Genomic DNA, 56,342 nt, shown 5'->3' with positions numbered 1-56,342 from the left:
TTTTCTATTGCAAAAAGAGAAGAAATCGTTTATACAGATGATGGAGAAGTTGTAGAAACAAAAAAATATCCATATCTCTTTAGGTTCTTTACCAGTTTAAGGGATGAGGCACATCGTTTTGCAATAACTTTCAACCGAAAATTAAGAAATAGTTTAATGGTCAAAAGTGTACTTGATGATATTAAAGGAATTGGAACAAAGAGAAAAAAACTTCTTGAAAAATTTTATCCAGATATTAAAGAACTTGCAGAAGCAAGTATAGAAGAACTTGTAAAAATAGGAATACCAAGAAAGGTAGCTAAGGAAGTTTTAGAAAAAATAAGAGATTGGAGCTCTTAAAAGTAAAGAAAGCATCTTACCTTTCTATCATTTATCTCTAAAATAGGAGGTATGTTTCTTCTACAGATTTCCTTTGCTTCAGGGCATCTTGGATGAAAAGGGCAGCCAATGATTTTTTCTGAAGGCTCAGGAACATTACCAGGAATATAAAAAAGTTTCCTTTTTTTCCCGCCATTTAAAATAGGTGAACATTCTATAAGCCCTTTAGTATAAGGATGAAGGGGACTTTTGAATATATCTTCTGTTTTCCCAGCTTCAACAGTATAACCTGCATACATTACAAAGACTTTTTGTGAAAATTCAGCAACAACTCCCATGTCATGAGTGATAAGAAGAATACCTGTACTTTTCTTGATAGAGAGCTTTTCTAGTAGTTCTAAAATCTTTGATTGAACTGTAACGTCAAGAGCAGTTGTTGGTTCATCAGCAAGGATGTAATCTGGATTACAGGCAAGAGCCATTGCTATTGCAACTCTTTGCTTAAGTCCACCGGAAAGATGGTGAGGATAAGCATTTATCCTTTCTTCAGGTTCTGGAATTTCAACTAGTCTTAGAAGTTCCACGACTTTTTTATCTACTTCCTTTTTTTCAACTTTTTTATGGTATAAAAGAGCTTCTCCCATTTGATCTTTTATCTTCATCAATGGATTAAGAGAAGCGGAAGGATCTTGAAAAACCATTGAAACTTTATTCCAGCGGAACTTTCTTAATTTTTCGCCTTTAAGGGAATTAACATTTGTACCGTCCACTTCTATTTTTCCACTAACTTTTAAGTTTTCCGGAAGAAGCTTTAAAATAGAAAGAGCTGTGATAGATTTTCCACTTCCGCTTTCCCCAACTACTGCAACTCTTTCTCCCTTTTCTACTTTAAAAAAAGCATCTTTAACAATTTGAAATTGGTTTGTTCTAATAGATAAATTCTCAACTATCAAAGACATTCTATCTCTACCCAGTAAGAGGTATCTGAAAAGATGTCAGGGTCAAAATAGAGCTCCCGACACTTAATAGTTTTACCTGTGGTTTCTTTTGCAGTAATATAATGGGCTATTATCTCTGGAATTACTCCTAAAAACTTACCATCTTCAGAGTGTAAAGTGTAAGTAACAGGACTTTGAGGATTAAGAGGTTCTGCTTTCAGGTAAATGTCCTGTTTTTCTCTAATTACCCTTTCCCAGTTTGGTCTATATATCCTTTTTGTCTTAACCGGAACAAAATATCTATTTTCCTTTGCTAAGAATTGATGAAGGTTTTCGTAGTTCTTTAAGGAAAGAAGGAAGTGTAAAAGTTCTTTTAACTGTGAAGAATTTGCATTTTCCAATTTAAGACCATAAACACCTATAAGAGGCCATAAGTTTTTCTTCTCAAACAAATTCTTTATCTCTTTTGAATAAAGCTTTACAATTAGATAATTTTTCTTCCAAAGAGATTCTAGAGAAGAAAAAAGAGTTTCTAAGTTTTCAGGAGAAAATCTAAATTCCTTTAGTAGTTTAAAAAACTCTCTTAACTTTGACTTTAGCTGTTTACGATAGTAAAGTCGAGTTAACAACCACTTTCTATTTATCTTTTTATACAAAGTTTCAATCATTTCTCTATCTAAAAACCAGTTAAGATAAACGATTGCTTTACTTGTTTCTTTTTCCACTATAGAATCCATGGATGGTCTGAATGCTTCTTTTTTAAAAATTTCTTCAAAGAAAATTTTTAAAGTATCCTTTAAAGCTGCGATTAACTTTTTAAAATCGGTTTCTATGTTTTCACTTTTTAAAATAATTTCCAATTTTACATCCACACCATCCATAACCTGTGTAACCTTAGGAATAATAGTAATTCCTCTTCTTTCAATTATTTCTAAGTTTGAGTATGCAAGATGTGTAGGAAAAATATATTCAAAACTTTGAGCAAGATATTCAAGAAGGGAAGTAACTGCAGAATTTAAAATACTGTCCGATACTTGAATTAGTTTTTCAATTTTTAAGCTGAAAGACTCCTCTTCTTTTTCTCTTTTTTGAGGAATTACGAGGAGATTTTTCTGAAATTTTTCCCAAATTGCTATTTCTATATAGTTTTCAACAGGTTCTAATTTAATAACTTCTTCTCTTAAGTACTTTTGTGCACTGTCTCTAATTCTTTTAGCCTTTTCAAAGGTTTTTATTTCTTTCTTCGAAAGATCCCAAAGGGTTTGCGTAAAGTGGATGAATTCTCCTTCTAAAGGAAAATAGAAGTTTTTAAAACCTTCTGTTAAAAATCTATAGGAGTTTATTCTCTGAAGTTTTTTAACCTTGATTAGCTGAAAATCAACATTTTCAGCTTTTTCGCTTGAAGCAATTAAAAGAGAAGGAGAATAAGGAAAACTTTTCCTAAAAATTCTAATTTTTTCGTCTAGATACGTATCTGTTAAATACTTAAAAGGCATGTATGAGAAAACCATGAGAATTCTATCGCTTCTATTTAGAAACTTTTCTGTCTTTATTGGAATAGAAAGTTTGTCTGATAAATACATTGAAAAAGGTAAAGCTATAGGATCTGCTGGATAGATAGCAGAAAGAGATGGATTGAGTTTTTTTACCTTATTTATAAAGAAATTAAGAGAGTCAATGACAAGCTCCTGACGGAGCTCGTCAAGTTCAAAGAGAGTATATGTAGTCGTTTCTTTAACTTGCATGCTCTTTTAAAACCTCTTTAAGAATTTTTATTCCGTAATCTATTTCATCCTCTGTTATAACAAGAGGAGGAACAAATCTTAAAACATTTCCTGCCGTACAATTAATAATAAGTCCTTTTTCAAGAGCTAACTTCACTATGTCACTACAGGGTATTTTGCAAACAGCTCCTAACATCAATCCTTTACCCCTTACAAAGTTAATTATCTCAGAAAATTCTCCTTTAAGTTCTTCAAGCTTTTTTGCAAGATATTTTCCTTTTCTTTCCACTTCTTTTAAAAATTCTTCATCTGAAACAATCTTTATAACCTCAATACCTGCTCTTGTAGCAAGGGGATTACCACCAAAAGTTGAAGCATGAAGTCCAGGTTTTAAAACATCTGCTGCTTTACCTTTTGCAACTATTGCCCCAATTGGAACGCCGTTCCCAAGAGCTTTGGCAAGTGTCATTACATCTGGTTCAATACCGTAGTGCTGATAGGCAAAGAGCTTTCCTGTCCTACCTATTCCTGTCTGAACCTCGTCAAATATGAGAATAGCATCTATCTCATCTGCAATTTTTCTCAGTCCTAATAAAAAGTCTTTATCAGCAGGAACAATTCCACCTTCACCCTGAATTGGCTCAACGATTATTCCAGCAGTTTTGTCTGAAACCACCTCTTTGACAGAGTCAAGGTTGTTAAATTCAGCAAACTTGACTCCTCTCAACATAGGACCAAAACCTTCATTGTACTTTCCCTGGCCAGTTATAGAAACTGCTGCCATTGTCCTGCCGTGGAAAGATTGTCTAAAAGCTACTATTTCGTACTTTTCTGGATTTTTTTCTGTTCCGTATCTTCTTGCAAGCTTTATAGCTCCTTCGTTTGCCTCTGCTCCACTATTGCAGAAGAAAACCTTTTCTCCAAAGGAGTTTTTACAGATGAGCTCTGCCAGTTCTGCCTGAGTCTCTATGTGAAAAAGGTTTGAAACATGAATCAACTTCCTTGCCTGTTCACAGATAGCATCCGATACAGTAGGATGGCAGTGACCAAGATTACAAACTGCAATCCCTGCTAACATGTCTAAGTATTTTTTATCTTTATCATCATAAAGCCAACAACCTTCTCCCTTTACAAAGTTTACGGAAAATCTGTTGTAAGTTTTCATTACAAAATTCTCTGTCTTCTCAAAAACGTTCATTTCTTCCCTCTTCCTTTACTGTAGATTTCACAACGACTTTATTTCTATACTACGATAGTTTATTCAATAGTTAGCAAATTTGAAAGGGTTAGCTTTGTTTTAAGAAAAAGAAAATAGAGCAGGGTAGAAAACCCTGCAAAGAAGTTAAACGTCCTGGATAGCTCCTTTTGCTGCAGAAGTTACAAGCTTTGCATATTTTCTAAGAAGTTTTGACTTAACTTCTTTTTGCTTAGGTTTAAAGTTTTTAAGTCTTTCTTTCAATTCTTCTTCTGAAATGAGTAATTCAAGTCTTCTTTCCGGAATGTTTATGTGTATTTTATCTCCTTCTTGAACAACTCCAATAGGACCACCTTCTGCTGCTTCAGGGGATATATGCCCGATACAAGGACCATGTGTTCCACCTGAAAATCTACCGTCTGTAATTAGCGCAACTGATTCTCCGAGTCCCATTCCCATCACAGAAGCAGTTACAGCAAGCATTTCTCTCATTCCTGGACCACCTTTTGGTCCTTCGTATCTTATAACGATGATATCTCCAGCTTTAATTTTTCCATCCATTACTGCTTTCATTGCATCTTCTTCGCAATCAAAGACCCTTGCAGTTCCAGTAAAGACTTTCATCTTGTCTGAAACAGCACCTTGTTTAACGACAGCTCCATCTGGAGCAAGATTGCCGTAAAGAATAGCAATTCCACCTTCAGGACTGTATGGATTATCAACTGGTCTTATTACATCTTCATCCCAAATCTTAGCGCTTGCAGCTATCTGTTTAATGTTTACCCCAAGGACTGTTGGGTTATCCTCTAAACTATCGTAAAGTCTTTTAAGAACTCCTGGAATTCCTCCAGCGTAGTGGAGGTCTTCCATAAGGTACTTTCCGCCAGGTCTCATACTACAGATTTTTGGAGTTTCCCTACTTAGCTGATCAAATAGTTTAATTTCAAAAGGAACTCCAGCTTCATGAGCAATTGCAGGAAGGTGAAGAACTGTATTTGTAGAACCTCCTAAGGCAAGATCAACTTTTATTGCATTTCTAAACGCTGCAGGTGTTAATATGTCCCGTGCTTTTATTCCTTTTTTGACTAACTCAACAATTTTCTCTCCCGAAGCCTCTGCTATCCTTTTCTTTTCTGCCAAAGGCGCAGGTGAAGTTCCACAGTATGGTAAGGAAAGTCCTAAAGCCTCTGTAAGACAGGCCATAGTGTTTGCTGTAAACATTCCTTGACAAGAACCTGAAGAAGGACATGCTGCTCCTTCAAGTTCGAGGAGCTCTTCAAGGCTAATTTCACCAGCTTTGTACCTTCCAATTGCCTCAAATGTATGGGTAACAAGGTCAAGTCTTTCTTTTCCTCTTCTTCCTGCAAGCATTGGACCAGCTGTAACAACAATTGCAGGAATATTTAGCCTTGCAACTCCCATAAGCATTCCGGGTGTTATCTTGTCACAAGCTGTGAGCAAAACAACACCATCAAGCTGGTGAGCAGTTACAACGTCTTCAACTGCATCAGCCATGAGCTCTCTTAAAGGAAGGGAAAATCTCATTCCTTCGTGTCCCATAGCAATGCCATCACAAACAGCAGGAACACGTACAACAAACGGTGTACCACCAGCTGCTGCAATTCCCCTTTCTATAAACCTTTCAAGAGAGAACATATCGGCATGACCGGGAACAAGATCTGTCCAGCTGGAAACTATCCCAATAAGAGGTTTGTCTATATCTTTTCTTTGAATTCCTGTAGCCATCATGAGAGCACGGGCAGGAAGTTTTTCAAATTCTCTTAGCACATCACTTCTCATTCTCAGCTTCCTCCTTTGCCTTTTTCATGAGAAGCATCATTTCATCACGAAGTTTTAATCTTTCTTTCTTCATCCTTTCCAGTTCAAGTTCTTCCTGAGGTGTAATAACTGCTTTTTTCTCCAGTTCATCTATCATGTCATCCAGTTCTTGATGCTTTCTTTCCAAAGTCTTAAAGTGATGAAACTTTTCCCTTGCAAGAGCTTTTAAGTTTTCGTCTCTAAGCATATTTTCCTCCTAAATTAAGTTTATAAACAACTGCATTTTCGCAGCCATAGTATCCTTCTCTAAGAGAGATCCTTTCAAATCCCACTCTTTCATAGAGTTTTATCGCAGAAAAGTTAGATTCTCTAACTTCAAGAAAAATTTCCTTAACTTTTCTCTCTTGGCACTCGTTTATCAACTCTTTTAAGAGTTTCTCTCCAATTCTTCTACCTCTTAACCGTGAAGCAACAGCTATTTTGTTTAACTCGCAAACTTCTCCAATTATCCAGGCTGTCAAGTATCCCACAATCTTTCCTCTGAGCTCTGCTACAAGGAAAAGCGAAAAAGGAAGAGATAATTCCTTTTCCAGAAGTTCCCTTTTCCAAGAATCTGGAAAGGACTCTTCCTCTATTTTTAGTATAGCATTTAGGTCGTAAAGACTACAGTTTCTTACAAGAAGGTTTTGCATCGTGGTCTCTTACATAGTAAAAATGAAGAGGTTTAAGAAGCTGAGGGAACTCAAAAGGTATAAGAGCAGCAATTAAAGATAGTGGAGTTGTTTCATAAATGGTCTTAAAATTCTTCTTTATACTATCAGAAATATTTCCTTTATAAACCACTATATACCTTGAGTAATCCTCAACTTTTGAAAAGAGCTCTTCTTCTGTCAAATCCATAACGTTACTAGAATCTAAAGGACTTTCTCTTACAAGTGTGTAATATCTATTTCTTCTTCCAGAAAGAAGAGAAATAATAGGTAAGTTTGCCTTTAAATGCTGTAATCCTATTAACTGAAGTGTTGAAACTGCTTTTACTTTTAAGCCTACAACTTTTAAAGACTTTCCAACTGTAACAGAGAGCCTTACTCCTGTAAATGACCCTGGTCCTGAACTAACTACTACAAGACTTATGTCTTCTTTCTTTACCTCAGTTTGTTCTAAAAGTTTTTTGATCTCTACAAAGATTTTTTCAGAATGCTTTTTAGGTTGGTTCCAAAGAGAAATTCCTAAAAGTTCTCCATTCTTTATAAGAGAAATACTTCCTTCAGAAGTACATAAATCTATTCCTAAAACTATCATGCTGTCTTAATCACCCTTATTAGGATTGGTTTACCTTTTTCATCTACGTCAAGTATCTCTATTTTTACATTTGCAATATCTAATGTTCTATGCTTTTTAAGGACAATACCTCTTTCCTTAGCAACTCTCTCTATGAGATCAACTAGATATTTTTCTTCTTCAAATGGAATATGAACATCTAACATTTCGTTCAAAGCTTCAACTGTTATATACGGATCTATAATAATAGCTGTTCCTCGTGGGACACTTTTTAAAATTAAAAACTTTCTGATAAGGAAAAGAATTAAAAGAGAAAGAACTCCAAGAAGAACATCTTTAAAATCATGTCCTGCAATGATAATTTCCCTTGCAATCGCAATTAGCAATACATCAAAAACAATTCTTGGTTGATGCTTTATAAGCATAATAATGAGTTCTATAACAATTACAAACATGAGAAGAGGTGAAATTAACTCTTTTAAGCTTTCAGTAGCATCTTTTATATGACCGGATAGAATTATTTCCTCTATATGAATCAAATGAGGTGAAGTTATTAGAAATTCAACAAAGAGCACTATAGAAATTACTAAAAGAGCAAGAGTTATAGCAACAAGAAATATGTCTGCAATTTTTAGTAAAAAATTCTCCATTTTCTTAATAAAAACCATCTATCCCCCTGTGTACCAACTGATTAATTCGTTTCCAAAAATTATTGTAACGTATGTTGCCAATGAAAGAAAGGGGACAAAAGGAAGAGCTAACTGAGAATTTTTTCCCCTTAAAATCATAAAAATAATTCCCCACACAGCACCAATTAGAGAAGCAAGAAATATCGTTAATAAGACCTTTTCCCAACCTAAGAAAGCACCAATAACTGCCATTACATTTGCATCTCCATATCCCATACCTTCTTTACCTTTTAATATATAGTAAGTTTCAATGATAAAAAGAATTATCCCTGCTCCAAATGATGCTCCCAAAATAGAATCTTTCAAAGAAATACTAGGAACAAAAATAGAAAACAAAATTCCAGCAATCATTGCAAAGTAGCAAAGTTTAACAGGAACAAGCATTGTTTTTAAATCAATCATTGAGACAACAACTAACACATAAGTTAAAAGTAGGAAATAAAAAGATGTAACTGAAATTCCATATTTCCAGACTATTCCTGTTGTAAGGAAACCTGTTAAAAGTTCTACTAGAGGATATTGAATAGAAATTTTTTCTTTACAGTTCCTACATTTTCCTTTTAAGATTAGATAACTAATAATTGGAATATTATCGTACCATTTAATCTTTTTACCACATTTAGGACAATAAGAAGGTGGAGTAATTATAGATTCTTCTTTTGGAATCCTATGAATACACACGTTAAGGAAACTTCCTATTATGGTTCCAAAAATAAAAGCTATTAGATACTTCATTTAATGAGTTTCTCCTGATGCAGATTTAACAAACTGTACCATACTTTTTAAAAATTCCTTCCATTCTCTTATTGCTTTTGAAAATTCTTGTGTAAGAAACTCTACTAACTCTCTTTCTCTTTCTGCCATCATGAGTTCATCTACTTTAAAAATCTTATCTTCAAGTTTAGCTATTGCTTCATCTAATCCTTCATATATAGGAAGAATCTTTGAGCCATTTTCAACCACTTTTATAGTCCACTCTAATGAATCAAGAAGATTATTGAGAAGAAGTTTTGTCATATCTTCTTTTTCTATCCACTCATTAGCTATTTGACTAAGAGAAACAATCATTGCATCAAGAGTGATAAGTGCTAATTCTATTTGTTTCTTCACCATATTCACCGAAGGTTCCGTTACTATATTAATAGTTTCTAAATCCTTTACTTCATCAACCTTTACAGGATGAAGTACCTCTCCGTTTTTTTCAACATACTTTATGGAACGATGTGGAAAGAGATATTTATACTCTATTAACCTTAAAAGAGCTGAAGTAGTATAGAAAACATCATCACTAACTTCAAGTTCAAGGTATTTACCATCTACTTTTATTTTCATTTTTCTTCTATCTTGGGATACTTTCAATCCAATACCTCCTATTTGCTTTGTTAAAAGAATTTAACGAGTATGATTCCGACTGTGAAGTTGTAAACAATTGGAAGTCCTGCTTGAAGGAGAAGTAAAACGTTAATTACAGAAATAGGATAAAGACCAAGATAGTAAGGAAGTAGATAAGCCCACCAGCTTCTAATTAAAGAAAACATCGCGTTTCCAACTGCCATTGTTCCAAGAATATGAGTAACAGGATGATTTTTTTCAATCATTATTTTTATTAATCCATAGGCAACAGGAGGACTTACAGCAGCAGTAGTAATGTAGGTTATTTCAAGCGAATTAAATCCAAATGTTCCTAGATAAGGCTTTAACATTTTTGTAAACTTTTCCATAAATCCAGCTTTAATAAGGAAAACTATTAGAAAGAAAAGAGGAGTAAACTTTAAAATAAAAGAAAAAGCTTCTTTTAATCCTTTAATAAACCCTTCTTTTAAGGTTTTTAAGGAAAATTCAAGACAGATAGAAGAATACTCTGGATAATCAAATTTTAGATTTCTATATCTAATCTTTCCTATAATAGAAACAATAATTAAAACAACTACGTCAAAGGCTAATCTCAAAAGACCATAGTAAACTGCAATGACGCCTATTAAAGGGACCAAGACCGGAAAGTAGTACCTATAAAGAAACATTAAGCGCATTGGAAAGTTTGATGCGAGAATAGCAAGGTAAAGGTCTATTGGTTCAATTTTTCCTTCTTTTAAAAGGTTAGAAGCTGTAATATGAGCAGCTCGTGGAGAAACAAGGTAGATAACCGGTACATTTGTAAGAAGAGGATGAATTCCAAATTTTGAAAGTTTTAAAGTCTTTAGTCCAATCCAGTTTACAAGTTTTGTTTCAACAAGAATAGAAGCAAGAACATAACCAAAAGCTATAGCAGAAACAATTATTAAATAAAGTTTTGTAAAGTCCATCTTTAAATATTAGCTTCTGTAAGAGCTCCTACGTGCTTATTTAGTATTTGTGCAGTTTTGAAAGCAATGTCTCCTGTAATTCTCGCACATCTTTCGCTTCTTTCAAGAGCTCTTGGATGAATTCCTGCTGCTTTAGACCAGTTGATTATTGAATCTCTGCAAAGAATTGAACCAACAGCTACTTTTGGGATTTCAAACTCTTTATTACCAATAAATATTGGAAGTTTTGTATTATTGTGAAATTCTATGATTTCTTTTACAGCACTCTCTATAGCTTCTTCTGGTAAAGTTACAGCAAATATGTAAAAAGCTCCTGTAATTGCTCCACAAATCTTGTTCCATTTATGAGGAAGTTCTTTTGAAATTTCTAAAACTTTGAAATAGTTAAATTTCAGTCCACCAACTTCGGAAAAAGAGTTAACTACTCCATACTCGCAATTTTGTTTCCAATAAAGTTCATAAGCTCTTTGAGCTATTGTTTTTGGTTCTACATGTATAAGCTCTTCTTTTTCTACCCTATTCAATATAAACCTTATGTTTTCCATTATTTCCTTCAAGTTCAAAGCGTCCTCCTATTTATACAAAATTAGCTAAAATCTAATATATGAATGAAAATAAAATAGAAAAGTCCCCGTAAAGGGGACTTTTAATAAGCTCTTAAGAGAAAACAAAAGAATTAAAAATCAAGGTTGTAAAAGACATCTACTCCTTTGTAAATAGCTGCTTGGCCAAGAGCTTCTTCAATTCTTAGAAGTTGATTGTACTTTGCATTTCGCTCACTTCTAGCTGGAGCTCCTGTTTTAATCTGACCGCTATTTACTGCAACTGCAAGGTCTGCAATAAATGTGTCTTCTGTCTCTCCTGATCTATGAGAGATAACTGCTGTGTAGTTTGCTCTTTTGGCCATCTCAATAGCGTCAAGAGTTTCTGTTACAGTTCCAATTTGATTAAGTTTAATAAGTATAGAGTTTGCAAATCCTTCTTTAATTCCTATTCTGAGGAGCTCTGTATTTGTAACGAAAACATCGTCTCCTACAAGCTGAACTCTGTCTCCAAGAGCAGCAGTTAAGAGTTTCCACCCTTCATAATCGTTTTCTGCCATTCCATCTTCAATGCTTATTATTGGATACTTTTCAACAAGGTTTCTATAAAAGTCAACTAATTCTTCTCTTCCAAGTTTTTTTCCTTCTCCTTCAAGCTCGTAAACACCATCTCCTTTGTAAAACTCTGAAGATGCAGCATCAAGAGCAATTAGAACATCTTCACCTGGAGTATATCCAGCTTCTTCAATAGCCTTTAGGATAACTTGAATTGCTTCCTCGTTTGAAGAAAGGTTTGGAGCAAATCCTCCTTCATCTCCAACGTTTGTTGAATGTCCCATTCTTTGAAGAACTTTTTTGAGAGTATGATAAACCTCTACTCCCATTCTAAGAGCTTCAGAGAAAGTTTCACCGCCAACAGGCATTATCATAAACTCTTGAAGGTCAACGTTGTTGTCTGCATGAACTCCACCGTTAAGAATATTCATCATAGGAACAGGTAGTTCTTTTGCATTTGCTCCACCAATGTACTTAAAGAGAGGCATATCAAGCTCTTCAGCTGAAGCTCTGCAAACTGCCATTGAAACACCAAGAATTGCATTTGCTCCAAGGTTACTCTTATTTTCTGTACCATCGAGTTCAATCATAAGTTTATCTATGTTTACCTGGTCTGTTGACTCAACACCTATAAGTGTTGGTGCTATTACTTCGTTTACATTTTTTACAGCTTTAGAAACTCCTTTACCAAGATATCTTTTTGGATCTTTGTCTCTTAGTTCTAAAGCTTCCCTTTCTCCTGTTGAAGCACCGCTAGGGACAGCAGCTCTTGCTCTTACACCAGACTCAAGAGTTACTTCTACTTCTACTGTTGGATTTCCTCTTGAATCAAGTATTTCCCTTGCTCTAACATCAACTATCCTAGACATTAACTCCTCCTAATAAATGTTAATTTCAGTCCGTATTATAGATGAAATTTTTCTTTTTTAACTCATTACACAGCTTATTAGTCTCATCAAGAATTTCAAATTCTCTTACTTCGTTTTCACAGAAAGAACAATTAATATGAACAACAAATAAATCAAGATTATCAAGATATTCAGCAGCTATCTGCGGCCATTCAATTATTTTTATTCTTTCGTCTAAAAGAATATCTTCAAAGCTTAAATCTTCAAGTGCTTCTACTGAATCTAATCTATAAAGGTCTATATGAACTAAAGAGTCATATTCGTGGACAATATTAAAGGATGGAGAAGATATTTCATCTTCAGGAATTCCCAAAGCTTTAGCTATGCCCCTTGTAAGAGCTGTTTTTCCGCATCCAAGTTCTCCAGTAAGTAAAATAACTGTTCCTAAAGGAACAGTTGAGCCAATTATTTGGCCAAGTTTTTCTGTTTCTTCAACTGAAGAAGTTCTTACTTTGCACTTATTCAACTCTTTGACCCACTAAGGAAACTTTTTTTATTCCAGATTTTCTCAATGTATCTAGGAGTGTAAATACATAAAGATAAGGAGTCTCCTTATCTGCTTTTATGTATATGTTTTCATCTTTTGGAAGTACAGAAACAAGTTTTGCAGGGTCGGAATAGACTTTTCCTTTGTAGTAGATTTTTCCCCACTTATCAACTATCAACTTAACAATTTGGGAGGAGGAGCTTATTGCTGCTCCTCCCTTAGGAACTTGAACCTTTATTTCTCCTCCCGAGATAAACTCGGTTGTAACTGCAAGAAAAATTACAAGCATTAAAGAAAGGTCTAAGATAGGAGAAAGACTTATGTCAGCAATAAATCCTTTCTTCTTTTCTCTTATCTGCAATTCTTTTTCTCCATAAGCTCTTTATGGGCTTTCTTCCATATATCCACTGCTTCTTTACACTCTTTGAGTGTTGGAACAAGCGCTATTCTGAAAAAACCTTTGCCACCTTTACCAAAAAACTCTCCAGGTGAGATAACTATTCCATACTTTAGTAAGTGTAACGCGTACTCTTTAGAAGATATTCCGTTTGGAACTTTTACCCAAAGGTAAAAGGTAGCTTCCGGATAGAGAAACTCAAGTCCAATCTCTTTAAAGAACTTTACAAATATGTCTCGCTTCTGGCCAAAGATTGCTCTTCTTTCCTTTACGTGTTCTTCATCAGACCAGGCAACTTTAGCAGCCTGTTGGATAAAGTCTTGAGATGCTACTCCAAAAGAAGAACGATACTTGAGATAATTCTGAATAATCTCACTATCTCCTGCTACAAATCCGGAGCGATAACCTGTCATTCCACTTCTTTTTGATAGAGAATGAAAAACGACTGCTCCCTTTTTCCCAACTTCAAGTAGAGAATGTGGAGGCGTCTCAAAGTAAATTTCTGTATAACACTCATCCGAACATAAGATAATTCCATACTCTCTACAGATATTGTAAGTATCCTCAAGGTAAGAGATAGGAGCAACAGCTCCTGTAGGGTTATGAGGATAGTTAATCCATACTATTGCAGTTTCCTCAAGCAACGACTTTGGAAGTTTATCAAGTCTAAGTAAAAACTGCTCTTCAAACTTAAGGGTAACTGGATAAGGTTCTCCTCCTGCAAAAAGAGTTCCTCTTTCATAAACTGGATATGCAGGAGTACCGAATATGACTTTCTTTTTTTCAGTGTCTGTATCAATGAAAACAAGTGGAAAGTGGAAAATTGCTTCTTTTGAACCGGCAGTTGGTATTACTTCTGTTTCAGGGTCAAGGAGAACATGAAATCTGTTGAAAAACCAATTAGCTATTGCTTCTCTTAGATCCTTTCTACCTTTTACTGTAGGATACTGGCTAACTTCAGGTATAGCCTTTACGAGAGCTTCCCTAATCTTTGGATCTGTAGGCTCCTTAGGATCTCCTGTTCCAAAGTCGTAAATTCTTTTTCCCGCTTTTTTGAGCTCTTCTTTTGCCTTTACGAGACTATCCATGGGATAAGTTTGGAGCTCTCTCACTTTTTTGTTCATTTCCTCTCCTTAAAACTCAAAACCTGCTTCTGCAAAAGCACCTTTTATCTTTATATCTGTAGATAGGTCTTCTATATTGTCTATTTTGAGTCTTTGGTACCTATAACCTACTCCTACAAAAAGATGCTTTATTGGATAGACCTTTGTTTCAGCAATAGCTTCGTAAAATTGGCTTCCTGAGTAACCAATCCAATTTCCAGAAAACTCAATTCCAACAAGATCTATAGGTCTTATCTTTCCAGATAGATGTGCCATAGGAACAGGAATTGTAGCACTTTTTGACTCTTCTATACCACCTCGAGTTATATCTTTAACTTTAGCATATCCATCAATTACTTTTACATTGACTCCAGCTTTAAGATCAACTTTGCCGTTTGAAACTGTTCTTAAAAATGGAAGATGATAGTAAAGTGTTACGTCCACTTGGTTTGCTTCAATTTTTGACTCTATATAATCTTTTCCTTCTACTTTAAGGTCACCAAAAGTAAAGCTACTATCAACGATGCCTTTTCCAGAAAAGCTCATCGGAGTATACTGAACTCTTATGTCAGGAAGTAAAGGGATTCCATGTTCAATTTTGAACCAACCAGAAGCTTTTGTTTTGTCTGAAACATGGAGATCTTCTTTTAAATCTACGTGTGTTTTAGTGGTTAAAGTTCCTATAGCTGTGTTGGTATTTGTTGTGTACTCAATCCAGCCTGTTGGTTTTTCCCTCCAAGCACCTCCCCCACCTTCAATAGTCAAAGCAGAGGAAGCATAGGTTGATGCAAGAAATGCTACCACTGTAAAAAGTGCCTTTTTCATTTTGCCCTCCTATGAAAGATGTCAACCCCCAACACAGAGGTTGCATTTATTTTCAACAAAATCCATAAATTGCCTTCTCTCTCTCAAAACTGCGAACATTACTTTAACCAATTTCCTCGCCGCAGCTATCAGCGCTTTCTTCTTCTCTAAACCTTTCTTAACTAACCCTTCGTAAAATCTTTTAACTGAATTGTCTAACTTGCTGTTCAATAACGCTCTCGTAGCCTGGATAATCTTGTTCCTCGTTCTGCTGTCCCCTTTCTTTGTTATCCTTCCATTTCTAACTTCGTCTCCACTGCTATTAACACGAGGAACAAGTCCAAAATAAGCCGCTACCTTGTCTCCGTTTTCAAACCTCTCTTCGTTACATACGGCAGATATAAAGGCTATAGCTACTATATCTCCTACTCCAGGTATGCTTTTTAGAAGTTCTACTTTTCCCTTAAGCTCCTCATCTTCTCCTATAAAACTCTGTTGAAGTTCAGATAGAAGGTGGACACCCTACAATAACCTTTGAATACCACAAGGAGGTGTCCACCGATGAAACAATTGAAAAGATTCAAAGGAACATCCCTCCATATATCAAGCACAAATACAGCATTCAAAGAAACCCTGAAAGAAGGAAGAAGAGTAAAAAAGAAACTTGACCTAACAAAAGACAGAAACGTTAAAAGGAGACTCAAATGGATAGAGTACTACCACAAAACAGGCAACGCCAGAAAAACATGCAGATACTTTGGCATCAGTCCAACAACCTTCTACAAGTGGAAAAAAAGATACGACAAGTACGGGATAGAAGGACTCCAAGACAGAAGCAAAAGACCTCATAAAGTAAGACAACCACAAATAGAACCTGAAATAGAACACATCATCGTCACAATAAGGGAAAAATTCCTAACCTGGAGCAAAGAAAAGATAGCAGCCTTCATGGAAAGATACCTAAATGTAAAAATATCATCCTCTACAGTTTACAGAACTCTCAAAAGACACGGACTAATAGAAAGAACCTGGAAACTAAAAAGTACCTACAAGAGGAAGAAACAGAAAGGGAAAAAGAACCGCACCAGAAAAGGACTAAGAGCAGACAAACCAGGAACAATCCTCATGGACGTTAAATACCTCTACTGGTGCGGTAAAACCTTTTACCAGTTCACGGCAATAGACAAGTTCACCCGAATAGCATTTGCCAAGGTTTATTCTACAAAAAGCAGCAGGAGCGGAAGAAGGTTTTTTGAAGAACTTGAAAAATTTCTTCCCTTCAAGATAGAGAAAGTTCAAACGGATAACGGGAGCGAATTTTTAGGGGAGTTAGACGAATATCTTAAAAGAAAAGGGATAGAACACTACTTTAGTTATCCGAAATCTCCCAAGACTAATGCGCATGTAGAAAGGTTTATTCAAACGACAGAAAGTGAACTATGGATGATAGAAGGAACAGAACCGACTGTTGATGAGATGAATAAAAAACTTTTTGAGTATTTAAAGATTTACAACTTTCTTAGACCCCATCACTCTTTAAATTACAAGACTCCCGCTGAGAAGTTTGAGGACTATATTAGAAGTCATCAAGGTGTCCACCATGTATTGAACTCGAACAAACTCTTGATATCTTCTTCTGTCTCTCTTATCTTATCTGTTAAGTATTCTATTGTTTCTATTTGCCTCCATATCGTTTCTCGTAATGACGGAGGCACTTTCTTCTTCGTTTCTTCCTTTATCCTTTCCATCCCTTTCTTCGTGGTGAGTTCTCTCTTGTTTGTCTTTATCCCATATTCAAGCAATAGGCTATGAAGTCTGTTAATTACCCCTTTTCTCATATCTACAAAGCTATCTCTCTCTTTCATCTTTATCCTTAGCTCTTTTTCTTTTCTCGTCGGGACGTAAACTGTCGGAAGTAAGCCCATTTCATAGTAAATGGCTATCGTTTCTGCATCTATCCTGTCGTTTTTAGCACTGTTAACACCTTTTAGAATGTTCTTAAATTTGTTAGTGTTAACGTAAGTTATTTCATCAACGCAGTTCCTTATCTCCTCCGTAAAAAATGTTACTCCTGTTAAGGTTTCTACCGCAACTTTTACTGAATATCCTTTTTTCCTAAAAGTTGTTAGGTGATTTTTAAATTTCTCTAACTCTTCTGCTTCGTACTTCTTGGTATTAAGTATCCCTGTCAGACAATCTAAATAAGCTGCTGTAAAGCTGTTTTTGTGGTAGTCCACTCCGACATACAGTGTTTTCTCTACCTTCTCCTTCATCTCTACCCCCTGATATGTTTTGTGTTTTGCAACCTCTGCTTCGGGACTATTCCCATACTCCAATACGGCGCTTCCCGCCACTATAATTAGCCGGCAGGAGGCATCGGCTAATCTCCACGCACGGGGCTTATTCCCCAGGGAAAAATCCAGCCTCCTGCCTTTAAAGGTTGCCTCTTTACTATAGTCCCGAATTTCAGGGGGTGACATCTTTTATATCATCTCCTAAAATTATTAAGTAGTCAGCTATATTTCTTAGGATAAATTTTGCGCTAATCCTTCCCTTTTTAAAGGGAAGATACAGCGCACGGCGTAAGCCGTTGTTTTTGATTATGCGTGTGTGAAGAATAAGCACTTTTACTTTGGTTTACTCCGTAATTTGTTATACTATATGTATGAACAAAATAAATCTGAAATCCAACGTAAAGAGAGGTAGAACCTGCGTATATAACTGCAACTACCACATAGTTTTTTCAACCAAATACAGGAGAAAGGTATTAACTCCAAAGGTAGAGGAATATCTGAAAAAGGTGATTATAAAAACAGGAATAGAGAAAGGATTTGACGTAGCAATGGTGGAAGTAAGAGAACAAGACTACGTTCATCTGTTTGTGTCAGCACATCCGAAAGTAGTACCTTCCTAATATAGTAAAGATGATAAAGGGAATAAGTGCGAGAAAACTGTTTTTGAAGTTTCCAGAACTTAAAAAGAAACTGTGGAAAGGACACTTGTGGAATCCATCCTACTACATAGAGACCATAGGTTCAATTTCTGAAGATGTGATACGCAAGTATATAGAGAATCAAAAGAGGAAATAGATGCTTTACGTTTACAGGTTCAGGCTGTATCCTAACAGAGAGCAGGTAGAGTTCTTAAACTGCCAGATAGGACATTGCAGATTTGTCTACAACAAGCTCCTTGAAATAGCTAAAGAACTTTATAAGAAAGAAAACAAAAAGTGGAACTATTACGAATACAAAAAGCTACTACCGAAGCTCAAAGAGGAATATCCGTTCTTAAAAGAGGCGAATAGTCAAAGCTTACAAGAAGCTGTAAAGTGGCTTGACAGAGCATTCAAGAACTTTTTTAAAGGGCTTGTGAAATTCCCGAAGTTCAAGAGCAAAAAAAGAGTAAACAGTGTATCAATACCTCAGTACTTCAAAATAGAGGAAAACAGAATCAAAATATCTAAACTCGAAACACCGATAAAGTTCAAAAAGCATAGAAGTATAGAAGGGAAAGTCAAAAGTATTTCAATAACAAAATTACCCTCTGGAAAATTTTACCTCAACGTTCTCGTTGACAGGGAAATAGAGCCACTACCAGAAACGGATAAAGTAGTAGCAATAGACGTAGGACTTACGCATTTTTGTACCTTGTCGACAGGAAAGAAGATAGAAAATCCGAGACACCTGCTAAAAACAGAAAGGAAACTAAAAAAGCTCCAAAGAAAGTTATCAAGGAAAGTAAGAGGAAGCAATAAATACTTAAAACTGCAAAAGAAAATAGCAAAGCTACATGAGAAGATAGTAAACCAAAGGAACTACTTTCTCCATAAGCTAAGTAGGAAAATAATCAGCGATAACCAAGCCATGATAGTGGAAGACTTGAACGTTAAAGGGATGCTTAAAAACAGCAACCTCTCAAAGCACATAGCAGACGCAAGTTGGAGAAGATTCATCAGCTATCTGGAATATAAAGCAAAACTCTATGGAAGAAAGCTTGTTAAGATAAACACATTCTATCCCTCATCAAAACTCTGTTCTGTGTGTGGATACAAGAACGGGAATCTCAAACTATCTGATAGGAATTGGAAATGTCCTAACTGTGGGACGGAACACGATAGAGATTATAATGCTACTCTAAACCTACTAAGAGAAGGACTCAAATTCCTAAAGGGGTCGCTTCGCTTTGCGAGCGGTAGGGGTGGAACGCCCCGAACTAACGCCCGTGGAGAGTGCGAACGCATTCGTTGAAGCGGGAAGTTCCTCGTTTTAACGAGGAGTAGTTCACATTAAATTATCCGATAGATAAACATTGTTCAGGTTTAAAATTATGAAAACAGTAAAAGTCATTTTTAGAAATGGAGTTTTTGTTCCTTTAGAAAAAATAGAGATTCCTGAAGGTACTGAAGGAATAACTGTTTATTTAGATAGTAGAAAAAGGGATAAGAAACCTTCGTGGTGGCATCAACTTGATATTGAAGAAAAGAAAAAAGAAGCTCTTTTAGAGTTTTCAAAAAAGTTAGCAGAAAAAGTAGCTTTTGTTGATATAAAAGTTGTGGCAGAAAATGAGGAATTAGAAATTTTTGTTATCGTTTTAGACGAATTCGAAAGTCTTAAACCAGTTATGGAAACTGCTCTTAGTCTTTATGAAGATCTCGGTGTTTATCTTCCAGTTCAAGTAATTTCGAAAAGAAAGCTTTTAAGATGGAAAGAACAGAGAAATAAAGTTTATGACTTGATAAAGAAAGGAGTTTCCATAAAGTGAATAAGAAAGAGTTAGAAAGATTACCAGTAAGAAACATAGAAGTTACTGAAGTAAAAATCTATCCATTTGATACAACAGGAATTGGTGGAAACGTGAAAGCAGTTGCCTCTATAAAGCTTAATGACATTCTTGAAATAAAAGATATAAAAATAGTCTATTCAAATAATGGCTATTTTATTCAAATGCCGTCAAAAAAGACAAGGACAGGTGAATTTGTTCCAGTTGTTAATCCTCTCAATAAGAATTTATATTTACATATAAGAAGGAAAATTCTTGATGCTTATAAATGTGCTATGAGGAAGTATGATGAAAAAATTAATAGTGGGACTTAGCATTTTGGGATTTATCCTTTCTTCTTGTAGTACAACTACTCAACTTTCAAAGACTGATGCAGCAATGCTTGGAGCTCTTGGAGGAGCTGCTGTAGGTGCTGCAACTCATAAGCACTATAAAGCAAGTGCCAAGGATGCTGCTCTTTACGGAGCAATAGCAGGAGGTATTCTTGGTTACGTTTTTGGTAGCGATCAGCAAAGCACACATACTGTTGAGGCAAATACCGAATATGAAGTAAAAACAAAGGATGGAAAAATTATTCACGTTAAAGAGGGTTGGTACACTGTAGATAGCCAACCTGCTCCTTCAGCCAAGTAGGTACTTAAAATAACTCAGGGAAGGCTTTACGGCAGCTTCCAATCCTGAAAGAGCTGCTCCAAAAGCTCCCACCAATTGAGGTTGTTTAGGAACAGAAACCTCCATTCCTAACTTCTCACTAACAAGTTTAACAAGAAGAGGATTTAGAGCTCCACCTCCAGTAAAAACAACTCTCTCTTCGGGATGAAGATTTTTTGCCATTCCAACAAGCCTCTCTGCTATTGAATCAATAACGCCGTATCCAATATTTTCCGGCCTTTCCTTATTTGCTATCAGAGAAATAACCTCGGATTCTGCAAAAACTACACACATAGATGAGATCTGAATTTTCTTATTAGCCTTCATACAGAACTTTCCAAACTCTTCGAGAGAAACTCCAAGTCTTGAAGCTGCAATCTCAATAAACTTTCCAGTACCGGCAGCACACTTGTCGTTCATCCTGAAGTCTATGAAGTTTCCATTTTCTGCTACTTTTATCACCTTACTATCTTGACCACCCAAGTCCAAAACTGTCCTAACATCAGGGAAGAAGTAATAAGCACCTTTGGCATGTGCTTTTATTTCACTTATCACTGGACAGTTAAACGTCTCTTTCAGCATGTATCTACCGTACCCGGTTGCAACAATTAACTCTACATCTTTACCTTTCAGGTACTCTCTCACAGTTTCATCTGGATTAACAGTAGTGTTAAAAACATTTAAGTCAATTATTTCTCCCTTATCATCAAGTCCTACGATCTTGGTGTAGGTGGAACCAACGTCAACACCGTAAAACATCAGTTAACCCCTTTGAAATTTTGAACATCTCTTCTAAATGTGAGACTTTTGTTCGAGTTCAATACATGGTGGACACCTTGATGACTTCTAATATAGTCCTCAAACTTCTCAGCGGGAGTGTTCGAGTTCAATACATGGTGGACACCTTGATGACTTCTAATATAGTCCTCAAACTTCTCAGCGGGAGTCTTGTAATTTAAAGAGTGATGGGGTCTAAGAAAGTTGTAAATCTTTAAATACTCAAAAAGTTTTTTATTCATCTCATCAACAGTCGGTTCTGTTCCTTCTATCATCCATAGTTCACTTTCTGTCGTTTGAATAAACCTTTCTACATGCGCATTAGTCTTGGGAGATTTCGGATAACTAAAGTAGTGTTCTATCCCTTTTCTTTTAAGATATTCGTCTAACTCCCCTAAAAATTCGCTCCCGTTATCCGTTTGAACTTTCTCTATCTTGAAGGGAAGAAATTTTTCAAGTTCTTCAAAAAACCTTCTTCCGCTCCTGCTGCTTTTTGTAGAATAAACCTTGGCAAATGCTATTCGGGTGAACTTGTCTATTGCCGTGAACTGGTAAAAGGTTTTACCGCACCAGTAGAGGTATTTAACGTCCATGAGGATTGTTCCTGGTTTGTCTGCTCTTAGTCCTTTTCTGGTGCGGTTCTTTTCCCTTTCTGTTTCTTCCTCTTGTAGGTACTTTTAGTTTCCAGGTTCTTTCTATTAGTCCGTGTCTTTTGAGAGTTCTGTAAACTGTAGAGGATGATATTTTTACATTTAGGTATCTTTCCATGAAGGCTGCTATCTTTTCTTTGCTCCAGGTTAGGAATTTTTCCCTTATTGTGACGATGATGTGTTCTATTTCAGGTTCTATTTGTGGTTGTCTTACTTTATGAGGTCTTTTGCTTCTGTCTTGGAGTCCTTCTATCCCGTACTTGTCGTATCTTTTTTTCCACTTGTAGAAGGTTGTTGGACTGATGCCAAAGTATCTGCATGTTTTTCTGGCGTTGCCTGTTTTGTGGTAATACTCTATCCATTTGAGTCTCCTTTTAACATTTCTGTCTTTTGTTAGGTCAAGCTTCTTTTTACTCTTCTTCCTTCTTTCAGGGTTTCTTTGAATGCTGTATTTGTGCTTGATATATGGAGGGATGTTCCTTTGAATCTTTTCAATTGTTTCATCGGTGGACACCTCCTTGTGGTATTCAAAGGTTATTGTAGGGTGTCCACCTTCTATCTGAACTTCAACAGGGAGTCTTGTAATTTAAAGAGTGATGGGGTCTAAGAAAGTTGTAAATCTTTAAATACTCAAAAAGTTTTTTATTCATCTCATCAACAGTCGGTTCTGTTCCTTCTATCATCCATAGTTCACTTTCTGTCGTTTGAATAAACCTTTCTACATGCGCATTAGTCTTGGGAGATTTCGGATAACTAAAGTAGTGTTCTATCCCTTTTCTTTTAAGATATTCGTCTAACTCCCCTAAAAATTCGCTCCCGTTATCCGTTTGAACTTTCTCTATCTTGAAGGGAAGAAATTTTTCAAGTTCTTCAAAAAACCTTCTTCCGCTCCTGCTGCTTTTTGTAGAATAAACCTTGGCAAATGCTATTCGGGTGAACTTGTCTATTGCCGTGAACTGGTAAAAGGTTTTACCGCACCAGTAGAGGTATTTAACGTCCATGAGGATTGTTCCTGGTTTGTCTGCTCTTAGTCCTTTTCTGGTGCGGTTCTTTTTCCCTTTCTGTTTCTTCCTCTTGTAGGTACTTTTTAGTTTCCAGGTTCTTTCTATTAGTCCGTGTCTTTTGAGAACCCTGTAAACTGTAGAGGATGATATTTTTACATTTAGGTATCTTTCCATGAAGGCTGCTATCTTTTCTTTGCTCCAGGTTGGGAATTTTTCCCTTATTGTGACGATGATGTGTTCTATTTCAGGTTCTGTTTGGGGTTGTCTTACTTTATGAGGTCTTTTGTTTCTGTCTTGGAGTCCTTCTATCCCGTACTTGTCGTATCTTTTTTTCCACTTGTAGAAGGTTGTTGGACTGATGCCAAAGTATCTGCATGTTTTTCTGGCGTTGCCTGTTTTGTGGTAATACTCTATCCATTTGAGTCTCCTTTTAACATTTCTGTCTTTTGTTAGGTCAAGTTTCTTTTTTACTCTTCTTCCTTCTTTCAGGGTTTCTTTGAATGCTGTATTTGTGCTTGATATATGGAGGGATGTTCCTTTGAATCTTTTCAATTGTTTCATCGGTGGACACCTCCTTCTGGGATTCAAAGGTTATTTTAGGGTGTCCACCTTCTATCTGAACTTCAACAGGTGCTGAGGCACCTGCGGGCTCTCATCCCCTCCCTCACGGGAGGGGTCTTCCCGCCCGCAAAAGATAAAGACTATTGCTGAATTTGTTTCAGATCAAAAAATATACGAAATGGTTAAAAACTTAGGACTTAATTACTCTCAGGGTTACTACTTAGGAAAACCAGAACCAATAGAGGTAATAAGAGAAAAATTTACATCATCTTAAGCTCTTTAAGTATTTCAAATTGTCTCTGCATTACATACTCAGCAATTATTTCTTCCTGTTTTGGTTGAAGTTTAAACTCAATACCTGCTCTGTAGACCTCTCCTTGTTTTATAACGTATCTTACTTCTCCTTCTATACTTAAAGGAGTTCCTTTCAAAATAAAATTAACTTCAACCTTATCGCCAAGAGAAAGCTCTGGTTTAGTTTTAAAGAAAACACCTATACCTCCAATTGAGACATCAGCAACGATTCCTTTAATAGAATAGTTATCCTTAACAACAGTTACAACAAATTTTTCTTCAGGTTCTACCCTAACAAACTTTCTTCTTTCTTGAGGAATTTCCTCAAAAGAAAAGTCTTCTAAGATAATTGTTTTCTTTTCAGGAAAGATGTCAACTTTCTTTGCTTTTATAGGTTTTGGAGCATTTGTTATTTTTAGGTATATAAATGAAGAGTCATAAAAGGTTTTCATGTAAGAACAAGTTTCAAATGAAACAAAAATCCTTGATTCTAATACATTGTCTATGAGTGCTTTACATGAAACAGGAACTTCCTTGTAGAACGTTATAAGCATAATAGGGACTTCTTTATCTTTTAGTAGATTAAATATTCTTGTGAATGCTTCTCCAACTTCTTTATCCTTTTCTTTCTTAAGGTTATGAGGGTGTTTGAAAATTGCCAAAATTAAGAAAAAAGCCTATCCTCTCCGGTATGAAAGCGAAAAGACTAAATTTCCACAAAGTACTCAACCTATCAAAAACATACATGAACCGGAGAGGACAGGCTGTACTGGTATATTTATATCCTTTTAAAACCAAAAGAGGAAGACCCAAGAAATACCCTGACGAGATAATTCTTACCCTTCTTTTCCTCCAAGTAGCCTGGAACCTATCATTCAGAGACCTTGAATATTTGGCAGTTCAGATATTTGGAAGAGAGAATATTCCTGATTTTTCAACCTATTATTACCGACTCAAGCAACTACCTTCCATTCTCCTTGTAGATTTTCTGAACTTTGTCTCTCGAAGACTCTTAGGGAAGTATCATAAAGAACTAAGATTTCTGATAATAGATGGAACTGGCTTCAAATACAATGAGATTTATCCATTGAAAATTCTAAGAGGCAAAGAGATAAAGGAGGTAAAAAGCCACGTTAAAGTTGTTGTATTAAGCGTTCATCTAAAAGATGGAAAAAGGTTCATTCTTACTGCATTACCTGGAGAGAGTTACGCTTCGGAAGTGAAACTTGGAGAGAAAATAGTTAGGTGGTTAAACGAAAGGGGATTTATATGGAGAGCTTTGAAAGGAAAGCCATTTTTAGGAGACAAAGCTTATGACAGCATTAAGTTTATTGAGCTTGTTCTGTTAGTAGGCTTAAAGCCTTACATAAAGGTGAGAGAAACATTAAGGAAGGGAATTAAATCTGAGATTAGGCTTAAATGCAAAGAGCTTTTAGAATCTGATGAAATTTACAGGTTTAGAGGACTGATAGAGAGTATTTTTGGAGAAGTTAAGCAGGATGTTGGAAGTTACGAGAAAACAAAGAGCTTTCATATAGCTCAACTGTTTGTTTTAGCTAAGTTTATCCTCTTTAACATGGGAGTTTTGTTCTTTGTCTGGATGATTTTTCAAACACTCTCTCTTAAGGTTATTGACTTCCTTTCTTAATTTTTCTATATGAACAGAATAAACTTCTTCTGCTTCGACTAAGAATTTTTCGGTGTATTCAACTAACTCTTTTAAATTTTCGAAAGATAGTGAATTTTTAAGTATGTAATCAATATAATCCTTTATAAGAAGCATTGAAGATTTTGTAAGACAAACTATAAAATCAACATGACTATCTAATGCATTTCTTACTAATTTTTTAAATTTTTCAATAGAAGCTGAGAAAAAAAGAGCATCATAGATGTTTGTCGCAAGCGTTCTAATTGTTCCCTCCGAGAGAATGCAATCGTTCCTTTCCTTACTTTGTTCTACAAAGTGGTTGATAAATTCTTCTTTGTAATCTTTAAAGAATTTATCGGAAAACAAATTACTCATAAAACCTCCTAATCTTTGATTAATGAATTTAGATTTCAAAAAAAAGGATTTTAATTTTAACAAAACTTTTATACTAGAACGACTTTAATTTCTTAAATATTAAGGTAAAAATTTTTGTTCCTTGATTAATTTAAGGATTTCATTATAATTCTGAAATCTAAAATCAAAGAAAGAAGGGAGTTCCTATGATAAAAAAAGCTATTTATCCTGGGACTTTTGATCCGGTTACCCTTGGTCATATTGATATAGTAAGAAGAGGTATAGAGCTTTTCCAGGAGTTAATAATTGGTATTGCTGAAAATCCTAAGAAAGAACCTCTTTTTACATTAGAAGAAAGGAAAAAAATGTTTGAAGAAAGTCTTAAAGAAGTAGGTCTTTATGAAAAAGTTAAAGTAAAAACTTTTAACTCTTTACTTGTTGAATTTGCAAAAAAAGAAGGAGCTGTAGCAATACTTAGAGGAATAAGAATTATTTCTGACATGGATCATGAATTTACAATGGCGTCTATTAACAGAAAACTTTACCCAGAAATAGAAACTGTTTTTCTTATGCCATCAGATGAATATGCTTATCTTTCTTCATCAGCTGTTAGAGAAATAGCTTTTTATGGAGGAGATGTTTCACAGTTTGTTACTAAATGTGTTGAAACTAAATTAAAAGAGAAGATAGAACTTTTTAGAAAAGGATAGTATTTAATTTTTTATTCATTATAGATATGATATCTAAACTGTTGACTTAATCGCAAATTTTTTATATAAATTAGTTAGGATGTTCATGGTAATGTAATGGAGGTGTTTAAAAATGGATTTCCACATAGATAAAGCTAAGATACTTCCAAAAGAAAATGCTCAACAATTCCTTGAAGGTTTAAAAAAATTTGGTGTTTTAATTGCTCCTAAAAAAAAGGAAGAAAAATTTTACTTTGATATTATAGAAGATACATCTGAAGTTGAATTTAACTATACAAGAACAATTTTACCTCCAAAAAAATTTTTAGTACCTTATAGGAGAAAAAGATTTTCTTATAACGTAGATACTCTTGACTTTGAAAGTAGATTTACACCTGTAGATCAAGTAATTTTTGGAATTCATTCTTGCGATCTTCATGGAATTTCTATTCTTGATTCAATTTATTTAGAGGAAAATCCTGATCCACGATATCTAGAGGTAAGAAAGAGGACAATTTTAATAGGTTTATCCTGCAGACCAGATGAGTTTTGCTTCTGTCTTTCCACAGGAACAGCTTTCCCAGATGGTACAAATTGGGATCTTTTTCTTACAGATATAGGAAATGATTATTTCGTAACTATTGGAAGTCCTAAAGGTGATGAAATTGTTCTTTCCTTAAAAGAACTTTTTAGAGAAATAACAAAAGAAAATCTTACTCTTTATAAGCAAAGTACATCTCAGAAGAAACTATCTTTTGACTTAGAAAAACTTCCAGATCTTGGAAGAATATCACAAGTAATAGAACTTGAGTATGACTCGGAAGTATGGGAAGAGGAAGCAAAAAGGTGTCTTGGATGTGGAACATGTACAAATGTTTGTCCAACGTGCTTTTGCTATACAGCAGTTGATGTTCCTGATCTTGACGGAAAAAAAGTATCAAGGATAGAATTTACAACATCCTGTCAATATCCTTACTATTCTCTTGTTGCCGGTGGACACTACTTTAAACCAAAACGTTCAGATAGATTTAAACATCGTTATTACCATAAGTTTGTTGGCTATCCTTATCAAATAGAAAAGTTAGGATGTGTAGGTTGTGGAAGATGTTCTGCTGAGTGTCCTGCCAAGATAAGCATAGTGGAGACGATTAAAAAACTAAGAGGAGTTGAGAATGAAGAAAAGTCTGGAGAAGTTATTAACGAAACCTCTGCCAGTTAATCCATTTAAGCCCGAAAAAGCTCTAATAACGGATGTAGAAGATTTAGCTCCAGACCACAAGAAATTTTCATTTGTTTTTCTTGATGAAAAAGTTAATGAAGAATGGAATCATATTCCTGGTCAATTTGTAATGTTAACTGTTCCAAAAGGTGGAGAAATTCCAATTTCCATTTGTTCGTCTCCGACAAGAAGGGGAACAGTAGAATTAACTGTTAGAAAAGTTGGAAGAAAAACAGAAGTACTTCACAAGATGCAGCCAGGAGACTTAGTTGCAATAAGAGGCCCTTACGGTAATGGTTTTCCTGTAGAGATAATGGAAGGACATAATGTTTTAATAATTGCTGGAGGGCTTGGTATTGCACCACTTCGTTCTCTCATCTGGTATATCCTTGATAAGAGACATCTTTACAAAGATGTGTATATTCTCTATGGGACAAGAAATTATGAAAGCGTTCTCTATAAGGATGAATTAAGAAGATTAAAAGAGAGAAAAGATATTAAGTGTCTTTATATTCTTGATAAATTTGAAAACGAAGAAGATAGAAAGTGGGCAGATAGAGAAGGTCTTCTTACAGCTCTAATTCCTGAAGTTAGCCTTGATCCAAAGGAAACTTACGTTGCCGTATGCGGACCGCCTGTTGCATACAAGTTTATAGGTAAGGAGCTTATAAAAAATGGTTATCCTGAAAGTCAAGTTTTTGTTTCTTTGGAAAGAAAAATGGAGTGTGGAATAGGAAAGTGTGGCCATTGTCAGATAGGCTATAAGTTTGCATGTGTTGATGGTCCAATCTTTCCGCTCTGGGACACAAAAAATCTTCCGGAGATGATCTAATGGTGAAGATAGGAATTATGGGATTAACAGGTTGTTCAGGATGTCAGTGTGAGATTTTAAATTGTAAAGATGCTTTATACAAATTACTCGGTAAAGTAGAGTTTTGTTATTTTCCTTTGGCTCAAGACAACAATTCTTTCGAAGAATTTGACATTCTCTTTGTCGAAGGTTCTGTAACAACAGATCTTGATGAAGAAAAAGTTAAAAAGGGACGAAAAGTTTCAAAAATTTTAGTTGCTATTGGTAGTTGCGCTTGCTATGGAGGAGTTCAGGCTCAAAGAAATGATGAAGTTACTTTGGAAGAAATGCTAAAAGAAGTCTATGGAACTACTGAATTTCCTGTAAATGTATCAAAACCAAAGGCTGTTTCAGAGATTGTAAAAGTTGATTATGAACTTCCTGGATGTCCTTTGGATAAGAAGCAGTTTGTTTATGCAGTTGCGTTCTTACTAAACGGAGTAAAGCCTTTCTTTCCTAAAATTCCTGTTTGTCACGAGTGTAAACTTTCTGAAACTGAGTGTTTAACTCTCAAAGGAATTCCTTGTCAAGGACCTATTTCTTATGCTGGGTGTGGAGCTCCATGTACATCTGCTGGAGTTGGTTGTCAAGGATGTAGAGGAGACTGTGATTTTCCAAATTATGAGGAAATGATTTCTATCTTAAAAGAAGAAGGACTATCAACTAAAGATGCTGCTAACTTTATTAAAGTTTTTAGAGGAAAACAAGCACAAGAAAGACTTTCTGAAATCTTCTCAAAAGGAGTGCTAAATGAAAAGAGAGGTTAATATAAATCATCTTACAAGAGTGGAAGGTCATGGTGCTGTCAATATTGTTTTTGAAAATGAAAAATTAAAAGAAATAAAACTAAGATTTACAGAAGGACCAAGATTTTTTGAGTATATAACAAGAGAACGACTCTATACTGAAATTCCAAAAATTGTTTCAAGAATCTGCGGAATTTGTTATGTTTCTCATAGACTTGCTTCCATATCAGCAATTGAAAATGCTTTTGAGGTTGAGATTACTCCTGAGATAAAACTTCTAAGAAAACTTTTAGTAGTTGGAGAGTGTCTTGAAAGTCATGCTTTACATCTTTACTTCTTAGCACTTCCTGATTACATGGGGTACCCTTCAACTATTGCAATGGCAAAAGACTATCCAAACGTTGTAAAAAGAGGTTTTCTTCTAAAGGAAATTGGAAATAAAATTATGAAATTGATTGGTGGAAAAACTATCCATGGTGAAAATATACTTCCTGGAGGCTTTAAGTCTGTCCCTTCAAGAGAGCAGCTTCAAAAAGTTCAGGAAGACCTCTATAAAGCTATTCCAGAAATAAAAGCAACCATTTCCCTATTTGATTCTTTTGACTATCCAAAATTTAATAAGGAACATCCTATATCTCTTTGCATAAACGGTGATAAATTTGCTCTTTTAGGAGATAGTCTTGGACTTTCTGATGGAACTCTCTTTACAAAGAAAGAATATGAACTCTTTATAGAAGAGAAAACTTCTACCTATAGTACAGCAAAATATTCAACTATTAAAGGAAAACCTTTCCTTATAGGTCCTCTCGCAAGAATAAACCATCATATTAATAACTTAAGACCAGAAACAAAAGAAGTAATTTCAACTTTAAAAACATCCTTTCCTTCTTATAACTCTCTTCATGCAAATGTTGCAAGAGCAATTGAAATGCTTGAACTTGCTTTTGAAGGAATTGAAATTACAGAGGAACTTATTGCTTCTACTCCGTTTAAAAGGGAAGTGGAAATAAAGCCAAAAGCTGGAACAGGTTATGGGGTTAAAGAAGCACCAAGAGGAACTCTTTATCATAGGTATACATTTGATGATTCAGGAAGATGTATTTCAGCAAATATAATCACTCCAACTGCTCAGTTACAGGCAATAATAGAAAAGGATTTAGCAGATCTTATAGAGTTTTCTCCTGATGTGGATGATATAGAGTTAAGGAAAAGAGCGGAAATGCTCATTCGTGCTTATGACCCATGAATTGCTTGTGCAGTCCACCAGTTTGGTGGAGAAGATAACAAACTTATAAGCATTATTCGAAAATGATAAATCCGATTCATTTTCTTGTTTCTTAGAACTCCAGGGGGTGAAAGATGGAGCAAGCGGTTACTCTTCTTATCATCTTGCCGTGGATTTTGGCATTAGCAGTATTTTTATCTCCAAATCACAGACTTAGACAAGTTTTAACTTTCCTGTCATTACCGATCTTAACGTATCTTGCTTATATGGTGTGGAGTAGCGATCTTCCATACTTTATAGAAACTCCACACTGGGTAGAACTTGGTATAACAGTTTTTGACTATTTCCTATTAGGTTACTTTCTTTACCAAGGATTTAAGTTTAGAAGCTTCTTAGTTTCGGTTTTAGCAATTGCCCAAATTTTCCTCCTAACATGGGTTCTTCTTATCCTGCCTCACTCAATAACTCCTTCTATTTACGTAGATAGATTAACTGCTTTTATGTATTTAATAGTAGCTACAGTTGGTTCAATTATCTGTATTTATGCAACAAAGTATATGGAACAAGAAAATGTTGAAAGAGAAAATCGCTTTGTAGCCATTCTTTTATGGTTCTTGGGAGTAATGAACTTTGCTGTTTCGGTTAATAATCTAGAGTGGTTTTTTGCTTTATTCGAAACAACAACACTTGCTTCTTACATTCTTATAAGATTTAGATGGGACGAAATTTCGATTAAGAATGCTATTAGAGCTCTCTGGATGAACCAAGTAGGTGGTATAGCTATACTCATAGGTATTTTGTTTGCTGTCAAGTACTATAGCGTTTACAACTTCACAGATATCTTGAAAATAAATGCAGCCGCTATTTCAATGATACCTTTAGGTTTTCTTTCCATTTCTGCTCTTGTTAAAGGAGCTCAAATGCCTTTCCATAAGTGGCTCTTAGGAGCGATGGTTGCACCTACTCCGGTTAGTGCAATTCTTCACTCTGCGACAATGGTAAAGATTGCTCCTTACTTAATTCTTAGAATATCTCCTGTGATAAAGGGAACACTACTTGCAAAACTTCTTATTACAACAACAGGTTTTGTTTTTGTAGCCGCCGGTCTTTTAGCTCTTACTCAGGATAACTTTAAGAGAATTCTTGCCTATTCAACGATTTCTTTACTTGGTCTGATGATGTTAACTGCAAGCATGGGAAGTTCGATAGCAGTTCTTGCTTCTCTTCTTTTAATACTTTTCCATGCGGTTGCTAAAGCTCTTTTATTCCTCGAAGCTGGAATCATGGAAAAAGTATTCCATGTTAAATACATAGAACAGATGAGAAGACTCATAGAAAAAGCACCTATTACTGTTTTCTTCATTGCACTTGGATTTATGAGTATGACCCTTGTGCCTTATGGTATCTTCATTGCTAAGTGGATTACTTTAGAAGAAGCTTCAAAGTTTCTTTCTCATGGAGCTTATATAGCTTCAATAATCTTTATCACCATAGGTGGAGTTATTCTTGCTCTTCTTTACTTTAAAGTTATCGGAGTTATTAGTAGAAAAAGAGGGGAATTTGTAAGCTTCAAGCCTGAAAAATTACCGTTCTTATACATGATTACAACAGGTGCATATGTGCTCTTTACTATTATTGGCTCTCTCTTTATTGCTCATCTTTCCTCAGACTTCATTAACCTTATAGTGAAGGATATCTCTGGCGAATTTGCAAACGTTAAAGCTTCAGGTTTAACACTTATTACTCCTGTTTCTCAGCTTTACGGTTGGCAAATTGTGGGAGCTATTATTTTACTTATGGTAGTTCCTATCTTTGCCTACTTTGTTCACTTTAAGGCAGACAAAGTTTACGAATATACTTGTGGAGAGAATATACCTTTAAACATTGGAACTTATAACTTTTTCTGTGTATCTAAAATAGAGCCATTTATCGAAACTACTGCTGTTGCTCTCTTTGTTCTTACTCTTGTTCTGGGAGGTGGTTTAGTATGAGCAAGGAACTCTCTCTGATTTTGACGTTACTTTCTCCAGTGATAGGGGGATTAATTTACGGATTTGAAAGGATTGTGAGAGCAAGAATGCAAAATCGTCAAGGTCCTCCACTTCTTCAGCCCTTTTATGACTTTCTTAAGCTTATGGATAAAAGATCCATTATGATACACTCCTTCCATGCCTTTATGGGAATTATGTATTTAGTTGGAACATGGTTTTCTCTTTATGTCCTTCTTTCAGGAGGAGATATTCTAATAGCCATATTCTTCCACGTTCTTTCACTTGCCTTTCTGGTGGTAGGAGGATTTAGCGTAAGATCTCCATATTCTGTAGTTGGAGCTATGAGAGAACTTATTCATATGCTTGCTTACGAACCTATTTTTGTTCTTACTGCAGCAGGATTATACCTTGTAACAGGAACTTTTCAGGTTTCAGAACTTCTTAAGACAGACACCGTTCCTATTTTATCGCTTCCTCTTGTTTTTATTGCATTCATTCTTTCTCTTCCAGCTGTTTTAAAGAAATCTCCATTTGATATTGCTGAAGCTCACCAAGAAATCATAGGTGGACCTGAAATAGAGTATTCAGGCAAGTTTTATGAAGCTGTATATACAGCAAAGTGGATAGAGTACATTTATGCGTTTTTCTTTGTTTTTCTCTTTGCTGGAAGCAACTACTTGCTTGGAGCAATTTTAGTTGTTCTATCCTTCTTTATAGTTAATCTTATCGATAACTCTACTGCAAGAGTGACATTTAGACAAATGGTTTCTTTTCACTGGTACATTTTAATTCCTTTAGTTGTTATTAACTTGATGCTATTAGCACTCTGGAGGGCTTAAGATGAATCTAAAAAAGTATAGAACAAAGTCTCCTTGGATACTCCACTATAATACTGGAAGTTGTAATGGTTGTGATGTTGAGATTTTGGCATGTCTTGCTCCAAAGTACGATATTGAAAGATTTGGAATCTTAAACAGAGGAAATCCTAAACAATCGGATATTCTCTTGGTTACTGGACCAGTAACTAAGAGAGCAAGAGAAAGATTAATAAGACTTTATATGGAAATGCCTGAACCAAAAGTTGTTGTGGCTGTTGGTGTTTGTGCTTGTACAGGAGGCGTTTTTAGAGGAATGTATAATGTGGAAAATGGCGTTGATAAGTTTATTCCTGTTGATGTTTACGTTCCAGGATGTGCAGCAAGACCTGAAAATATTATTGATGGAGTAGTTAGAGCTCTCGAGATATTAGAAAAGAAGAAGAAAGACCTTCAGCTTACAAGAAAGTGTACAGGTACTGAGGAGCTTGAATATCTATTAGGAAAACAGCTTAACAGAAGAAAGATTGTCGCTGAAGGTACCAGGAGGTGCTATGAAAGTAGAAGAGATTAAGGTTTCTTTAAGAGATGTAAGAAGAGCCATTAAAGATTTTTACAATCCTGATGAATGGCACTTTGTTACTGTAAATGGAACTGATTTAGGTGGAAAAGTTGAACTTAAATGGTTTTTTGCTAAATATGGTGAAGAGGAAGTTTTTACAGTTTTTACTTCTGAAGCAAGTTATGAAGATGAAATTCCTACTATTACTTACATAATTCCTTCTGCGTGGATAGCTGAATGGGAACTTGCAGATCTTTTAGGTCTTAATGTAGAAGGAGCTAAAAAGGGACTTTTTCTTGATCCTGATAGTCCAAAAGCACCTTTAAGGAGAGGCTAAGATGGGAAATAGAATTACCATTCCATTTGGTAGTCAGCACGTAGCACTTCCAGAACCAATAAGATTTGTCTTTCAAACAGAAAATGAAAAAATAGTTGATGTTGAGGTTGACGTTGGATATGTCCATAGAGGAATTGAAAAAGCTTGTATGACAAAGTTTAAATATACACAGGTAGGTTACGTTGTTGCAAGAGTTTGCGGACTCTGTGCTATTTCTCATACCTTAGGATATGTAACAGCTGTTGAAAGATTAATGGAGATAGAGGTACCTAAGAAGGCTTTATATTTAAGACTTTTAGTGAGCGAGCTTGATCGTGTTCACTCACATTTGCTTGCTATGGGACACCTAGCAGAAGTTGCAGGATATGAAAATCTTTTTATGCATACCTTCAGAGATAGAGAACTTGTAATGGAGCTCCAAGAGCTTGTTACTGGAAACAGAATTCAATTTGACTATGCTACAGTAGGAGGAGTAAATAGAGATCTTTCGCTTGAAGTAGAAAGAGAATTACGGGAAAAATTGAAAGATCTACAGGAAAGATGTTTATGGCTAAAGGATGTTTTTGAAAACGACTACACTATAAAACTTAGATGGAAAGGGATAGGAGTTATTACTCCTGAAATGGCAAGAGAATTAAATGTTGTTGGTCCTCCTGCTAGAGCTTCAGGACTTGCAACAGATGCAAGAAATGAATTTAACTATCTACCTTTTAAAGAAGTAGGCTATAAGCTAATTACAATGAAAGATGGAGATATATACGCAAGAAATATGGTAAGGGCAGAAGAAACTCTAAACTCTTTAGAAATGATTTTTAATTTATTAGATGGAATGCCAGAGGGAGACATAAAAGTTCCGGTTAAAGGCCTTCCTGAGGGTGAAGCTTTTGTTAGAATAGAAGCACCAAGAGGAGAACTCTTTTATTATCTAAAAGGAAGTAAGAAATTAATTCTTGATAGACTTAGAATAAAAGTTCCTACGTTTTCAAACATTCCTGTGATGAAAGAGCTCTTTATTGGAATGGATTATGCAGACGTTCCAGCAACAGTAATTAGTTTTGACCCGTGTCTATCGTGTACTGCAAGATAGGTGATTTAGGAGGAAGTTATGAAGGATATGTTTATAGAGTCTTTAAAAAATCTCTTTAAAAAACCTGCAACTCATCAGTATCCTTTTGAACCTTCACCACCTCCGCCAAACTATCGGGGAAATATAGTTTATAAAAAAGAACTTTGTATTTTCTGTACTAAGTGTGAGTTAGTCTGTCCTCCAGGAGCTATAAGGTTTACTTACAATGAAGATGGTTCAAGAGAATTCCACTATAACCCTTACTTATGTATATACTGTGGAGAGTGTGTAAGAGCATGTCCCAAAGCTGGATGTCTTATACAAGTTGAAGAAATGGCACCACCTGCAACAGAGGAAGAAATTCCTAATTGGGATGAGATAGAAAAAGAGGCAGAAGAATCAAAGAAAAGATGGCTTAAAGCAAGAAAAAAGCCTCAAGCTAAAAAAAGTTAAAAAAAGGGGGAAATCACTTCCCCCTTTAAGTTCTTTTCTTACTTATTTCCTTTTACATTCTTCCCACATTCTTCCATTTTAATCAACAACAAAATAGAATTAATGTTAAAATCTTTTTGCAAAATCCTAAGTTTCAAATTAAAGGAGGGAAAATTGGATAGAAAAAAGATAACAATTGTTGGAGCTGGAAATATTGGTTCAACCCTTGCACTCCTTCTTGCAAGAAGAGAAACTGCAGATATTACATTAATTGATATAAATGAAGGAATTGCGAAAGGGAAAGCTCTTGATATTATGGAAGCATCTCCAATTCTTGGTTTTAATGCTCATGTTGTTGGAACAGGAAACTATGAGGATACAGCAAACTCTGACGTTGTAGTTATTACAGCAGGGTTTCCAAGAAAACCTGGAATGAGTAGGGATGATCTGCTTTTTAAAAACTTTGAAGTTGTAAAAAGTGTTTCTGAACAGATAAAAAAATACTCTCCTAATGCCTTTGTTATAGTAGTTACAAATCCTCTTGACGTAATGACCTATACAGCTTTGAAGGTTACGGGATTTCCAAAGGAAAAAGTCTTAGGAATGGCAGGAGCACTTGACGCTGCAAGGTTTGCTTACTTCATATCTGAAAAAACAAAAATATCTGTTGAAAATATAAGGGCTTTTGTTATTGGTGGACATGGTGATGATATGGTTCCTCTTAAGAATTACACAACTATAAGTGGTGTTCCAGTTACAAAGTTTTTATCAGAAGAAGAACTTAACAAGATTATTGAAAGAACAAGATTTGGTGGTGGAGAAATCGTTCAACTACTAAAAACGGGAAGTGCTTTCTATGCTCCAGCAGCAGCTATTCTTGAAATGGTAATTTCAATTCTCTGGAACAAAAGAAAAATAATTCCATGTAGTGTTTATCTTGATGGTGAAATTGGCGAATATTATGGAGCTTCAGGTCTTTGCGTGGGAGTTCCTATAGTCCTTGGTAGAAATGGAGTTGAAGAGATAATTAAGTTGGATCTTTCAGAAGAAGAATGGCAGCAGTGGAAAAAATCAGTTGAGTCTGTTAAGAGATTAGTAGAAAAACTTCATCTCTAAGGAGAAAAAGATGAGAGAGATTCATGTAGATAAAGTTAAAGAGGCTGTGAAGAAACTCTGTATGGAAGCAAATTACTTTCTTCCTGAAGATGTTTTAAAGGCTTTCGAAGAAGGAAAGAAAAAAGAAATTTCTCCTGTAGGGAAAAACGTTTTTGACATACTAAAAGAAAACGCAAAGATAGCAGCAAGTGTAGAAATTCCCTACTGTCAGGATACTGGTTTTGCAGTTATATTCATGGAAATCGGTCAGGAAATAAAATTTGTTGGTGGGGATTTAGAAGAAGCTATAAACAAAGGTGTTGCTGAAGGTTATACTGAAGGTTATCTAAGAAAATCTATCGTTTCGGATCCTCTTTTTGACAGGAAAAATACTGGAAACAATACTCCTGCTGTTATTCACTATAAAATTGTTCCAGGTGACAAGCTAAAAATAGCAATGGCTGCAAAAGGTGGCGGAAGTGAGAACATGAGCCGTCTCGCTATGTTGAAACCGGCTGATGGAATTGAAGGAATTAAAAAGTTTGTAATTGAAACTGTAAGTAAAGCAGGGCCTAATCCCTGTCCTCCAATCACTGTTGGAGTTGGAATAGGTGGAACTTTTGAAAAGGTTGCTTTTCTTGCAAAAAAAGCTCTTTTAAGACCTATTGGACATAGAAATCCTGATCCAAGATATGCAAAACTAGAAGAAGAGCTTCTTGAAGAAATAAACAAACTTGGAATAGGTCCTTCTGGTTTTGGAGGAAAAGTTACAGCTCTTGACGTTAAAATTGAGTGGTATCCTTGCCACATTGCTTCTTTGCCGGTAGCTGTAAATATTCAATGCCATGCTTCAAGACATAAAGAAATAGAGCTCTAACAACTTTTTGGCTGCTCCTTTCTGTAGGGGAACGCCTATATTAGAGGTTACAGTGCATAATAAAAAGTTCCTCCTTTTCTTACTAACAGGGGTTTTTCTTGGCTTTATTATAGGTGGTTATTTTCCCCATTTTGCATTAAATGTTTCTTTTATCGGTGAACTTTTTCTGAATGCTCTTAAAATGGTTGTTCTGCCTCTTATAATAGTTTCTATCGCAAATTCAATCCTAAATATGAAAAGTCTTGAAAGTTTCAAGAATGTAGGAATAAAAACTTTTTTTTACTATACAGTAACAACATCAATAGCTGTTGGAATAGGAATTCTCACGGTTATTTTGATAAAACCAGGAGAAGGTTTTCCTTTACACTCTGAAAATGTTTTTCAAAGGGAAATACATTTTAGTGTTCGTGATCTTATAGTGAATTTACTCCCATCAAATATTTTTGAAGCACTTGTACAGTTTAATATTCTTCCAGTTATTATTGCGACTATCCTATTTTCCTTGGCCGTTTTATCTATTGAGGAAAAAAGAGAACTGCAGCTTTACAAGTTAATTTCTGAATTGGATATTGCTCTTTTAAAGTTTACTGAGTGGATAATAAAGTTTGCTCCTCTTGGGATATTTTCTCTTATTGCTTCAAAAATCGCTTCTATGGGAGGAGCAAAAGCCATAATTCCCGTTCTCTATTCTCTTGGAAAATACGTTATGACAGTTCTTATAGCTCTTTCTATTCATGCATTTTTGCTGCTTCCACTTATTTACTACCTCTTTATTAGAAAAAATCCATACTCTTACTTAGGAAAGGTAAAAGAAGCACTCGTAACTGCATTTGCAACTGCTTCTTCTTCAGCAACTCTTCCAGTTACTTTAAAAAGCGTAACTTCTGCTGGAGTTAAAAGGTCAGTTGCAGAATTTACGCTTCCTCTTGGAGCTACAGTGAACATGGATGGTACTGCTCTTTATGAAGCTGTTGCTACAGTTTTTTTAGCTGAAGCTTATGGAATAGATTTGTCTATGACTCATTACTTAACTATATTCTTTACAGCTACCCTTGCTGCTATAGGAGCAGCCGGAATTCCTGAAGCTGGACTTGTTACTATGGTACTTGTCCTTCAGTCTGTAGGAATTCCTCAGGAAGGAATAGGGCTGATACTTGCAATTGACTGGTTTTTAGATAGGTGTAGAACAGCTGTCAACGTTTTCGGAGATACAATTGGTGCTGCCATAATAAGTAGATAGGAGGTCTAAAAATGGCAAGTATTGGATTTCTTCTTGATTTAGAAGGAACTCTTGTTAAAGATAAAAGTTATACACCAATACCAGAAGCTCTTGAGTTTACAAAACTCCTTGATGAAAAAAAAACTCCATGGATAGTTGCTACAAATAACTCTACAGAAAAACCTTACGAGCTTGTAAAAATTTTACGATCAAAAGGATTTAATGTAGATGAGAATAAGCTCCTATCTCCTAGCCTCCTTGCTTGTGATTATTTAAGGAAAAATAATGTCAAATCTATTTACTTTTTAGGTACTGATAAAATAAAAGAATTCTTTGAGGAAGAAGGATTTGAAGTAAGAGACGACCATAATGTTGATGCTGTGGTTGTAGGAAGAGATAAAGAAATTACCTATCAAAAATTGAAAATAGCTACTTCTGCTCTGGTTTTAAATGATGCAAAACTTTTTTCTTTTCATAAAAATCGAGTAATTCGTGATGTAGATGGCCTTGTAGGCCCAAGTGTCGGAGCTGTTGCTACTGCGCTTTCATATGCAGGAAATAAATCTTTTACTTCTTTTGGAAAGCCTTCAAAAGAGTACTTTGAAAGAGCATTTGAGCTTCTTGGCTTAAGTGATCCTAAGAAAATTTATATGGTAAGCGATGATCCTTTTACCGATCTTGCAGAAGGAAAGAAAAATGTAAATTTCCAAACTGTCTTTGTTTTGAGTGGAAAATACGAAGACTCCTCTATACTAAACAAAATAGAAAAAGACCTAAGACCCGACTATACGTTTAGTCACATTGGAGAATGTTCAAGACTTTTAGAGGGTGAAAATGGTAATGCTTAATAGAATCAAAAATTACATGGAAATGATAAAAGTAGAGCACACAGTGTTTGCTCTACCTTTTGCTCTTACTTCTGCCCTTATTGCTGCTAATGGATTTCCTTCTCTTTATCAAACTTTTTGGATAATTGTTGCACTTTTTGGGGCAAGAACTGCAGCAATGAGTCTCAATCGTCTTATAGATGCTGAAATTGACGCAAAAAATCCTAGAACAGCAAACAGACATATTCCAAGAGGTGTTGTTAAAAAAACAGAGGTCTTAGTATTAGCTATTGTGGGTTTTGCTCTTATGATCTATGGAGCTTATAAGCTAAATTCTCTCGCTCTTAAACTTTCTCCGATCGCAGTTGCTGTCCTTACTCTTTACTCTTTCACTAAGCGTTTTACATGGCTTTGTCACATCGTTTTGGGAGTGGCAATTGCTCTTGCTCCTTTTGGAGCCTGGGTAGCTATCAAAGGTTCTGTATCTCTTTCTGCTTTTCTTCTTTCTATTTCAGTTGGCCTCTGGGTTGCAGGTTTTGACATAATTTATGCTCTTCAAGATGTTGAATTTGACAGAAAAGAAGGACTTTATTCTATTCCTGCAGTTTTGGGTGAAAAGAGAGCTCTGTTCCTTTCAAAGGTATTTCATATTTTAACTCTCTTTGGATTAATCTGGGTTGGCATTATCGAGAACTTGGGTTTTTGGTACTATCTTGGATTAGCTATTTCTGCACTTTTTATGCTTAGAGAACATAGGATTATCTCTAAAGATAAAACAAAGATTAATTATGCTTTCTTTAACTTGAATGGCTACATTAGTTTAAGTATTTTTCTTTTTACACTGCTTAACTACCTATGGAATATGATATGGAGCTCTTAAAGTACTTAATTTCTCTTTTAGTAATTGTAGATCCTATATTTGCAGCCATAGTTGTTGGAGGATTGATAAAAGACCAAAAATTATTAGAAAAAGTAGCTTTTAGGAGTTCTCTTACTGTTTTAATTGCTTTTTTAGTTACCATCTTTGCAGGTGAGCGTCTTCTTAAAACTATGGGTGTAAACATATTTAGCGTAAAGATATTCGGAGGACTTATACTTCTTCAAATGGCTTTTCAAATGCTTCAAGCAAATCCTCCAAAAGCAAAGCATACTGCCAAAGAAGGAGAAGCTGCAATGGAAAAGGATGATATATCCATAATTCCAATAGGAATTCCTATACTTTTTGGACCTGGAACATTTACTACGGTTCTGATTTTTAAAGAGGAGGCTTTAGGAGTTTGGAACGAAATTATGCTTATTCTGGCTGGTATCTTGACTGCATTTATAATATATCTTGTTTTGAAAAATACGGGATTTTTTGCAAAGAAGCTTGGAACTACGGGAATAAATGTTGTTGTTAGAATTTTAGGTCTTCTTGTAGGAGCTCTCGGTTCTCAATTTGTGGTTGATGGAGTAAAACACCTATGGATTCAGGGGTAAAAAATGAAAGTTGTTCTTCAAAGAGTTTTAAGTGGAAAAGTCATTGTTGCTGGTGAAGTGGTTGGAGAAATCGGACAGGGTATAGTTGTACTTGTAGGTTTTGAGAAAGGGGATATAAACTCTTATATAGATAAAATGGCTGATAAAATTATCAACTTAAGAATCTTTGAGGATGCAACTGGTAAAATGAATCTTTCCCTAAAAGACGTAAATGGAGCTTTGTTAATAGTTCCTAATTTCACCTTAGCAGCAGATTGTCGAAAGGGAAGAAGACCAAGTTTTCAGTCTTCCGAGGATCCAGAAAAGGCTGAGGAAATGTTCAAAAAGTTTGTAGAAAAGTGTAAAGAGTTTGGAGTTGAAGTTCAAACAGGGATTTTTGGAGCAGATATGAAGGTTCATATTGTAAATGATGGACCTGTAACTTTTATACTTAACAGTAAAGACTTCTCTTGATTTTAGGAAACCTTATAGAAGGGAAAGAATTAAATGGAATTTCTATCTTCTTTGATAGATTATTTACCAGCTTGGGTAAAGTTGGAATATCTCCTTGCACTTATCTTTTTCCTATTTTCTATAGTCTCTTTGAACTTCCCTTCTGTTATAACAAAACTTTTAATGAAGTTTTTCCTAAAAGATGAAAAGTTAACTAAGGGAGAAAAACTTTTTATAAAACTTTCTGTCTGGATTTCTTACTTTTTAGCTCTTCTTTTTTTGAATTTATCAATTGTTCAGTTACCAGTACCTTCGAAGTTTTTACTCGTTATTAATAAAATCTTCTTCATTCTTTATGTTGGGATAATCTCGTTTATATCGGTAAAGATCCTTGATATAGTTCTTGAAAAATTTTCAAGTAGTATGAAAAGAAAAGTACTACCTTCTGAAGCTCCCTTAGTAGAAACTTACTACTCTATGATTTCAAAACTTGTAAAAATTTTTGTTTTTATTATTGGTTTAATAGCTATTCTTGATAAGTTTGGATTTAATGTTACTTCCCTTGTGACATCCCTTGGTGTTGGTTCTCTTGCTGTAGGTTTAGCTGCTCAGGATACGATTAAGAACTTCATATCGGGAGTTCTTCTAGTTACTGACAGACAATTTAGAATAGGAGATAGAGTTTACATTAAGGATATAGACATTGAAGGATATGTTTATGATATTGGTCTCAGGACTACTAAAATTTTGACAATAACGGGGAACAATCTCATAACTATTCCAAACTCAAAGTTAACTGAGGGAATAATAGAAAATTCTTTATATCCAGATCCCCGTGTTAAAGACTTTGTTGAAATCGGAGTAGCTTACGGCTCAGATGTTGAGTTAGTAAAAAAACTCCTACTTAGAGCTACAGAGGAAATAGAAGGAATAGTAGAAAATCCTCCTCCTTCTGTTTACTTTACTCAGTTTGGAGATAGTGCTTTAGTATTTAAGCTCATCTATTATGTTGAAAAAAAGGATATTGCTTTTGAAGTAAAATCAATTCTACATCAAAAAATTGATAAATTATTTAAGGAAAACAATATAGAAATACCTTTCCCTCAAAATGATGTGTGGTTTAGAAATCCTTTAAAAGTAGAAGTTAAAAATGAAGAAACTTTACAGCGTAAAGATGAGAAGCTCTAAAGAAGGATTACATATTTCAGGAGCTGAAAGGATAGTTTTAGAAGAAGAGTTAAAAACTGTAGCAATTCAGCTTATAGAAAGAGCTCTTAACCACTCAAGGGGAAAAGCTGATTTTGTCAATTTAAAGATAGAGGAATTGAAGAAAAATCCTGTTTATTCTCCTCTTCTTCCTGTTTTTGAAGTTACAGATTACAAAAGTGTGAAAGAACTCCTTAAAAAACTTTTTTCCTTATCTAAGGTACCTCTAGAGCTTGGAATTGAAGTTTACAAAAAACTTCTTACTGGTCCAGCTCCAAATGGACAAATAATGAGAGGAGCAATGATTGTTGCAGTTCCATCTGGGAAAAGATTGGAACCAAACCAGTATAGAGGAGTTAGAGCTTCCTACTTAGATGTTGATAAAGAAACGGTTAGTATTCTTAAGGAAAAATTAGAAGATAGGTATACAGAAAACTTTAAGGAAGCTCTTGTTTTATCAACAAAAATTTTGCATTTCAATAATGTATTAGGAGAACTATGTGTTTCTGATGATCCTGATTACACAATAGGTTATCTATCTTTAAAAGGAAAAGGTTATTTTCGTATAAAAAACATTAAGCCTCAAGGATTACCAAAAGGAGGTAGAGCTATTTTTGTAGAAGAAAAAATAGATGTAGAAAAATTTATCAACTATCTTGAAAAAGAGCCTTTTATTGCAAAAGGATTTTTAAGTTATTCTGTTATTTCAGTGGAAGAATTAAGCTCGCTTTTTTCGTAAAAGTTCCCAGATTTCACGACTCCGTTAATACTTGCTCCAGGTTCTATAGAGAGCTTTTGAGTATTTATATCTCCTTCTACTCTTCCATACGCTTTTATTTCTACTTCATGAGAGTTTATATTACCTTCAACATTTCCCATGATAATTATAGATTCTGCAAATATGTTTCCTTTTACTTTTGCAGTTTCTCCAAGGATTACGTAATTACCTTTTATATCCCCAACAATCTCTCCATCAATCCTTATTTTTCCTTCTGCACAGACATTTCCTTCTATTTTTAACCCTTCAGCTAAAATGCTTTTAATTTCCGTTAAATCGTTACTTTCTTTCTTTTTTCCTATCATGGGGAAACCTCCATATAAGCAATGGGATTGACTATTTTATTTTTGTACTTAATTGTATAGTGAAGATGAGGGCCTGTACTTCTACCGCTATTTCCTGTTATTCCTATAATTTGCCCTTTTTCTACATATTCTCCTTTTTTAACAAAAATTTTCGCTAAATGACCGTAGTAAGTGGAAAAATCTTTATTATGTTTTATAACAATGCATTTACCCATAAGTCCGCACCAACCTGCTTTTATAACTTTACCATCTGCTGAAGCTCTTACAGGAGTCCCCCAAGTATTGGCAATATCAACACCAAGATGGAATTCTATCCTTCCCGTAATTGGATTTCTCCGTAGTCCAAATCCAGAAGTTATTCTTCCTACTGTAGGGTAACCTAGTGGAGTTGTTTTCAGGTTTTGGATTATGTAGTCAAGATCTGGAATGACTGGAGATAAATCAATATTTTCATTAGTGGTAAGAAGTTTTTCTATCGGTATTGCAAGACCACCTTCACCTTCTTTATTTGTTGATAGAACATTTATACCTACTTTCTTCATAATCGAATCTATAATTTCTATTCTCTTTGCTAATTCTTCTATAGTTTTTTCTTTTTCGTCTTTGAGCTTAGCTAACTGTACTTTCAGTTGTCCATTTTCACTTTTATACTGGGCAAGTTCCTCTTTTAACTCTTTAATTTCTTTCTCTGTCTTGCTGTAATAACTATACGATTTGTAAGTAAGAATACTTGTATATATCAAAAGAACTGTAGTAAAGAATAAGGAAGCAATAGCTAAAACTTTGATTTTCTTTTTTGAAATTCTGTATCTTTTTGGTTTTTCTACATCACTGTCAATTACAATAACCTGTAGTTTCGAGTCTTTCAACTTTTACTTTCCTATACAAAATTTTGAAAAAATTATATCAAGCATATCTTCAGTTGTAACTTGCCCAACAATTTTACCAAGTGAATAAAGAGCTTCATCTATATCCATTGAAATAAACTCTGGAGATTCAAATCCTGTGTCAAGACTATCTATCACTTTTAACAAAGATTTTTTTGCAGATTCAAGAAGTTCCCTGTGCCTTTCGTTTGTTAATAGTGGTTCTTCTCCCTTTAAAATGGTTTCAGGTTCTAAAAGAACAAGATTTACTATTTTTTCTCCAAGCTCGTCTATTCCTTCTGTACTCTTTGCACTAAGCTCAACACATTCTTTCCAATCTATAGATTCTCTGCAGGAAAGTTTAAGTCCAAGGTCTTTTTTGTTGATAACGAGGATTACATTTTCTTTTTTCTTAAGAACTTTAGATATTTTTCTGTCTTCTTCTGTAAAACCAATAGAACCATCTATAACAAAAAGAATTACGTCAGCTTCTTCTAAACTTTTCATAGTTCTTTCTATTCCTATTTGCTCTACTTTATCTATAGCTTCTCTTATTCCGGCAGTATCTATTAACCTCAGTGGAATTCCTTTTAAGGTAACCGTTTCTTCGATAATATCTCGTGTTGTTCCTGGAATCTCTGTAACAATAGCTCTTTCTTCCTTTAAGATAGCATTAAGAAGCGATGATTTCCCAACATTGGGTCTTCCAACAATAGCTACTTTTATTCCTTCTTTTAAAACTTTTCCATCTTTATAAGTTGAAACCAATTTTTCTATTTTTTCTACTATTTCAAGTATTTTTTCTCTAATGTGTCCAGTCTCAAATATTTCTATTTCTTCATCTGGAAAATCAACTGCAGCTTCTATATAAGCTTTAACTTCAAGAAGTTTATCTCTTAATTCTTTTATTTTATTTGAAAGAGCACCTTCAAGCTGTTTAAGTGCCAATTTTGCACCAACTTCACTTGTAGCATTAATAAGCTCGTTTATTGCTTCAGCTTGAACAAGATCTATTTTTCCATTTATAAAAGCTCTCATTGAAAATTCGCCAGGCTCTGCAAGTCTTGCTCCCTTTGATAGTACTTCTCTTAATATTTTTCTTACAACGACTATACCTCCATGGCTATGGATTTCTACGATATCCTCTCCAGTAAAAGTTTTAGGAGCTCTCATGTATACCGCAAGAACTTCATCTATTGGTTCTTCGAATCTATCAACTACTAAACCGTAGTGCATTTTTCGGTTTTCAAATTTTTCTTTTTTACTTCCCTCTTTGGTTCTAAATATCTCTTTAAGAATTTTTAGAGAATCTTTTCCCGAAATTCTGACTATTCCTATTGCACCCTTTCCAATAGGAGTTCCTATTGCTGCTATAGTATCTTCCCAAAGATAATCCACGGTTCCTCCATTGTTATCATTTGATACTCTTTTCTAAACGTCTTTTTTAACATCTAACAAACTGGTAAATAATATCAGAAAGCCAATGGAAGATTATAGGAGCTCCAATGGACTTACTTCTTTCATAAATATATCCCATAACGAGAGAAGGAAAGAAGACTTTAAACATGATTGGATTGTAGTAAATAAGAACGTGAGCTATGGCAAAAAGAAAACTTGATACAAAGTTTGCTTTAGAAATAGGGCCAAAGAGAGGTTCATTTTCTATTTCCGAGTAAAGATATCCTCTAAAAAATGTTTCTTCTGCCACAGCAACTGTAAAGTAAAAAAGAATAATGCTTAAAAAACTTTTAAAATGAGTATTAATTTCTCCAAAATTGCTACAAAGTAGAGCATAAACAGGAAGAATTAATAAAGACGTTCCAATACCCCACTTTAAACCTTTAAGGAAGTTTTTGTAACCTAATTCTTCTGGAGTTTTTCTTAAAAGTAATATAGGAATACCAACCATTAAGAAAAAACTAACTACAGCGGAATAATCTTTAAAGAATCTTACAACTATAGAAGAAACAAAAATTACAACAAAGTAAAGTTTCACAAATCTACAACTTTTACACTTCTTACGAGCCAAACTTCAATCTCCGTTTGCTAAAATTTCCCCAAAGATTATGCATAAAGGAGTGGAAAATGGCAAATTACTTTGTGAAAATTTTTATTACTTACAGAAAAGGAGTTCTTGACCCTCAGGGAATTGCAGTAGAGAAGGCAGCTCATAGTTTAGGATTCGAAAAAGTAAAGAACGTTAAAGTTGGTAAATACATTACAATGAACATTGAAGCTGATTCTCCTGAAGAAGTAAAAAGGGAAATAGAGGAAATGGCAAAGAAGTTTTTAGTAAATCCAGTAATAGAAGAGTATACTTATGAAGTAGAAGAGGTGAAAAGATGAAATTTGGAATACCTGTTTATCCTGGGAGTAACTGTGATAGAGACATCGGATGGGTTATTGAAAAAGTTCTTGGTCATGATGTGAAGTATCTATGGCATAAAGAGCAAAGTTTAGCTGGTATTGATTGTGTTATTGTTCCAGGGGGATTTTCTTATGGAGATTATTTAAGAGCTGGAGCGATGGCAAAACTTTCTCCGGTTACAGAAGCTATCTGTGAATTTGCAGAAAAAGGTGGCCTTGTAATGGGGATTTGTAATGGATTTCAAATTCTATTAGAAGCAGGTCTTTTGCCAGGAGCAATGTTACCCAATAAAACGTTATCCTTCATATGTGAATTTGTCTATTTAAAAGTTGAAAACAACGAGATTCCTTTTACCCACCTTTATAAAAAAGGAGAAATTATAAGAATTCCTATAGCTCACGCTGAAGGAAACTATACTTGTACTCCTGAAACACTAAAGGAATTAGAAGAAAATGGACAAATAGTCGTAAGGTACTGCTCACCAGAGGGAGTTATTTCTGAAGAATTTAATCCAAACGGCTCTCTTAATAACATTGCTGGTATCTGTAACAAAAGAGGAAATGTTTTTGGATTGATGCCTCATCCTGAAAGAGCTTCTGAGGCAATCTTAGGTAGTGTGGATGGATACAGAATGTTTGAATCAATAGTTAAATCTGTTCTTGTTTAAAAGTTTTTCTTCCCTGATCCTTGGAGGAATAGTGAAGAAGTTTCTTATTGCCATTCCTGCGAGAATAAAATCTAATAGACTTCCTGAAAAACCTTTAAGGCTTCTTTGTGGTAAGCCATTAATTGCTTGGGTTGTAGAGTCATGTCTTAAGATTACAGAAAACGTTCTTGTTGCAACAGATGATTTAAGAGTAAAGAAAATAGCTGAAAAATTTGGAGCTAAAGCTGTAATGACATCTCCTTCTCATCCAAGTGGTACAGATAGAATTTTTGAAGCTGTTAAAGATCTTGAGTTTGAGTACATAGTAAATGTCCAGGGAGATGAACCCTTTGTGAAAGCAGACCATGTTTTACCCATCGTGGGAGCTCTCCAGAAAGGAGAAGAATACGCAACTATCGCGGTAAGATTTAACAATGAAGAAGAGATACTAAATCCAAACAATGTTAAAGTTGTAGTTGATAAACATAACCATGCAATCTATTTTTCAAGGAATGTAATTCCTTATCCTCGCGATGGTAGAATTCAAATAGGTAACTACTTGAAACATATAGGAATTTATGGCTATACAAAAAATTCTTTACAAAAGTTTGTCTCATGGAATGAGGGTTTTTTGGAAAGAATAGAGAAATTAGAACAGCTTAGAATTATAGAAAACGGAAAAAAGATTTATGTATCTGTAGTTTCAGAAGGGTCTTTTGGAATAGATACAGAAGAAGATTTGAAAAAAGCTGCTGAAAAATTGGAAAGAGGAGAGGTCTAATGGCTTCAAAGCTAATTTTTGTTACAGGAGGAGTTCTCTCTTCTATAGGAAAAGGAATTACTGCTTCTTCTATCGGAACTCTTTTAGAAAGTAGAGGATTTAAAGTAACTATTCAAAAGCTTGATCCTTACTTAAACGTTGATGCAGGAACTATGAATCCTTATCAGCATGGAGAAGTTTACGTTACAGATGACGGTGCTGAGACTGACCTTGATCTTGGTCATTATGAAAGGTTTACAAAAGCAACCATGAAGAGAATCAACAATATTACTTCAGGCCAAATCTATCAGGAGATAATCCAAAAAGAGAGAAGAGGAGAATTTTTAGGAGGAACAGTTCAAGTAATACCTCACGTGACAAATCTAATAAAAGAAAAAATTAAACAATTAATGTCTACAGATGTAGATGTTGTTATTGTTGAGGTCGGAGGAACTGTCGGAGATATAGAAGGGTTACCTTTTCTTGAAGCAATAAGACAACTTGGAGCGGAAGTTGGAAAAAGTAATGCAATATACATTCATGTTACTTATGTTCCTTACGTTAAAGCTGCAGGAGAGCTAAAAACTAAACCAACTCAGCATTCTGTTAAAGAGCTCAGAGCTATAGGTATTCAACCAGACATAATTGTGTGCAGAGCAGAGCGTTCTATTCCCCAAAGTGTAAAAAGGAAAATTGCTCTATTTGCAAATCTAAAAGAGCATGAAGTTATAACTGCTAAAGATTTGTCAACTATTTACGAAGTACCTCTTGTTCTTCAGAAAGAAAGAATTGACGAATTGATAATAGAAAAACTACAGCTTTCTGCTTCTCAAAAGTCAAACTTGGATGACTGGAAAAATATCGTTCAGAAAATGAAAAAACCTTCTAAAGGTACAGTGAAAATAGCAGTTGTTGGAAAGTACATAGAGCTCCCTGATGCTTACAAAAGCATAATAGAATCGTTTGTTCATGCTGGTGCTGCAAATGATGTAAAAGTAGAAATAAAATGGGTAAACGCAGAAGAATTAGACGAAAAAGAACCCGAAGAATTTCTATCAGATGTTTCAGGAGTTTTAGTGCCTGGTGGATTTGGGGAAAGAGGCGTTGAAGGAAAGATAAAGGCCATTAAGTTTGCAAGAGAAAATAAAATTCCATTTTTTGGAATATGTCTTGGAATGCAATGTGCAGTTATAGAATTTGCAAGAAATGTTGCTGGTCTTAAAGATGCTCACAGTTCAGAATTTAGTTCAACTACTCCTTATCCTGTTATAGATCTTATGGAAGAACAAAAGAAAGTAAAAGAAAAAGGCGGAACAATGCGTCTTGGAGCCTATCCTTGTGTTTTGAAGGAGGGAACTTTAAGCTATGAAGCCTATAAAGAAAATGAAATTTCTGAAAGACATAGACATAGATACGAATTTAATAACAAATTTAGAGAAGTTCTTGAGAAAGCCGGTCTTGTAATTGCCGGAACATCTCCTGATGGAAGATTAGTAGAAATTGTAGAAATAAACGATCATCCTTGGTTTGTTGCAGTTCAATTTCATCCAGAATTTAAATCAAGGCCAAGAAATCCTCATCCTCTCTTTAAAAGCTTTGTAAAAGCAGCAAAAGAATTAGAGGAACAATTTGGAAGTTAAAAAACTTCCTGCACACGTTTTAACAACTATCGGGATAGGTTCTGTCTATCCCGTTTATTTTCCTGAAAATCTTGAAGAACTTAAGTCAATCTTAAAAAGTGAAAAAGTTTACATAATTGGTGGTGGTTCAAATACGGTTCTTCCAGAAAAAATAGAAAGCAAAATCGTAAGTCTTAGAAAGTTTAAAAAAATCAAAATAAAAAGAAACTCAATAATTTTAGGAGCAGGAGTTTCTCTTTCTGAAGTCCTAAAACTACAAATAAAAGAAAATTTTTCTCTTTTTGAAATCTTTGCAGGAATCCCAAGAGCAACCGTTGGTGGACTTGTAGCTCAGAATGCAGGAGCATTTGGAAGAGAAATAAAGGACTTTTTAGAAAAGGTTGTTTACTTGGATTTAGATTCTTATGAAGTTGCTACTTTAAAAAATTTTTCAAGCTTTTCCTATAGAAAGTCTCCCTTTCCAAAGAAGGGAGTTGTTTTAGAAACAGAATTCAAAATAGAAAAAGATAATCACGTGAAAGAAAAAATAAAAAAGTTTGTATTTTTCCGACTTTCTAAACAACCTCCTTTTTATCTACAAACTGCAGGTTCGACCTTTAAAAATCCTTTGGGAGATTCTGCAGGAAAACTCTTAGACCTTGTAGGAATGAAAGGGTTTAAAGTTGGAGGAGTAAAGTTTTCTGAAATTCACGCAAACTTTTGTATAAATGAAAAAGGAAGTTTTGAAGAATTTAAGAAGCTTATTTCCATTGCAAAAGAAAGAGTTAAAGAAAAATTCAACGTTGAACTTGAATTAGAAGTAAAAATTCCTCGTTAGTCTTCTTCTTTTTTAAACTGAATCATCGGTAAGTTAGCTTCTGCTGCTAATTCCTTAGCCAGCTGATCAGGATATCCTTCCTTGTAGATAACTTTCACTACACCTGCATTTATGAGCATTTTTGTACAAAGAGAACAAGGACAGTGAGTACAGTAGAGAATACTTCCTTTTGTAAAAACTCCATGAAGTGCTGCTTGAATTATGGCATTTTGCTCTGCGTGAAGCCCCCTGCAAAGTTCGTGTCTTTCTCCACTAGGAATGTTTAACTTTTCTCTAAGACATCCAACTTCTTCAGGATGTTTTAATCCAGATGGAGGACCATTATAGCCGGTTGCTATTATTCTTTTGTCTTTTACAAGAACAGCACCAACTTTTCTTCTAATACACGTAGAACGAGTAGAAACCATTTCGGCTATAGACATAAAATATTCATCCCAAGAAGGTCTTGGCATGTCTAATATCAACCCCTATGGATAATCATTAAATAAAATTATATCAATTAAGATAGTGGAAAAATAAAATCAGTAGATATTATGAAGCTGAAAGTTAAATTTATAGAATATTAGTTTTTTGAAAATTGTATCAGTGTATTCTTTTCAAAGGGTATCATAGTTTATCTGTTAAGATAGATTGAAATTCTTGTTTCGTTTTCATGAGTAAGAAAAAAGCTAAGTTCCAAGTTTTTAGGGTACTCCTTGCTTTTGACTACATCTTATTTAATCTTTAATATATATCTTTCTTAAGTCTTTATAAGAAAGATAAAATAAGAAGCTTGACGCTTAGAATTGGATTATTCAAATTTAGGTATCCATAATTTAATCAGGAGGCAGGGAAAAAATGGCTTTTAGTAAAGAAAATCGAGCTCACACGCTAAATGGTATACTGTTTGTTGCTCTATTCGCTATTGCAGCTACGTACATTTCTCAATGTCCTTTCTTTTCACATCTTGGTATAAGTCCTTTAATTATAGGAATTGTACTTGGAATGTTTTACGCTAATACTTTGAGAAATAAGCTTCCAGAAGCATGGACTCCAGGCATTATTTTTTCAACAAAAACACTCTTAAGAGCAGCAATTGTTTTCTATGGATTTAGAATAACTTTTCAAAGTATAGCAGCAGTAGGAATTCCTGGAATAGTTGCAAGTGTTTCCATTGTTTTCTCTACGTTTTTCATAGGCTATCTACTGGGAACTAAAATCTTTAAACTTGATAGAGATACTTCTATCTTAACAAGTGCTGGAAGTTCTATTTGCGGAGCTGCAGCTGTGTTAGCAACTGAACCTGTGGTAAAAGCTGAAGCGCATAAGAGTGCAATAGCAGTTTCTACAGTTGTTCTTTTTGGAACAATAGCTATGTTTCTTTATCCTTTCCTTTATAAAGCAGGATATGTACATTTTGATCCTGAAACTATGGGAGTATACATTGGTGCAACTGTTCATGAAGTTGCACACGTTGTAGCTGCTGGAAATGCAATAGGACCAGAGGTAGCAAAAGATGCAATTATTGTAAAAATGATTAGAGTAATGCTAATAGCTCCTTTCTTAATAATCCTTAGCTTATTATTACCAAAACTTGGGAAAGCATTAGCAAGTAATGAAAAAACAAAGATAACAATTCCTTGGTTTGCAATAGGATTTATTGCAGTTGCAGGATTTAATTCTCTACATCTTTTACCAGAAAAAGTAGTTTCTTATATCAATGCTCTTGATACTTTTGCTCTTACTATGGCAATGACAGCACTCGGAATGGAAACAAGTATGGATAAATTCAAGGGAGTAGGGTTAAAACCTATATATCTTGCTTTTGTTTTGTTCTTATGGTTAATTTTTGGTGGTTATTTCATTACAAAGTTTGCTATGAGCCTTGGGGCGTAGTTTTTGCTACGCCTCAACTTTCTTTTCTTTCCAAGCTTTTGTATCCTTTAATCTAAAACTTATTTAACTCTTGAATAAGACCTATAAAAACTTCATCTCTATTTTTTAATTAAAAAAGTAAAACCAAAAAGAACGGTTCCTTTCTATTATACTTATTGTGTATTTATAAGCAAACTATAGAAGAAATTTAAATTTACTGCAAAAACCCTATATAACAGAAGATTTATTCTGTAATAAAAATAAAAAAAATAATTATAAGAAAAAATCATAAAAATTTATGTTGACAACCCTAATTTTAGAGAAGTATACTATTAATCAAAAATCAGAACAGGAGGTAGCTATGAGAGGGCTAATGAAATTAGCCACCATAGCAGCTGCAGGTATTTTATCACTTGGTATTTATACTACCGATGCAGCTGCTAAGTACGACTACACAAACTACTCAGCATCTGGTCTCTCCAAAGAGTCATCCCAGTGTCTTGACTGTCACCGCAAGGCTACACCATTTGTAGTAAACGACTGGAAGAGATCAAAGCACTTTTACAACGGAGTAGGATGTTACGAATGTCACAAGACAGACGAATCTAACCCAGCAGCATATGACCACTACGGATTCACAATTTCAACACTAGTAACACCAAAGCAGTGTGGAGTATGTCACCCAAAAGTTGCAAAAGAATACATGGACTCAATTCACGCACACTCTGGATTAATTTCCCAGAAAGCAGAAGCTAAGTCTGGTGGAAACTTTGCAGTAATCGTAATGCAAATGATGGGATGGGACAAGAACACAGTAATACCGCACCAAACAACAAACGGAGAATCTACATGGGACGATATAATAAACGACCCATGCTGGCCATACGCTGGAGTACCAAACAACCTCAAGACACCAAGACCAAAAGCATCAGCAGTAATTAAGATCTTTGCGAACTGGGGATGTTACTCCTGTCACGGAACAAAGATAGAGATAGCGAAAAAGACGAAAGACAAGGTAGTATTTGACCTACGTACATGGCCAATGATAGGGGCAGGAACTATCAACCCAGACGGAACAATAGGAAACTGTGCAGCATGTCACCCATTCCACAGCTTCAGACTCAAGATAGTAAGAGCAGGAATAGGAGCATGTGGAAGATGTCACGAATCTGAAGACCATCCAAACTACGAAATGTTTGGAAAATCAATGCATGGAGCAATGTTCTTATCTCAGTTTGATGAATGGAACATGGATGCCCCAGCAATAAAGGCTGGTCAAGACTACTTTGCGCCGACATGTGGAACATGTCACATGGGAGCAGTATATCAAGGAGATAAAATGATATATGCTCCAACCCACAACCCAGCTTCAATCTGTAAGTGGAAGCTTGGAATGTGGAAGTTAGTATTTGTAAGGAAAGCGGGAAGACCACACCCAGGACTACCAAGCGTTAAGTATCCGACAGATGGAATCAAGAACAGAGAAAGAGCATTTGCGATGTGTACCCAGTGTCACACCAAGCAGTGGGTAGCAAACTGCTTCATAGGTGGAGACCTCACAATGGGAGTACTTGACTACTTCAGAAGAGTAGCGTTCCAGGTTGAGAGAGACCTTGAGAAGGCGGGACTTAACACACCACTTGACAGGAAGATAGTAAGAGACATTGGAGCGATGGCAGTTAGACCAACAGAGATAGCGATGTTCCACTATGCACCAGGATACATTTGGTGGGAAGGAATTTACAGAGTAGCATTTGAGCTTGTAGAGTGGCTTGAAAGCAGTGTAGAGCCAAGACTTGGAGCAGATTACGTAAGCAAGTACGTATCCTGGATTAAGAAGCACGTGAAGAAGGTAGAGAAGTACAAGAAGAAGCATCACATTCACTAATAATTAGGAAATAATCTTTAAAGGGAGGAGAGTCTTTTGATTCTCCTCCCTTTATTTTTTTATTTTGTTATTTTATACTGATTAAAATTTGCTCATGTGCTATGATTTTGCTATATTTAATTTTAAATTCTGTTGGAGGTATGACTTGATGAATGCTCTTAAAAAATTTTTGTCAATGTTTATACTATTCTTTTTTGTTGGTTTGCATAATACCTATGCAACAAATTCTTCATCAGACTGTGTAGCATATACCAAAGTTGATAATATTTGTATAACGATTCCTGAATTTAAATCTTACTATAAACATTACAAAGCTGAAATTATTAAAGAAAAAGGAAAAGGTAATTGGTTTTTTACCCTTGCAGATAAAATTGCAGCCACTAAAGAGTTAATGGTTCAAAAACTACTCCTTCATGAAGCAGAAAAAAATAAGATTGAAACCACTGAATATTTCAAAAAATACCAGGAAGAAATTAAAGAAGGGATTAAGGAAATAGATAACTATATATCTAAGCTTAAAAATGAAAAAAAGTTAAGTAATAAAAAGTTAGAAGAACTAGCTAAAAAGCTTAAAGCAAGACTTATAAATGGCTATAAAGTAAAAGCTTATTTGGAGATGACTTTAAAGGATGCCATTAAAGTAACTAGAGACGATATTGACAACTTCATGATGGCTCATAAAGGAAAATATGGTTTTGAGCCAGATCCTAAAAATCCAAAGCTACAAGTAATAAGGAAAAAAGAACTTGTTGAAGCTATAAGAGAAGAAAAAAGACAATTAGCTGCTAATCAGCTTGCCCATTATTTACTTGATACCTACAAAGTAACAATTAATAAGGATCTACTAAAAAAGATTAAAGATTAAAATTTAATAAAGAACTTTATATAGAAGAGGTGAACGTGGTTCACCTCTTTTTTTATTTTTGCTAAAACTTTTTTGTGGAGAGGTATAATGGGATTTAACTGCGGAATTGTTGGTCTTCCTAATGTTGGAAAATCGACACTTTTTAACGCTTTAACAAACACTTCAAAGGCAGAAGCTGCTAACTATCCTTTCTGTACCATCGAACCGAACGTCGGAATTGTAGAGGTTCTAGACAAAAGACTTTATAAAATAGCAGAAATTGTAAAGCCTGAAAAGATAACTCCTACGACTATAGAATTTGTTGATATTGCAGGTCTTGTTAAAGGTGCAAGTAAAGGAGAAGGATTAGGAAATCAATTTCTTGCAAACATTAGAAATGTTGACGCAATAGCACATGTTGTAAGATGTTTTAGCGATGAAAATGTTGTGCATGTAGATGGAAGTGTAAATCCTCTAAGGGATATAGAAACGATAAATTTGGAGCTCGTCTTTAAAGATATTGAAAGCATTGAAAAGAGACTTCAAAAAGTTTTTAAACAAGCAAAGTCTGGAGACAAAAAAGCAAGGTTAGAAGTTGAAGTTCTTGAAACATTAAAGGAGATCTTAGAAAGAGGAGAAAGAATCTATCCTTATCTTGAAAAGCTTGATGAAGGAAAAAGAGTTGTAAAAGAGCTTTCTCTTCTTACAGCGAAACCTGTAATGTATATTGCAAACGTTGATGAAGAAGGACTTTTTGAAGACAATGAA

Annotated in this window: 62 protein-coding genes and 4 pseudogenes (2 of these 66 running past the window's edge); 37 read left to right on the top strand and 29 right to left on the bottom strand. The window is 34.9% G+C overall.

The features are described 5' to 3' along the window. On the top strand, nt 1-339 hold the end of the coding sequence (gene uvrC, locus DESTER_RS04015; RefSeq protein ID WP_013638377.1) for an excinuclease ABC subunit UvrC. Its footprint begins 1,413 nt before the window's first position; only the last 339 of its 1,752 coding nucleotides appear in the window; its start codon lies beyond the left edge, outside the window; its stop codon occupies nt 337-339. Here the strand turns inward: uvrC and DESTER_RS04010 are convergent. The 18 genes from DESTER_RS04010 to DESTER_RS08485 form a co-directional block, all read right to left on the bottom strand. Beyond that, nucleotides 336-1,277: an ABC transporter ATP-binding protein gene (locus DESTER_RS04010; RefSeq protein WP_013638376.1), complete on the bottom strand. Its 942-nt coding sequence runs from the start codon at nt 1,275-1,277 to the stop codon at nt 336-338. The genes uvrC and DESTER_RS04010 overlap by 4 nt on opposite strands. After that, nucleotides 1,268-3,001: a hypothetical protein gene (locus tag DESTER_RS04005; RefSeq protein WP_013638375.1), complete on the bottom strand. Its 1,734-nt coding sequence runs from the start codon at nt 2,999-3,001 to the stop codon at nt 1,268-1,270. The genes DESTER_RS04010 and DESTER_RS04005 overlap by 10 nt, the downstream gene beginning before the upstream one ends. After that, entirely contained in the window at nt 2,991-4,178 is a 1,188-nt protein-coding gene (locus DESTER_RS04000; RefSeq protein WP_013638374.1) for an aspartate aminotransferase family protein, read from the bottom strand. Before DESTER_RS04000 ends, DESTER_RS04005 begins: the two co-directional genes overlap by 11 nt. 144 nt (nt 4,179-4,322) lie before the next feature. After that, nucleotides 4,323-5,975, bottom strand: a complete 1,653-nt coding sequence (gene ilvD, locus DESTER_RS03995) for a dihydroxy-acid dehydratase (RefSeq protein WP_013638373.1) — start codon at nt 5,973-5,975, stop codon at nt 4,323-4,325. Further along, on the bottom strand, nt 5,965-6,201 hold the full coding sequence (locus DESTER_RS03990) for an HP1242/YdcH family protein (RefSeq protein WP_013638372.1): 237 nt from the start codon (nt 6,199-6,201) through the stop codon (nt 5,965-5,967). Before DESTER_RS03990 ends, ilvD begins: the two co-directional genes overlap by 11 nt. Then, nucleotides 6,194-6,646 carry a ribosomal protein S18-alanine N-acetyltransferase gene (gene rimI / locus DESTER_RS03985; RefSeq protein ID WP_013638371.1) on the bottom strand — a complete coding sequence of 151 codons (453 nt, stop codon included), beginning with the start codon at nt 6,644-6,646 and terminating at the stop codon, nt 6,194-6,196. Before rimI ends, DESTER_RS03990 begins: the two co-directional genes overlap by 8 nt. Then, a complete protein-coding gene (gene tsaB, locus DESTER_RS08055) occupies nt 6,618-7,256 on the bottom strand; it encodes a tRNA (adenosine(37)-N6)-threonylcarbamoyltransferase complex dimerization subunit type 1 TsaB (protein ID WP_013638370.1) in 639 nt (212 codons plus the stop codon). The genes rimI and tsaB overlap by 29 nt, the downstream gene beginning before the upstream one ends. Continuing rightward, the gene (locus DESTER_RS03975; protein ID WP_013638369.1) at nt 7,253-7,903 is read right to left on the bottom strand and encodes a hypothetical protein; all 651 of its coding nucleotides are present in this window, start codon (nt 7,901-7,903) and stop codon (nt 7,253-7,255) included. The genes tsaB and DESTER_RS03975 overlap by 4 nt, the downstream gene beginning before the upstream one ends. After that, on the bottom strand, nt 7,904-8,659 hold the full coding sequence (locus tag DESTER_RS03970; RefSeq protein WP_013638368.1) for a prepilin peptidase: 756 nt from the start codon (nt 8,657-8,659) through the stop codon (nt 7,904-7,906). Beyond that, nucleotides 8,660-9,283, bottom strand: a complete 624-nt coding sequence (locus DESTER_RS03965) for a hypothetical protein (RefSeq protein ID WP_013638367.1) — start codon at nt 9,281-9,283, stop codon at nt 8,660-8,662. A gap of 23 nt (nt 9,284-9,306) precedes the next feature. Then, nucleotides 9,307-10,227, bottom strand: a complete 921-nt coding sequence (locus tag DESTER_RS03960; RefSeq protein WP_013638366.1) for a hypothetical protein — start codon at nt 10,225-10,227, stop codon at nt 9,307-9,309. Nucleotides 10,228-10,229: 2 nt separating this feature from the next. Further along, on the bottom strand, nt 10,230-10,790 hold the full coding sequence (locus DESTER_RS03955) for a C-GCAxxG-C-C family protein (protein WP_013638365.1): 561 nt from the start codon (nt 10,788-10,790) through the stop codon (nt 10,230-10,232). A gap of 113 nt (nt 10,791-10,903) precedes the next feature. Then, complete coding sequence (gene eno, locus DESTER_RS03950) at nt 10,904-12,193, bottom strand: phosphopyruvate hydratase (protein ID WP_013638364.1); 1,290 nt, start codon at nt 12,191-12,193, stop codon at nt 10,904-10,906. 25 nt (nt 12,194-12,218) lie between these two features. After that, complete coding sequence (gene tsaE / locus DESTER_RS03945) at nt 12,219-12,698, bottom strand: tRNA (adenosine(37)-N6)-threonylcarbamoyltransferase complex ATPase subunit type 1 TsaE (RefSeq protein WP_013638363.1); 480 nt, start codon at nt 12,696-12,698, stop codon at nt 12,219-12,221. Further along, nucleotides 12,691-13,080 carry an ExbD/TolR family protein gene (locus DESTER_RS03940; protein WP_013638362.1) on the bottom strand — a complete coding sequence of 130 codons (390 nt, stop codon included), beginning with the start codon at nt 13,078-13,080 and terminating at the stop codon, nt 12,691-12,693. Before DESTER_RS03940 ends, tsaE begins: the two co-directional genes overlap by 8 nt. Further along, on the bottom strand, nt 13,071-14,240 hold the full coding sequence (dapC, locus tag DESTER_RS03935) for a succinyldiaminopimelate transaminase (protein WP_013638361.1): 1,170 nt from the start codon (nt 14,238-14,240) through the stop codon (nt 13,071-13,073). The genes DESTER_RS03940 and dapC overlap by 10 nt, the downstream gene beginning before the upstream one ends. Nucleotides 14,241-14,249: 9 nt before the next feature. Next, nucleotides 14,250-15,044 carry a TIGR04219 family outer membrane beta-barrel protein gene (locus DESTER_RS03930; RefSeq protein ID WP_013638360.1) on the bottom strand — a complete coding sequence of 265 codons (795 nt, stop codon included), beginning with the start codon at nt 15,042-15,044 and terminating at the stop codon, nt 14,250-14,252. A gap of 21 nt (nt 15,045-15,065) precedes the next feature. After that, nucleotides 15,066-15,509 carry a transposase gene (locus tag DESTER_RS08485; RefSeq protein WP_083801981.1) on the bottom strand — a complete coding sequence of 148 codons (444 nt, stop codon included), beginning with the start codon at nt 15,507-15,509 and terminating at the stop codon, nt 15,066-15,068. A 75-nt stretch (nt 15,510-15,584) separates the two neighbouring features. Here DESTER_RS08485 and DESTER_RS03920 point away from each other — a divergent pair. Further along, nucleotides 15,585-16,649, top strand: a pseudogene (locus tag DESTER_RS03920) (IS481 family transposase); the annotation flags it as partial. On the opposite strand, the gene DESTER_RS08545 reads toward DESTER_RS03920, so the two are convergent. Further along, nucleotides 16,610-17,296, bottom strand: coding sequence for an IS110 family transposase (locus tag DESTER_RS08545; protein ID WP_425477278.1), 687 nt, complete (start codon nt 17,294-17,296; stop codon nt 16,610-16,612). The pseudogene DESTER_RS03920 and the gene DESTER_RS08545 sit on opposite strands and share 40 nt — an antisense overlap. A 392-nt stretch (nt 17,297-17,688) precedes the next feature. Between DESTER_RS08545 and tnpA the strand changes: the two are divergent. From tnpA to DESTER_RS03895, 5 genes and pseudogenes are all read left to right on the top strand, one after another. Next, nucleotides 17,689-18,112, top strand: a pseudogene (gene tnpA, locus DESTER_RS03915) (IS200/IS605 family transposase). Then, complete coding sequence (locus DESTER_RS03910) at nt 18,113-19,270, top strand: RNA-guided endonuclease TnpB family protein (protein ID WP_013638357.1); 1,158 nt, start codon at nt 18,113-18,115, stop codon at nt 19,268-19,270. Nucleotides 19,271-19,349: 79 nt separating this feature from the next. Further along, entirely contained in the window at nt 19,350-19,784 is a 435-nt protein-coding gene (locus DESTER_RS03905; RefSeq protein ID WP_013638356.1) for an antitoxin AF2212-like protein, read from the top strand. Next, complete coding sequence (locus tag DESTER_RS03900; RefSeq protein WP_013638355.1) at nt 19,781-20,116, top strand: SpoVG family protein; 336 nt, start codon at nt 19,781-19,783, stop codon at nt 20,114-20,116. The genes DESTER_RS03905 and DESTER_RS03900 overlap by 4 nt, the downstream gene beginning before the upstream one ends. Continuing rightward, entirely contained in the window at nt 20,088-20,435 is a 348-nt protein-coding gene (locus tag DESTER_RS03895) for a glycine zipper domain-containing protein (protein WP_244829567.1), read from the top strand. Before DESTER_RS03900 ends, DESTER_RS03895 begins: the two co-directional genes overlap by 29 nt. On the opposite strand, the gene DESTER_RS03890 is transcribed toward DESTER_RS03895, so the two are convergent. The 4 genes and pseudogenes from DESTER_RS03890 to DESTER_RS03870 all read right to left on the bottom strand — a co-directional run bounded on the left by DESTER_RS03890 (nt 20,424) and on the right by DESTER_RS03870 (nt 24,401). Continuing rightward, a complete protein-coding gene (locus tag DESTER_RS03890) occupies nt 20,424-21,212 on the bottom strand; it encodes an acyl-CoA dehydratase activase (RefSeq protein ID WP_013638353.1) in 789 nt (262 codons plus the stop codon). The two genes, DESTER_RS03895 and DESTER_RS03890, sit on opposite strands and share 12 nt — an antisense overlap. Then, a pseudogene (locus DESTER_RS08540) lies at nt 21,212-22,384 on the bottom strand (IS481 family transposase). The gene DESTER_RS03890 and the pseudogene DESTER_RS08540 overlap by 1 nt, the downstream one beginning before the upstream one ends. A gap of 68 nt (nt 22,385-22,452) precedes the next feature. Further along, a pseudogene (locus DESTER_RS03875) lies at nt 22,453-23,445 on the bottom strand (IS481 family transposase); the annotation flags it as partial. Nucleotides 23,446-23,705: 260 nt separating this feature from the next. Then, nucleotides 23,706-24,401 (bottom strand): PilZ domain-containing protein, encoded by a 696-nt coding sequence (locus DESTER_RS03870; protein ID WP_041737392.1) that lies wholly within the window; start codon nt 24,399-24,401, stop codon nt 23,706-23,708. On the opposite strand from DESTER_RS03870, the gene DESTER_RS03865 reads away from it, so the two are divergent. Next, nucleotides 24,395-25,387 (top strand): IS5-like element ISDeth1 family transposase, encoded by a 993-nt coding sequence (locus tag DESTER_RS03865; protein ID WP_083801975.1) that lies wholly within the window; start codon nt 24,395-24,397, stop codon nt 25,385-25,387. The two genes, DESTER_RS03870 and DESTER_RS03865, sit on opposite strands and share 7 nt — an antisense overlap. Here DESTER_RS03865 and DESTER_RS03860 read toward each other — a convergent pair. Continuing rightward, nucleotides 25,292-25,762 (bottom strand): hypothetical protein, encoded by a 471-nt coding sequence (locus DESTER_RS03860; RefSeq protein ID WP_041737387.1) that lies wholly within the window; start codon nt 25,760-25,762, stop codon nt 25,292-25,294. The genes DESTER_RS03865 and DESTER_RS03860 overlap by 96 nt on opposite strands. A 185-nt stretch (nt 25,763-25,947) precedes the next feature. On the opposite strand from DESTER_RS03860, the gene coaD reads away from it, so the two are divergent. From coaD to DESTER_RS03760, 20 genes are all read left to right on the top strand, one after another. Next, nucleotides 25,948-26,451 carry a pantetheine-phosphate adenylyltransferase gene (coaD, locus tag DESTER_RS03855; RefSeq protein ID WP_013638350.1) on the top strand — a complete coding sequence of 168 codons (504 nt, stop codon included), beginning with the start codon at nt 25,948-25,950 and terminating at the stop codon, nt 26,449-26,451. A gap of 112 nt (nt 26,452-26,563) precedes the next feature. Beyond that, nucleotides 26,564-27,649 (top strand): 4Fe-4S dicluster domain-containing protein, encoded by a 1,086-nt coding sequence (locus DESTER_RS03850; protein WP_013638349.1) that lies wholly within the window; start codon nt 26,564-26,566, stop codon nt 27,647-27,649. Continuing rightward, nucleotides 27,603-28,481 (top strand): FAD/NAD(P)-binding protein, encoded by an 879-nt coding sequence (locus tag DESTER_RS03845; RefSeq protein WP_013638348.1) that lies wholly within the window; start codon nt 27,603-27,605, stop codon nt 28,479-28,481. The genes DESTER_RS03850 and DESTER_RS03845 overlap by 47 nt, the downstream gene beginning before the upstream one ends. After that, a complete protein-coding gene (locus DESTER_RS03840) occupies nt 28,481-29,266 on the top strand; it encodes an NADH-quinone oxidoreductase subunit B family protein (RefSeq protein ID WP_013638347.1) in 786 nt (261 codons plus the stop codon). The genes DESTER_RS03845 and DESTER_RS03840 overlap by 1 nt, the downstream gene beginning before the upstream one ends. Continuing rightward, the gene (locus DESTER_RS03835; protein ID WP_013638346.1) at nt 29,250-30,491 is read left to right on the top strand and encodes a Ni/Fe hydrogenase subunit alpha; all 1,242 of its coding nucleotides are present in this window, start codon (nt 29,250-29,252) and stop codon (nt 30,489-30,491) included. The genes DESTER_RS03840 and DESTER_RS03835 overlap by 17 nt, the downstream gene beginning before the upstream one ends. 113 nt (nt 30,492-30,604) lie before the next feature. Continuing rightward, on the top strand, nt 30,605-32,461 hold the full coding sequence (locus tag DESTER_RS03830) for a proton-conducting transporter transmembrane domain-containing protein (RefSeq protein ID WP_013638345.1): 1,857 nt from the start codon (nt 30,605-30,607) through the stop codon (nt 32,459-32,461). Beyond that, nucleotides 32,458-33,300, top strand: coding sequence for a respiratory chain complex I subunit 1 family protein (locus DESTER_RS03825; RefSeq protein ID WP_013638344.1), 843 nt, complete (start codon nt 32,458-32,460; stop codon nt 33,298-33,300). The genes DESTER_RS03830 and DESTER_RS03825 overlap by 4 nt, the downstream gene beginning before the upstream one ends. A 1-nt stretch (nt 33,301) precedes the next feature. Then, a complete protein-coding gene (locus tag DESTER_RS03820) occupies nt 33,302-33,850 on the top strand; it encodes an NADH-quinone oxidoreductase subunit B family protein (RefSeq protein WP_013638343.1) in 549 nt (182 codons plus the stop codon). Then, nucleotides 33,831-34,175, top strand: a complete 345-nt coding sequence (locus DESTER_RS03815; RefSeq protein WP_013638342.1) for an NADH-quinone oxidoreductase subunit C — start codon at nt 33,831-33,833, stop codon at nt 34,173-34,175. The genes DESTER_RS03820 and DESTER_RS03815 overlap by 20 nt, the downstream gene beginning before the upstream one ends. A 1-nt stretch (nt 34,176) precedes the next feature. After that, nucleotides 34,177-35,262, top strand: coding sequence for a hydrogenase large subunit (locus tag DESTER_RS03810; protein ID WP_013638341.1), 1,086 nt, complete (start codon nt 34,177-34,179; stop codon nt 35,260-35,262). Between the two features lie 18 nt (nt 35,263-35,280). Continuing rightward, the gene (locus DESTER_RS03805; protein WP_013638340.1) at nt 35,281-35,694 is read left to right on the top strand and encodes a 4Fe-4S binding protein; all 414 of its coding nucleotides are present in this window, start codon (nt 35,281-35,283) and stop codon (nt 35,692-35,694) included. Between the two features lie 153 nt (nt 35,695-35,847). Further along, nucleotides 35,848-36,789, top strand: a complete 942-nt coding sequence (mdh, locus tag DESTER_RS03800) for a malate dehydrogenase (protein ID WP_013638339.1) — start codon at nt 35,848-35,850, stop codon at nt 36,787-36,789. A gap of 10 nt (nt 36,790-36,799) precedes the next feature. Then, nucleotides 36,800-37,645 carry a fumarate hydratase gene (locus DESTER_RS03795; protein WP_013638338.1) on the top strand — a complete coding sequence of 282 codons (846 nt, stop codon included), beginning with the start codon at nt 36,800-36,802 and terminating at the stop codon, nt 37,643-37,645. A 52-nt stretch (nt 37,646-37,697) separates the two neighbouring features. Beyond that, the gene (locus tag DESTER_RS03790; RefSeq protein ID WP_013638337.1) at nt 37,698-38,885 is read left to right on the top strand and encodes a dicarboxylate/amino acid:cation symporter; all 1,188 of its coding nucleotides are present in this window, start codon (nt 37,698-37,700) and stop codon (nt 38,883-38,885) included. Between the two features lie 11 nt (nt 38,886-38,896). Continuing rightward, nucleotides 38,897-39,712: an HAD-IIA family hydrolase gene (locus DESTER_RS03785; protein ID WP_013638336.1), complete on the top strand. Its 816-nt coding sequence runs from the start codon at nt 38,897-38,899 to the stop codon at nt 39,710-39,712. Then, complete coding sequence (locus tag DESTER_RS03780; protein ID WP_013638335.1) at nt 39,699-40,571, top strand: UbiA-like polyprenyltransferase; 873 nt, start codon at nt 39,699-39,701, stop codon at nt 40,569-40,571. Before DESTER_RS03785 ends, DESTER_RS03780 begins: the two co-directional genes overlap by 14 nt. Further along, nucleotides 40,559-41,170, top strand: a complete 612-nt coding sequence (locus DESTER_RS03775; RefSeq protein WP_013638334.1) for a MarC family protein — start codon at nt 40,559-40,561, stop codon at nt 41,168-41,170. Before DESTER_RS03780 ends, DESTER_RS03775 begins: the two co-directional genes overlap by 13 nt. 3 nt (nt 41,171-41,173) lie before the next feature. After that, a complete protein-coding gene (gene dtd / locus DESTER_RS03770; protein WP_013638333.1) occupies nt 41,174-41,623 on the top strand; it encodes a D-aminoacyl-tRNA deacylase in 450 nt (149 codons plus the stop codon). A gap of 33 nt (nt 41,624-41,656) precedes the next feature. Next, nucleotides 41,657-42,790 (top strand): mechanosensitive ion channel family protein, encoded by a 1,134-nt coding sequence (locus DESTER_RS03765; protein WP_013638332.1) that lies wholly within the window; start codon nt 41,657-41,659, stop codon nt 42,788-42,790. Next, on the top strand, nt 42,753-43,547 hold the full coding sequence (locus DESTER_RS03760; protein WP_013638331.1) for a 6-carboxyhexanoate--CoA ligase: 795 nt from the start codon (nt 42,753-42,755) through the stop codon (nt 43,545-43,547). The genes DESTER_RS03765 and DESTER_RS03760 overlap by 38 nt, the downstream gene beginning before the upstream one ends. Here the strand turns inward: DESTER_RS03760 and DESTER_RS03755 are convergent. Genes DESTER_RS03755 through DESTER_RS03740 form a run of 4 tightly spaced genes read right to left on the bottom strand, consistent with a single transcriptional unit; the run spans nt 43,502 to nt 46,786 of the window. Beyond that, nucleotides 43,502-43,891, bottom strand: a complete 390-nt coding sequence (locus DESTER_RS03755) for a bactofilin family protein (protein WP_013638330.1) — start codon at nt 43,889-43,891, stop codon at nt 43,502-43,504. The genes DESTER_RS03760 and DESTER_RS03755 overlap by 46 nt on opposite strands. Then, entirely contained in the window at nt 43,888-44,760 is an 873-nt protein-coding gene (locus DESTER_RS08045) for a M23 family metallopeptidase (RefSeq protein ID WP_013638329.1), read from the bottom strand. The genes DESTER_RS03755 and DESTER_RS08045 overlap by 4 nt, the downstream gene beginning before the upstream one ends. 3 nt (nt 44,761-44,763) lie before the next feature. Next, nucleotides 44,764-46,155, bottom strand: a complete 1,392-nt coding sequence (mnmE, locus tag DESTER_RS03745) for a tRNA uridine-5-carboxymethylaminomethyl(34) synthesis GTPase MnmE (protein WP_013638328.1) — start codon at nt 46,153-46,155, stop codon at nt 44,764-44,766. A gap of 46 nt (nt 46,156-46,201) precedes the next feature. After that, nucleotides 46,202-46,786, bottom strand: coding sequence for a CPBP family intramembrane glutamic endopeptidase (locus DESTER_RS03740; RefSeq protein ID WP_013638327.1), 585 nt, complete (start codon nt 46,784-46,786; stop codon nt 46,202-46,204). Between the two features lie 56 nt (nt 46,787-46,842). Here DESTER_RS03740 and purS point away from each other — a divergent pair, with 56 nt between their 5' ends. The 5 genes from purS to murB are packed head-to-tail and all read left to right on the top strand — an operon-like array spanning nt 46,843 to nt 50,988. Continuing rightward, entirely contained in the window at nt 46,843-47,103 is a 261-nt protein-coding gene (gene purS, locus DESTER_RS03735; RefSeq protein WP_013638326.1) for a phosphoribosylformylglycinamidine synthase subunit PurS, read from the top strand. Beyond that, nucleotides 47,100-47,792, top strand: coding sequence for a phosphoribosylformylglycinamidine synthase subunit PurQ (gene purQ, locus DESTER_RS03730; protein ID WP_013638325.1), 693 nt, complete (start codon nt 47,100-47,102; stop codon nt 47,790-47,792). Before purS ends, purQ begins: the two co-directional genes overlap by 4 nt. 31 nt (nt 47,793-47,823) lie before the next feature. Then, on the top strand, nt 47,824-48,552 hold the full coding sequence (kdsB, locus tag DESTER_RS03725; protein ID WP_013638324.1) for a 3-deoxy-manno-octulosonate cytidylyltransferase: 729 nt from the start codon (nt 47,824-47,826) through the stop codon (nt 48,550-48,552). Then, the gene (gene pyrG, locus DESTER_RS03720; protein WP_013638323.1) at nt 48,552-50,171 is read left to right on the top strand and encodes a CTP synthase; all 1,620 of its coding nucleotides are present in this window, start codon (nt 48,552-48,554) and stop codon (nt 50,169-50,171) included. Before kdsB ends, pyrG begins: the two co-directional genes overlap by 1 nt. Further along, complete coding sequence (murB, locus tag DESTER_RS03715; protein WP_013638322.1) at nt 50,161-50,988, top strand: UDP-N-acetylmuramate dehydrogenase; 828 nt, start codon at nt 50,161-50,163, stop codon at nt 50,986-50,988. The genes pyrG and murB overlap by 11 nt, the downstream gene beginning before the upstream one ends. On the opposite strand, the gene DESTER_RS03710 is transcribed toward murB, so the two are convergent. Beyond that, entirely contained in the window at nt 50,985-51,440 is a 456-nt protein-coding gene (locus DESTER_RS03710; protein ID WP_013638321.1) for a deoxycytidylate deaminase, read from the bottom strand. The two genes, murB and DESTER_RS03710, sit on opposite strands and share 4 nt — an antisense overlap. A gap of 385 nt (nt 51,441-51,825) precedes the next feature. Between DESTER_RS03710 and DESTER_RS03705 the strand changes: the two genes are divergently transcribed. The 4 genes from DESTER_RS03705 to ychF all read left to right on the top strand — a co-directional run. After that, nucleotides 51,826-52,863 (top strand): YeiH family protein, encoded by a 1,038-nt coding sequence (locus DESTER_RS03705; protein ID WP_013638320.1) that lies wholly within the window; start codon nt 51,826-51,828, stop codon nt 52,861-52,863. A 340-nt stretch (nt 52,864-53,203) separates the two neighbouring features. Then, nucleotides 53,204-54,730 (top strand): multiheme c-type cytochrome, encoded by a 1,527-nt coding sequence (locus tag DESTER_RS03700; RefSeq protein ID WP_013638112.1) that lies wholly within the window; start codon nt 53,204-53,206, stop codon nt 54,728-54,730. 148 nt (nt 54,731-54,878) lie between these two features. After that, complete coding sequence (locus DESTER_RS03695) at nt 54,879-55,595, top strand: SurA N-terminal domain-containing protein (protein ID WP_013638319.1); 717 nt, start codon at nt 54,879-54,881, stop codon at nt 55,593-55,595. A gap of 87 nt (nt 55,596-55,682) precedes the next feature. After that, on the top strand, nt 55,683-56,342 hold the 5' portion of the coding sequence (ychF, locus tag DESTER_RS03690; protein WP_013638318.1) for a redox-regulated ATPase YchF. 441 nt of this gene lie beyond the right edge of the window; the window shows 660 of its 1,101 coding nt (coding positions 1-660); the start codon lies at nt 55,683-55,685; its stop codon lies off the right edge, out of view.

Origin of the sequence: Desulfurobacterium thermolithotrophum DSM 11699 (assembly GCF_000191045.1) — a bacterium.
Classification (GTDB): Bacteria; Aquificota; Aquificia; order Desulfurobacteriales; family Desulfurobacteriaceae; genus Desulfurobacterium; species Desulfurobacterium thermolithotrophum.
This window is presented reverse-complemented; position numbering and strand designations above follow the sequence as displayed.

Bases quoted from the DNA above. Each gene is read 5' to 3' on its own strand.
- DESTER_RS03795 (WP_013638338.1), top strand. From the start codon at position 36,800: ATGAGAGAGATTCATGTAGATAAAGTTAAAGAGGCTGTGAAGAAACTC.
- DESTER_RS03710 (WP_013638321.1), bottom strand. From the start codon at position 51,440: ATGCCAAGACCTTCTTGGGATGAATATTTTATGTCTATAGCCGAAATG.
- purS (WP_013638326.1), top strand. From the start codon at position 46,843: ATGGCAAATTACTTTGTGAAAATTTTTATTACTTACAGAAAAGGAGTT.
- DESTER_RS04010 (WP_013638376.1), bottom strand. From the start codon at position 1,277: ATGTCTTTGATAGTTGAGAATTTATCTATTAGAACAAACCAATTTCAA.
- DESTER_RS03775 (WP_013638334.1), top strand. From the start codon at position 40,559: ATGGAGCTCTTAAAGTACTTAATTTCTCTTTTAGTAATTGTAGATCCT.
- DESTER_RS03765 (WP_013638332.1), top strand. From the start codon at position 41,657: ATGGAATTTCTATCTTCTTTGATAGATTATTTACCAGCTTGGGTAAAG.
- coaD (WP_013638350.1), top strand. From the start codon at position 25,948: ATGATAAAAAAAGCTATTTATCCTGGGACTTTTGATCCGGTTACCCTT.
- DESTER_RS03830 (WP_013638345.1), top strand. From the start codon at position 30,605: ATGGAGCAAGCGGTTACTCTTCTTATCATCTTGCCGTGGATTTTGGCA.
- DESTER_RS03835 (WP_013638346.1), top strand. From the start codon at position 29,250: ATGAAAAGAGAGGTTAATATAAATCATCTTACAAGAGTGGAAGGTCAT.
- pyrG (WP_013638323.1), top strand. From the start codon at position 48,552: ATGGCTTCAAAGCTAATTTTTGTTACAGGAGGAGTTCTCTCTTCTATA.
- DESTER_RS03860 (WP_041737387.1), bottom strand. From the start codon at position 25,762: ATGAGTAATTTGTTTTCCGATAAATTCTTTAAAGATTACAAAGAAGAA.
- DESTER_RS03825 (WP_013638344.1), top strand. From the start codon at position 32,458: ATGAGCAAGGAACTCTCTCTGATTTTGACGTTACTTTCTCCAGTGATA.
- DESTER_RS03890 (WP_013638353.1), bottom strand. From the start codon at position 21,212: ATGTTTTACGGTGTTGACGTTGGTTCCACCTACACCAAGATCGTAGGA.
- DESTER_RS03780 (WP_013638335.1), top strand. From the start codon at position 39,699: ATGGTAATGCTTAATAGAATCAAAAATTACATGGAAATGATAAAAGTA.
- eno (WP_013638364.1), bottom strand. From the start codon at position 12,193: ATGTCTAGGATAGTTGATGTTAGAGCAAGGGAAATACTTGATTCAAGA.
- DESTER_RS08545 (WP_425477278.1), bottom strand. From the start codon at position 17,296: ATGAAGGAGAAGGTAGAGAAAACACTGTATGTCGGAGTGGACTACCAC.
- DESTER_RS03705 (WP_013638320.1), top strand. From the start codon at position 51,826: ATGGCTTTTAGTAAAGAAAATCGAGCTCACACGCTAAATGGTATACTG.
- dapC (WP_013638361.1), bottom strand. From the start codon at position 14,240: ATGAACAAAAAAGTGAGAGAGCTCCAAACTTATCCCATGGATAGTCTC.
- DESTER_RS03840 (WP_013638347.1), top strand. From the start codon at position 28,481: ATGGTGAAGATAGGAATTATGGGATTAACAGGTTGTTCAGGATGTCAG.
- DESTER_RS03970 (WP_013638368.1), bottom strand. From the start codon at position 8,659: ATGAAGTATCTAATAGCTTTTATTTTTGGAACCATAATAGGAAGTTTC.
- DESTER_RS03700 (WP_013638112.1), top strand. From the start codon at position 53,204: ATGAGAGGGCTAATGAAATTAGCCACCATAGCAGCTGCAGGTATTTTA.
- ilvD (WP_013638373.1), bottom strand. From the start codon at position 5,975: ATGAGAAGTGATGTGCTAAGAGAATTTGAAAAACTTCCTGCCCGTGCT.
- DESTER_RS03975 (WP_013638369.1), bottom strand. From the start codon at position 7,903: ATGGTTTTTATTAAGAAAATGGAGAATTTTTTACTAAAAATTGCAGAC.
- DESTER_RS03810 (WP_013638341.1), top strand. From the start codon at position 34,177: ATGGGAAATAGAATTACCATTCCATTTGGTAGTCAGCACGTAGCACTT.
- tsaB (WP_013638370.1), bottom strand. From the start codon at position 7,256: ATGATAGTTTTAGGAATAGATTTATGTACTTCTGAAGGAAGTATTTCT.
- DESTER_RS03845 (WP_013638348.1), top strand. From the start codon at position 27,603: ATGAAGAAAAGTCTGGAGAAGTTATTAACGAAACCTCTGCCAGTTAAT.
- DESTER_RS03760 (WP_013638331.1), top strand. From the start codon at position 42,753: ATGAAGAAACTTTACAGCGTAAAGATGAGAAGCTCTAAAGAAGGATTA.
- DESTER_RS04000 (WP_013638374.1), bottom strand. From the start codon at position 4,178: ATGAACGTTTTTGAGAAGACAGAGAATTTTGTAATGAAAACTTACAAC.
- DESTER_RS03815 (WP_013638342.1), top strand. From the start codon at position 33,831: ATGAAAGTAGAAGAGATTAAGGTTTCTTTAAGAGATGTAAGAAGAGCC.
- rimI (WP_013638371.1), bottom strand. From the start codon at position 6,646: ATGCAAAACCTTCTTGTAAGAAACTGTAGTCTTTACGACCTAAATGCT.
- dtd (WP_013638333.1), top strand. From the start codon at position 41,174: ATGAAAGTTGTTCTTCAAAGAGTTTTAAGTGGAAAAGTCATTGTTGCT.
- DESTER_RS03850 (WP_013638349.1), top strand. From the start codon at position 26,564: ATGGATTTCCACATAGATAAAGCTAAGATACTTCCAAAAGAAAATGCT.
- DESTER_RS03895 (WP_244829567.1), top strand. From the start codon at position 20,088: ATGATGAAAAAATTAATAGTGGGACTTAGCATTTTGGGATTTATCCTT.
- DESTER_RS03805 (WP_013638340.1), top strand. From the start codon at position 35,281: ATGAAGGATATGTTTATAGAGTCTTTAAAAAATCTCTTTAAAAAACCT.
- purQ (WP_013638325.1), top strand. From the start codon at position 47,100: ATGAAATTTGGAATACCTGTTTATCCTGGGAGTAACTGTGATAGAGAC.
- DESTER_RS03930 (WP_013638360.1), bottom strand. From the start codon at position 15,044: ATGAAAAAGGCACTTTTTACAGTGGTAGCATTTCTTGCATCAACCTAT.
- DESTER_RS03695 (WP_013638319.1), top strand. From the start codon at position 54,879: ATGAATGCTCTTAAAAAATTTTTGTCAATGTTTATACTATTCTTTTTT.
- DESTER_RS03960 (WP_013638366.1), bottom strand. From the start codon at position 10,227: ATGGACTTTACAAAACTTTATTTAATAATTGTTTCTGCTATAGCTTTT.
- DESTER_RS03910 (WP_013638357.1), top strand. From the start codon at position 18,113: ATGCTTTACGTTTACAGGTTCAGGCTGTATCCTAACAGAGAGCAGGTA.
- DESTER_RS03905 (WP_013638356.1), top strand. From the start codon at position 19,350: ATGAAAACAGTAAAAGTCATTTTTAGAAATGGAGTTTTTGTTCCTTTA.
- DESTER_RS03820 (WP_013638343.1), top strand. From the start codon at position 33,302: ATGAATCTAAAAAAGTATAGAACAAAGTCTCCTTGGATACTCCACTAT.
- DESTER_RS03785 (WP_013638336.1), top strand. From the start codon at position 38,897: ATGGCAAGTATTGGATTTCTTCTTGATTTAGAAGGAACTCTTGTTAAA.
- DESTER_RS03990 (WP_013638372.1), bottom strand. From the start codon at position 6,201: ATGCTTAGAGACGAAAACTTAAAAGCTCTTGCAAGGGAAAAGTTTCAT.
- DESTER_RS03755 (WP_013638330.1), bottom strand. From the start codon at position 43,891: ATGATAGGAAAAAAGAAAGAAAGTAACGATTTAACGGAAATTAAAAGC.
- DESTER_RS04005 (WP_013638375.1), bottom strand. From the start codon at position 3,001: ATGCAAGTTAAAGAAACGACTACATATACTCTCTTTGAACTTGACGAG.